This window comes from Leifsonia sp. TF02-11, assembly GCF_017565305.1.
GTDB lineage: Bacteria > Actinomycetota > Actinomycetes > Actinomycetales > Microbacteriaceae > Leifsonia.
In genome coordinates this window covers 110,708-168,378 of record NZ_JAGEKP010000013.1, presented here as the reverse complement: position 1 = coordinate 168,378, position 57,671 = coordinate 110,708, and the positions used below count along the sequence as shown (strand labels likewise).

50 protein-coding genes (2 of these 50 running past the window's edge) are annotated in these 57,671 nt (G+C 70.3%); 12 read left to right on the top strand and 38 right to left on the bottom strand.

Going from position 1 to position 57,671, the window contains the following annotated elements:
* Both rpsG and rpsL read right to left on the bottom strand, forming a co-directional pair.
* Positions 1 to 10 carry the beginning of a 30S ribosomal protein S7 gene (gene rpsG, locus JNB50_RS16485; RefSeq protein WP_055913932.1) on the bottom strand. 461 nt of this gene lie to the left of the window's left edge, so only the first 10 of its 471 coding nucleotides appear in the window; it begins with the start codon at positions 8 to 10; its stop codon lies off the left edge, out of view.
* Positions 10 to 384: a 30S ribosomal protein S12 gene (rpsL, locus tag JNB50_RS16480; RefSeq protein WP_055913929.1), complete on the bottom strand. Its 375-nt coding sequence runs from the start codon at positions 382 to 384 to the stop codon at positions 10 to 12. Before rpsL ends, rpsG begins: the two co-directional genes overlap by 1 nt.
* 418 nt (positions 385 to 802) lie before the next feature.
* Here rpsL and JNB50_RS16475 point away from each other — a divergent pair, with 418 nt between their 5' ends.
* Genes JNB50_RS16475 through JNB50_RS16455 form a run of 5 tightly spaced genes read left to right on the top strand, consistent with a single transcriptional unit; the run spans position 803 to position 4,418 of the window.
* A complete protein-coding gene (locus JNB50_RS16475) occupies positions 803 to 1,381 on the top strand; it encodes an SIS domain-containing protein (RefSeq protein WP_208041263.1) in 579 nt (192 codons plus the stop codon).
* Positions 1,359 to 1,925: an HAD-IIIA family hydrolase gene (locus JNB50_RS16470; RefSeq protein ID WP_208041262.1), complete on the top strand. Its 567-nt coding sequence runs from the start codon at positions 1,359 to 1,361 to the stop codon at positions 1,923 to 1,925. Before JNB50_RS16475 ends, JNB50_RS16470 begins: the two co-directional genes overlap by 23 nt.
* Positions 1,922 to 2,980, top strand: coding sequence for a GHMP kinase (locus JNB50_RS16465; protein WP_208041261.1), 1,059 nt, complete (start codon positions 1,922 to 1,924; stop codon positions 2,978 to 2,980). Before JNB50_RS16470 ends, JNB50_RS16465 begins: the two co-directional genes overlap by 4 nt.
* On the top strand, positions 2,980 to 3,660 hold the full coding sequence (locus JNB50_RS16460) for a sugar phosphate nucleotidyltransferase (protein ID WP_208041260.1): 681 nt from the start codon (positions 2,980 to 2,982) through the stop codon (positions 3,658 to 3,660). Before JNB50_RS16465 ends, JNB50_RS16460 begins: the two co-directional genes overlap by 1 nt.
* Positions 3,661 to 3,662: 2 nt before the next feature.
* On the top strand, positions 3,663 to 4,418 hold the full coding sequence (locus JNB50_RS16455; protein ID WP_208041259.1) for a WecB/TagA/CpsF family glycosyltransferase: 756 nt from the start codon (positions 3,663 to 3,665) through the stop codon (positions 4,416 to 4,418).
* A gap of 143 nt (positions 4,419 to 4,561) precedes the next feature.
* Here the strand turns inward: JNB50_RS16455 and JNB50_RS16450 are convergent, their stop codons facing one another.
* The 21 genes from JNB50_RS16450 to JNB50_RS16350 form a co-directional block, all read right to left on the bottom strand.
* The gene (locus tag JNB50_RS16450) at positions 4,562 to 5,665 is read right to left on the bottom strand and encodes a hypothetical protein (RefSeq protein WP_208041258.1); all 1,104 of its coding nucleotides are present in this window, start codon (positions 5,663 to 5,665) and stop codon (positions 4,562 to 4,564) included.
* A gap of 67 nt (positions 5,666 to 5,732) precedes the next feature.
* A complete protein-coding gene (locus JNB50_RS16445; RefSeq protein ID WP_208041257.1) occupies positions 5,733 to 6,224 on the bottom strand; it encodes a DUF6121 family protein in 492 nt (163 codons plus the stop codon).
* A gap of 44 nt (positions 6,225 to 6,268) precedes the next feature.
* A complete protein-coding gene (locus JNB50_RS16440; protein WP_208041256.1) occupies positions 6,269 to 7,453 on the bottom strand; it encodes a hypothetical protein in 1,185 nt (394 codons plus the stop codon).
* Between the two features lie 123 nt (positions 7,454 to 7,576).
* On the bottom strand, positions 7,577 to 8,320 hold the full coding sequence (locus tag JNB50_RS16435) for a hypothetical protein (protein ID WP_208041255.1): 744 nt from the start codon (positions 8,318 to 8,320) through the stop codon (positions 7,577 to 7,579).
* Positions 8,321 to 8,322: 2 nt separating this feature from the next.
* Complete coding sequence (locus tag JNB50_RS16430; RefSeq protein ID WP_208041254.1) at positions 8,323 to 8,982, bottom strand: hypothetical protein; 660 nt, start codon at positions 8,980 to 8,982, stop codon at positions 8,323 to 8,325.
* A complete protein-coding gene (gene pilM, locus JNB50_RS16425; RefSeq protein WP_208041253.1) occupies positions 8,979 to 10,028 on the bottom strand; it encodes a type IV pilus assembly protein PilM in 1,050 nt (349 codons plus the stop codon). The genes JNB50_RS16430 and pilM overlap by 4 nt, the downstream gene beginning before the upstream one ends.
* A 16-nt stretch (positions 10,029 to 10,044) precedes the next feature.
* On the bottom strand, positions 10,045 to 10,905 hold the full coding sequence (locus JNB50_RS16420) for a prepilin peptidase (protein ID WP_307794766.1): 861 nt from the start codon (positions 10,903 to 10,905) through the stop codon (positions 10,045 to 10,047).
* Entirely contained in the window at positions 10,902 to 12,695 is a 1,794-nt protein-coding gene (locus JNB50_RS16415) for a hypothetical protein (RefSeq protein ID WP_208041252.1), read from the bottom strand. The genes JNB50_RS16420 and JNB50_RS16415 overlap by 4 nt, the downstream gene beginning before the upstream one ends.
* A gap of 2 nt (positions 12,696 to 12,697) precedes the next feature.
* A complete protein-coding gene (locus JNB50_RS16410) occupies positions 12,698 to 13,405 on the bottom strand; it encodes a type II secretion system protein (protein ID WP_208041251.1) in 708 nt (235 codons plus the stop codon).
* A complete protein-coding gene (locus tag JNB50_RS16405; protein WP_208041250.1) occupies positions 13,402 to 14,835 on the bottom strand; it encodes a prepilin-type N-terminal cleavage/methylation domain-containing protein in 1,434 nt (477 codons plus the stop codon). Before JNB50_RS16405 ends, JNB50_RS16410 begins: the two co-directional genes overlap by 4 nt.
* Positions 14,836 to 14,935: 100 nt before the next feature.
* The gene (locus JNB50_RS25575; RefSeq protein ID WP_208041249.1) at positions 14,936 to 15,397 is read right to left on the bottom strand and encodes a type II secretion system protein; all 462 of its coding nucleotides are present in this window, start codon (positions 15,395 to 15,397) and stop codon (positions 14,936 to 14,938) included.
* Positions 15,398 to 15,575: 178 nt separating this feature from the next.
* Positions 15,576 to 16,802, bottom strand: coding sequence for a type II secretion system F family protein (locus tag JNB50_RS16395; protein ID WP_208041248.1), 1,227 nt, complete (start codon positions 16,800 to 16,802; stop codon positions 15,576 to 15,578).
* On the bottom strand, positions 16,803 to 18,545 hold the full coding sequence (locus JNB50_RS16390; RefSeq protein WP_279554828.1) for a PilT/PilU family type 4a pilus ATPase: 1,743 nt from the start codon (positions 18,543 to 18,545) through the stop codon (positions 16,803 to 16,805).
* Between the two features lie 37 nt (positions 18,546 to 18,582).
* Positions 18,583 to 20,247 (bottom strand): GspE/PulE family protein, encoded by a 1,665-nt coding sequence (locus JNB50_RS16385; RefSeq protein WP_208041247.1) that lies wholly within the window; start codon positions 20,245 to 20,247, stop codon positions 18,583 to 18,585.
* 235 nt (positions 20,248 to 20,482) lie between these two features.
* The gene (locus JNB50_RS16380) at positions 20,483 to 20,728 is read right to left on the bottom strand and encodes a hypothetical protein (protein ID WP_307794765.1); all 246 of its coding nucleotides are present in this window, start codon (positions 20,726 to 20,728) and stop codon (positions 20,483 to 20,485) included.
* Positions 20,729 to 20,797: 69 nt separating this feature from the next.
* The gene (gene rpoC, locus JNB50_RS16375; RefSeq protein ID WP_208041246.1) at positions 20,798 to 24,673 is read right to left on the bottom strand and encodes a DNA-directed RNA polymerase subunit beta'; all 3,876 of its coding nucleotides are present in this window, start codon (positions 24,671 to 24,673) and stop codon (positions 20,798 to 20,800) included.
* Positions 24,674 to 24,721: 48 nt separating this feature from the next.
* The gene (rpoB, locus tag JNB50_RS16370; protein ID WP_208041245.1) at positions 24,722 to 28,219 is read right to left on the bottom strand and encodes a DNA-directed RNA polymerase subunit beta; all 3,498 of its coding nucleotides are present in this window, start codon (positions 28,217 to 28,219) and stop codon (positions 24,722 to 24,724) included.
* Between the two features lie 320 nt (positions 28,220 to 28,539).
* On the bottom strand, positions 28,540 to 29,571 hold the full coding sequence (locus tag JNB50_RS16365; RefSeq protein ID WP_208041244.1) for an aldehyde reductase: 1,032 nt from the start codon (positions 29,569 to 29,571) through the stop codon (positions 28,540 to 28,542).
* A gap of 60 nt (positions 29,572 to 29,631) precedes the next feature.
* Positions 29,632 to 30,309, bottom strand: coding sequence for a response regulator transcription factor (locus JNB50_RS16360; RefSeq protein WP_208041243.1), 678 nt, complete (start codon positions 30,307 to 30,309; stop codon positions 29,632 to 29,634).
* Positions 30,306 to 31,472, bottom strand: a complete 1,167-nt coding sequence (locus JNB50_RS16355; RefSeq protein WP_208041242.1) for a sensor histidine kinase — start codon at positions 31,470 to 31,472, stop codon at positions 30,306 to 30,308. Before JNB50_RS16355 ends, JNB50_RS16360 begins: the two co-directional genes overlap by 4 nt.
* A gap of 7 nt (positions 31,473 to 31,479) precedes the next feature.
* On the bottom strand, positions 31,480 to 31,998 hold the full coding sequence (locus tag JNB50_RS16350; protein WP_208041241.1) for a hypothetical protein: 519 nt from the start codon (positions 31,996 to 31,998) through the stop codon (positions 31,480 to 31,482).
* A 161-nt stretch (positions 31,999 to 32,159) separates the two neighbouring features.
* Here JNB50_RS16350 and JNB50_RS16345 point away from each other — a divergent pair, with 161 nt between their 5' ends.
* Positions 32,160 to 33,035, top strand: a complete 876-nt coding sequence (locus tag JNB50_RS16345) for a spermidine synthase (RefSeq protein WP_208041240.1) — start codon at positions 32,160 to 32,162, stop codon at positions 33,033 to 33,035.
* A 6-nt stretch (positions 33,036 to 33,041) separates the two neighbouring features.
* On the opposite strand, the gene JNB50_RS16340 is transcribed toward JNB50_RS16345, so the two are convergent.
* The 4 genes from JNB50_RS16340 to JNB50_RS16325 are packed head-to-tail and all read right to left on the bottom strand — an operon-like array spanning position 33,042 to position 36,034.
* A complete protein-coding gene (locus tag JNB50_RS16340; protein WP_208041239.1) occupies positions 33,042 to 33,956 on the bottom strand; it encodes a biotin-dependent carboxyltransferase family protein in 915 nt (304 codons plus the stop codon).
* The gene (locus JNB50_RS16335; RefSeq protein WP_208041238.1) at positions 33,953 to 34,597 is read right to left on the bottom strand and encodes an allophanate hydrolase subunit 1; all 645 of its coding nucleotides are present in this window, start codon (positions 34,595 to 34,597) and stop codon (positions 33,953 to 33,955) included. Before JNB50_RS16335 ends, JNB50_RS16340 begins: the two co-directional genes overlap by 4 nt.
* 20 nt (positions 34,598 to 34,617) lie before the next feature.
* Positions 34,618 to 35,394: a LamB/YcsF family protein gene (locus JNB50_RS16330; RefSeq protein ID WP_208041237.1), complete on the bottom strand. Its 777-nt coding sequence runs from the start codon at positions 35,392 to 35,394 to the stop codon at positions 34,618 to 34,620.
* A gap of 4 nt (positions 35,395 to 35,398) precedes the next feature.
* A complete protein-coding gene (locus tag JNB50_RS16325; protein WP_307794764.1) occupies positions 35,399 to 36,034 on the bottom strand; it encodes a CGNR zinc finger domain-containing protein in 636 nt (211 codons plus the stop codon).
* A gap of 82 nt (positions 36,035 to 36,116) precedes the next feature.
* Between JNB50_RS16325 and JNB50_RS16320 the strand changes: the two genes are divergently transcribed.
* Positions 36,117 to 36,725 carry a GNAT family N-acetyltransferase gene (locus JNB50_RS16320; RefSeq protein ID WP_208041236.1) on the top strand — a complete coding sequence of 203 codons (609 nt, stop codon included), beginning with the start codon at positions 36,117 to 36,119 and terminating at the stop codon, positions 36,723 to 36,725.
* A 41-nt stretch (positions 36,726 to 36,766) separates the two neighbouring features.
* Here JNB50_RS16320 and JNB50_RS16315 read toward each other — a convergent pair whose 3' ends face one another.
* The 7 genes from JNB50_RS16315 to JNB50_RS16285 form a co-directional block, all read right to left on the bottom strand.
* Positions 36,767 to 37,294 (bottom strand): SprT-like domain-containing protein, encoded by a 528-nt coding sequence (locus tag JNB50_RS16315; RefSeq protein WP_208041235.1) that lies wholly within the window; start codon positions 37,292 to 37,294, stop codon positions 36,767 to 36,769.
* Between the two features lie 36 nt (positions 37,295 to 37,330).
* Positions 37,331 to 37,927 (bottom strand): hypothetical protein, encoded by a 597-nt coding sequence (locus tag JNB50_RS16310; protein ID WP_307794763.1) that lies wholly within the window; start codon positions 37,925 to 37,927, stop codon positions 37,331 to 37,333.
* Between the two features lie 24 nt (positions 37,928 to 37,951).
* Entirely contained in the window at positions 37,952 to 39,166 is a 1,215-nt protein-coding gene (locus tag JNB50_RS16305; protein WP_374222268.1) for a sorbosone dehydrogenase family protein, read from the bottom strand.
* 149 nt (positions 39,167 to 39,315) lie between these two features.
* Positions 39,316 to 45,522 (bottom strand): DUF5979 domain-containing protein, encoded by a 6,207-nt coding sequence (locus JNB50_RS16300; protein WP_208041234.1) that lies wholly within the window; start codon positions 45,520 to 45,522, stop codon positions 39,316 to 39,318.
* Positions 45,523 to 45,878: 356 nt separating this feature from the next.
* Positions 45,879 to 46,181 carry a DUF427 domain-containing protein gene (locus JNB50_RS16295; RefSeq protein WP_208041233.1) on the bottom strand — a complete coding sequence of 101 codons (303 nt, stop codon included), beginning with the start codon at positions 46,179 to 46,181 and terminating at the stop codon, positions 45,879 to 45,881.
* A gap of 78 nt (positions 46,182 to 46,259) precedes the next feature.
* The gene (locus JNB50_RS25155; protein WP_208041232.1) at positions 46,260 to 46,835 is read right to left on the bottom strand and encodes a 2-phosphosulfolactate phosphatase; all 576 of its coding nucleotides are present in this window, start codon (positions 46,833 to 46,835) and stop codon (positions 46,260 to 46,262) included.
* Between the two features lie 4 nt (positions 46,836 to 46,839).
* Positions 46,840 to 47,376, bottom strand: a complete 537-nt coding sequence (locus JNB50_RS16285) for an EVE domain-containing protein (RefSeq protein WP_243768559.1) — start codon at positions 47,374 to 47,376, stop codon at positions 46,840 to 46,842.
* Positions 47,377 to 47,485: 109 nt separating this feature from the next.
* Here JNB50_RS16285 and JNB50_RS16280 point away from each other — a divergent pair, with 109 nt between their 5' ends.
* The 4 genes from JNB50_RS16280 to JNB50_RS16265 are packed head-to-tail and all read left to right on the top strand — an operon-like array spanning position 47,486 to position 50,447.
* The gene (locus JNB50_RS16280) at positions 47,486 to 47,803 is read left to right on the top strand and encodes a YciI family protein (RefSeq protein WP_208041231.1); all 318 of its coding nucleotides are present in this window, start codon (positions 47,486 to 47,488) and stop codon (positions 47,801 to 47,803) included.
* Positions 47,804 to 47,831: 28 nt separating this feature from the next.
* Positions 47,832 to 49,130, top strand: a complete 1,299-nt coding sequence (locus JNB50_RS16275; protein WP_307794761.1) for an RNA polymerase sigma factor — start codon at positions 47,832 to 47,834, stop codon at positions 49,128 to 49,130.
* 49 nt (positions 49,131 to 49,179) lie between these two features.
* A complete protein-coding gene (locus JNB50_RS16270; RefSeq protein WP_208041230.1) occupies positions 49,180 to 49,770 on the top strand; it encodes a hypothetical protein in 591 nt (196 codons plus the stop codon).
* Positions 49,767 to 50,447: a DUF1684 domain-containing protein gene (locus JNB50_RS16265; protein ID WP_208041229.1), complete on the top strand. Its 681-nt coding sequence runs from the start codon at positions 49,767 to 49,769 to the stop codon at positions 50,445 to 50,447. Before JNB50_RS16270 ends, JNB50_RS16265 begins: the two co-directional genes overlap by 4 nt.
* A 94-nt stretch (positions 50,448 to 50,541) precedes the next feature.
* Here the strand turns inward: JNB50_RS16265 and JNB50_RS16260 are convergent, their stop codons facing one another.
* Positions 50,542 to 52,758: an AAA family ATPase gene (locus JNB50_RS16260; protein ID WP_208041228.1), complete on the bottom strand. Its 2,217-nt coding sequence runs from the start codon at positions 52,756 to 52,758 to the stop codon at positions 50,542 to 50,544.
* 255 nt (positions 52,759 to 53,013) lie between these two features.
* Here JNB50_RS16260 and JNB50_RS16255 point away from each other — a divergent pair, with 255 nt between their 5' ends.
* Complete coding sequence (locus tag JNB50_RS16255) at positions 53,014 to 54,840, top strand: DEAD/DEAH box helicase (protein WP_307794760.1); 1,827 nt, start codon at positions 53,014 to 53,016, stop codon at positions 54,838 to 54,840.
* Between the two features lie 665 nt (positions 54,841 to 55,505).
* On the opposite strand, the gene JNB50_RS16250 is transcribed toward JNB50_RS16255, so the two are convergent.
* The 3 genes from JNB50_RS16250 to JNB50_RS16240 all read right to left on the bottom strand — a co-directional run.
* A complete protein-coding gene (locus JNB50_RS16250; RefSeq protein ID WP_307794759.1) occupies positions 55,506 to 56,141 on the bottom strand; it encodes a WHG domain-containing protein in 636 nt (211 codons plus the stop codon).
* Between the two features lie 203 nt (positions 56,142 to 56,344).
* Positions 56,345 to 57,205 (bottom strand): alpha/beta fold hydrolase, encoded by an 861-nt coding sequence (locus JNB50_RS16245; RefSeq protein ID WP_208041226.1) that lies wholly within the window; start codon positions 57,203 to 57,205, stop codon positions 56,345 to 56,347.
* A gap of 63 nt (positions 57,206 to 57,268) precedes the next feature.
* On the bottom strand, positions 57,269 to 57,671 hold the 3' portion of the coding sequence (locus tag JNB50_RS16240; protein WP_208041225.1) for an NUDIX hydrolase family protein. Its footprint extends 179 nt past the window's final position; 403 of the gene's 582 nt are visible here — the last part of the coding sequence; its start codon lies beyond the right edge, outside the window; it ends in the stop codon at positions 57,269 to 57,271.

Below are 57,671 nucleotides of genomic sequence, written 5' to 3'. Positions count from 1 at the left end.
TGCGAGGCATTACTTCTTCTCCATCTTCGCGCCGTAGCGGCTGCGAGCCTGCTTGCGGTTCTTGACGGCCTGGGTGTCGAGGGCGCCACGGACGATCTTGTAGCGAACGCCGGGCAGGTCCTTCACACGGCCGCCGCGGACGAGCACCATCGAGTGCTCCTGCAGGTTGTGGCCCTCACCGGGGATGTACGCGGTGACCTCGGTCCCGTTCGAGAGCTTGACACGGGCGACCTTGCGGAGCGCGGAGTTCGGCTTCTTGGGGGTGGTGGTGTAGACACGGGTGCACACGCCGCGCTGCTGGGGGTTGGACTTCAGGGCGGGGGCCTTGGTCTTGGTGACCTTCGGCGTCCGGCCCTTCCGAACCAACTGCTGAATGGTTGGCACTGAACTTCTCCTTATATGGACTGCACGGTGACAGTTGTTGCTTTTTCTCCGCACCCCGATCCACCCGCTTCGCGGGTCGCTCGGGAAATGAGGAGTATCGGACCGATGGCCGATATGCCGTGGGGGCCAGGGTTCCGTGCGGTTCCCTTGCCCATCGGATGAGTACGTGCCGGCTCGCCCGTTCCCCCGTGAGGGCGCCCGTCGCCAGGCATGGAACAAGCGCGCGACAGAGCGCACACCCGATAAATACTATCGTCCGCGCGGTGGGCGGTCAAATGAACGGGGCCGTGCTAGCACCCTGTCCGCGGACGGCGAAACCCAGGCGGCTTCACCCTCCCGGTCGGAGTTCCTGTGCTCAGATCCGGTATCTCAGACCGGTATACACTCCCGGCATCCGACGCCGAGAGAAGGGGCCGTCATGCGCAGCATCGAGCAGATCCTCACCGAGACCATCGCGGTCAAGACCCGCATCATCGACGACAGACGGCTGCTCGCCGTCGGCGACGAGATCGCCGCGGCAATGGTGCGGTCGTACCGGGCCGGGGGGAGGGCGTACTTCTGTGGGAACGGCGGGAGCGCCGCCGACGCGCAGCACTTCGCCGCCGAGCTGAGCGGACACTTCATCTTCGACCGGCCGCCCCTGGCCGCGGAGGCCCTGCACGGCAACGCGTCCCACCTCACCGCCGTGGCGAACGACTACGACTACGAGAGCGTCTTCGCCCGCGCGCTCGAGGGCTCCATCCGCGCGGAGGACGTGCTCGTCGCGATCAGCACGTCCGGCGACTCGGAAAGCATCGTCCGTGCCGCCAGGACGGCGCACGAGAAGGGCGCGACGGTCGTCGCCTTCACCGGCGAGTCCGGCGGCGCGTTGCGCGAGCACGCCGACCTCCTGCTGAACGTGCCGTCGTCGGACACCGGGCGCATCCAGGAGTCGCACATCGTCTTCATCCACGCGATCTCGGAGCGCGTCGAGCATGACCTCTTCGCCGCCGCCTGAGCCCTGGTGCCTCTTCCTCGACCGCGACGGCGTCATCAACCGCAGGATCGTCGGCGACTACGTGCGCACCACGCGGCAGTGGGAGTACCTCCCCGGCGCGCTCCACGCACTCCGCCTGCTCTCCGAGTGGGCGCCCCGGATCGTGATCGTCACTAACCAGCGCGGGGTGGGTCGCGGACTGATCGCAGAGGACGACCTGGAGCGCATCCACTCCAGGCTGCTCGAAGACGTCGCGATCGTCGGAGCCCGCATCGACGGGATCCGCGTGTGCCCGCACCTGGAGACCGACGAGTGCCCCTGCCGGAAACCGCTCCCGGGGCTGGCGCTCTCGTGGTTCGCGGTGAATCGCGAGGTGAATCCGGCTCGCTCCGTCATGGTCGGCGACTCCCCGTCCGACATGGCGATGGCGCAGAACCTCGCCGCGCAGACGGGCGGATGCCTCCGCGTGCTGATCGATGATGGCTCCGACCCCGCCACGACAGGGGTCGACGCCGACGTCCGCTTCCCCACACTCCTCGACTACGCAAGGAACGTGAACCCGTGAACCCGACCTCGACAACTGTGCGCGGCCGTGCCCCCCTCCGTCTCGGGCTCGCCGGGGGCGGCACGGACGTGTCCCCGTATTCCGACACCTACGGAGGCCGCATCCTCAACGCGACCATCGACAAGTACGCCTACGCCTACGCGACGCTGATCGAGTCCGGTGTGGAGTTCCACTCCCCCGACCGGCAGACGGCAGGCGAAGCCGACATCGACGACATCGACACTCTCCTCGACGGGTTCGGCCTCCATGTGGCCGCGTACAAGCGGATGATGGACGAGTTCAACGGCGGAGTCCGGCTACCCGTCCGGCTCTCGACACAGGTCGACGCGCCTCCCGGTTCGGGCCTCGGCTCCTCCTCGACGCTGGTCGTCGCGCTCGTGACCGCGCTGGCCGAGCTGTTGCAGACCTCGCTGGGCCAGTACGAGATCGCGCGCCTCGCCTGGGAGATCGAACGGGAGGACCTCGCGCTCGCGGGAGGCTGGCAGGACCAGTACGCAGCGACCTTCGGCGGTTTCAACTACATGGAGTCCCGTCCGGGCGGCCGGATCGTCGTCAACCCGCTCCGCGTGCGCCGCGAGGTCATGACGGAGCTCGAGGCGTCCCTGCTCCTCTATTTCGGCGGCGTCTCGCGGAGCTCCGCCGCCGTGATCGCCGAGCAGCAGCGGAACGTCGTGGCCGGGGACAGCGGGGCGATCGAGGCGACCCACCTGCTGAAGGCCGAGGCAGAGGCCATGAAGGACCACCTCCTGGTCGGCGACCTCCCGGCGCTCGCCTCCACCATGCGCGGCACCTGGGAGGCCAAGAAGCGTCTCGCCTCGCAGATCAGCACGCCCGCGATCGAGAAGGCGTACAGCATCGCCGACGAGCACGGCATGCTCGCCGGCAAGGTGTCCGGAGCCGGCGGCGGCGGCTTCATCCTTCTGCTGGTCGACCCCGCGCGACGGTACGAGCTCGCCCGCAGCCTCGAATCGGAGTGCGGCGGCCAGGTGATGACCTGCCACTTCACGAAGCACGGCGCGGAGAGCTGGCGCGCGCCGGAGCCGGAGCACCGGTGATGCAGGTCGCGATCCTCGCCGGCGGCCTGGGCACCCGACTCAGCGGCGCCATCCCCGCCGGGCTCCCCAAACCACTCGCCCCCATCGCCGGGCGGCCGTTCCTCGACCATCTGCTCGACTGGGCGATCGAGCGCGGCGCCGACGATGTCGTGCTGCTCACCGGGCACGGATCGACCGCGATCAGCGACCACGTCGGCGGCGACCACCGCGGGGTGCCTGTGGGCTACAGCGTGGAGCCGAGCCCGCTCGGCACCGGCGGCGCGCTCGCGAACGCGGCGCCGCTGCTCGCTGAGGAGTTCGTCCTGGTCAACGGCGACACGTTCGTCGACGCCGACCTCGCCGCTCTGGCCGCGGGCCTCGGCTCCGCACCGGTCGTCATGGGGCTCGTGGAGGTCGCCGACACCGGCCGCTTCGGACGGGTCGAGGTGGCGGGCGGCGTCGTCACGGCCTTCCGCGAGAAGGGCGCTGACGGTCCAGGGCTCATCAACGCGGGGGTCTACGCCCTGAAGCGCTCCGTGATCGACGGCCTCCCCCGGGGGGCCTCGTCCTTCGAGCGTGACTTCCTCGAACCGCGCCTGGCGGAGGTCGCGCCCCGCTACCTCCTGTGCGGTCCCACCTTTTTCGACATCGGCGTCCCGGCGGACTACCGCGCCGCCGACCTGCACTTCACGGAGGCCTGACCATGACGATCACGCTGCAACGTGCCACACTCGGCGGCCTGCGCCTGGACCGCGCCGACCTCCACGACGCCGTCCTGCGGGTCGTGGACCTCGTGCAGAGCGGGTCGGGCGGCATCGTCGTGCCCTCCAACGTCGCCACGTCGCGCTACCTGCGGACGATCGGCCTCCCCCGGCTCGAGAAGGAGGCCGCCTTCTGGCCGATCGACGGCGTGCCCCTCACCTGGCTGCTCCGGATCGCCGGAAAAGGGGTCTTCCCCCGCGTGGCGGGAACCGACCTGATGAACGCCCTCATCGCGCACCCGAGCACGCAGGGCCTCCGGATCGGCGTGATCGGTGCGGCGTCCGACGACGCCGAGCGGTTCTATCGCGACCGGGGGCACTCGAACGTCCGCGGCGGCGACCTGCCGGTGGCCGAGACGGGCAGTCCCGTGCTCGTCGACGCGGGTGACGCGTTCCTCACGGAGTTCCGCCCGCACATCGTCTTCACCTGCCTCGGATTCCCGAAGCAGGAGTACCTGATGCTCGCACTCCACGAGCGGCATCCCGACATCGTGTTCATCGGCGCAGGAGCAGCCGCCCAGATCAACACGGGCCAGTTCCCCCGGGCACCGCGGTTCATGCGCGCGGTCGGACTCGAGTGGGTGTGGCGGATGAAGCAGGACCCATCGCGTCTCGTGAAGCGCTACCTCCTGCAGGATCTGCCTTGGCTCGTGGGGATGGTGCCCGTCGCGCTCGGCGAACGGCTGCGGCGGCACTGAGGCGGGAGGGGTCGGGGCGCCGGCTCAGGCGCTGCTTTGGCTCAGGCGCTGCTCTGGCTCAGGCGCCGCGCCGGCTCAGGCGATGCTTCGACTCAGGCGCCGCGCCGGCTCAGGCGCCGCTCTGGCTCAGGCGCCGCTCCGGCTCAGGCGCCGCTCTGGGGCTGGCTGCCGTCGGAGTAGAGCGGCACGAAGCGCGGACCGCCGCCGTCGAACGTGAGGATGCCGGCGAAGGCCACAGGGATCGAGTCGATCGTGCCGGTCCCGGTGGCACCGTCGGAGCTGCGCAGCAGATCCACGTCGCCGCTCACACTCCCGCTGTCGGCGGAGACCTGCCAGCCGTCCGAGTTCCATTCGGGGTTCAGGTCGACGATCGGGCGCGTTCCGAGGTGCCAGTGCACGTCGCTGATGGTGACGCCCGGCAGCTGCGAGAAGGTGAAGAACGGACAGTCCTTGGGGTCGGCCTCGGTGGACGCGACGCACGCATCGAGCCACGCATCGATGGCCCGGCGACCCGCAGCGTCACCCGCGGACGAGAGCCGCGCGTTGAACTCGGTGGGGCTCTCGTAACCGCCCGCGGGCGTCGCGGTGACGTCGGCGTCCCACACCTCGAAGTTCTCGTTCGAGGAGGTGAACTTCACCGGGTAGGTCCCCGGAAGCGCGCGCAGCGTGACGGCGGTGCCGATGGGCATGCTCTCCGGGTGTTTCCCCGCGACGGTGTAGGCCAGCCCGGCGGGGCCGTTGACCTTCAGGTCGACCGTGTCGGGGGTGATCGGCGCGAGGGTCCAGAACGGCAACACTCCGGGAATGCCGCCAGCCGGCTCCACCGTGAACGACCGCTGATAGGTGCGGTCGCCCTGCGTGATGGTGGCCTTGACGGTGGTCTTCGATCCGCGGGTCACCGCCGGCTGCAGTGTGAAGCTGCGGATGCGATCGGTGATCGTGGCGTAGGCGGCGTCGGAGAGGAGCACATCGCCCGCGCCGGCCCGGATGCCGGCCAGCTTCATCGCGGCCTCCGCCTTGCCGTGTTCGAGGTCGCTCAGATACGCGGCGACGACGGTGCGCGGCAGGTTCTGGAGGGCGGCGATCGCCGTGATCGAGAGAGTCGCGCCCGCCGCTGTGGTGAGGAGGGTCACGGCCGCGATCATCGCCCAGACCCAGTGCGGGACGTGGTCGGAGGACCGCTTCGGCGGCTGTGCCGTCTCGATCGCGGGAGCGGGAGCGGGGGCGAAGTCTGGTGCGTCGTCCATGAGTTCCTCTCAGGTCTGCCTCCGCAGTGTATCGACACCGGTGGACCGCTGGGTCCACCCGTTCGGGTCACTCCTCGTCGTCGCGCTCCCAGGGCCAGCGCGGGCGGCCGCGCTGGCGGAACCGGCCGACGAGGACCAGCTGGTAGAGGAGGGTGACGAGGAAGGCGGCTGCGCCGACGGTGATGGCGTACACGCTGCCCAGCTGGCCCAGCGCGAACAGCACGAAATGGAGGACGTCGCCGGCGACGAACGCGCCCGCCACTCCCCCGGCGACGCAGTACGCGAGGTAGCATGCGACCCCCGCGCCGATCGCGGTGAGGGGCGCGATCCGCTGCTGGTCGCCGGGCACCCGCGTGCCGGTGACGATCAGCAGCACCAAGAGGACGGCGACGGCCGCGCCCGTCATGATGGGCCCGACGAGCGGGCCGGCGGCGGGATCGGCGATCACCTCGGTGTCGGTGGCGAGGGAGATCAGCCCGAAGGCGGCGACGAGGAGCGCGAGGTACAGGCCCGCCGCGAAGCAGGCGACGACGATGGCGTACGCGCGCTCATCACGCATCGGTGCTCAGCGCTCCTCGACTCGCGCCACCGGCCAGGAGCCGGTCAGTATCCCTGCTGCGCGTAGGCGTTGGCCGCCTGGTTCTGCGCGTCGGCGACCTGCTGTTCGTAGTCGGCCTGCGCCTCCGCGTTGCGTGCCTTGAGCTTGCGGCCGCGGGCGGCGAGCCAGGCGCCGGTCCAGATGGAGACCTCCCTGGCGATGACACCGGCGAGCACGGCGAAGGGCGCGACCCACACCTGGGTGAGCAGGATCTGCCGCTCGCCGGGGTTCTTCTGGAGGAAGCCGTTGTCGATGAGCGCGGCGCCGATGTAGACGAGGTAGACGAAGACGGCGACGAACAAGCCGCCGAGGATGTAGGCCCACCAGCGGGCGCGGTTGACGATCTGGATCAGCACGACCATGCCGATGAAGAAGGCGACGACCGGCGCCCAGGCGGTGGAGTGGGTGGAGAACTGGATGAGTGCCGGGATGAACTCGCTGCCGGGGGCCAGCAGGGCTCCCACCCCGACCACGGCGGCCGCCCACACCACGGCGAACAAGGCGGTGCCGACGAGCGCGATGAGGATGCCGAAGCCGCGGTTGCTCTTGCGCTTGGGCGGCTCGGGACGCTGAAGGAAGATCGGGGCGACCGGCTGCGGTGCGATCGGCGGCGCGGCGGCGGGCTCGGGAGCCCAGGTCGCCTCGCTTGGCTGGGCGGCGTAGGCGGCCGTCGCAGCGGCGGGAGCCTGGGCGGCGGGAGCCTGGGCTGCCTGCTGCGTCTGCTGCTGGGCGGCCTCCCCCGCGATGATGACCGGCGCTGCCGCCTGAGCGGGAGACGCGGTGTCGACGGTCGCGTCACCCGCGGCGGTCGCCCCGGGCTCGGCGTGCGTCCGAGCGACGGCCGCGGCGATGTCGGCATCGGAGGCCGCGACAGGCTCCGGCTCGATGGTGGGGGCCGGCGCGGCGGGTGCAGCGGCCGCCGGAACGACCGGGGTCTCCGGCGCGCTCTCGTCGGCCGGGCGGTTGACGTGCCCGCGGGCGGAGACCGGTCCCGACGGCGGGGCGGCCATGTCGGGGTCGGTGTCGTGCGGCTCGGCGGCGGAGGGGGCAGGCGCGGGCTCGGCAGGCTCGATGTTCGGGGCGGGCTCGGCGGCAGCCGAGGCGGCGGGCGCGGTTGCCGGCTCGACGTGGGGCGCGTCCGGCCCTGCGTCGTCCCGCTTCTCAGCGGGTTCCGGTGTCGTGTCGCTCATGCTGGCGCTCCTCGCTCCGCCCCCAGTGGGCACCTCTAAGTGGTGCCCACTGTAGCAACGGGGGTGCGGAAGTCGAGGGAGGGCGGGCCGGGGTGGGAACGCGTGGTGCGTGCGTAGACCGGTTTACTTGGACGCGCTCGCTTCGGCGGACTGGCCCGACGATGCTCCCGTCGCCGCGGTTCCGCCGGCTGCTCGCGCGGTCGAGACGACGTAGACGTAGCCTCCGATCGTCGCATCCACTGTCCCCGCCGGCACGCCCTCGTCTGTCGATGGCGTGGAGTTCAGTGTTGTGACCAGAAAGAGTCTCGCGCCCTTCTGTGCCCCTTCCAGGAAGTTCAGCACCTGATCAAGCGAGCCTCGAACACCGATCTGCACCGGGGTCGCGGAGAAGTTCGACGAGGTGACGAGCGGGCTCGTGACCAGGGCCGGCGCTGTCGGGGTGGTGGACGATGGCGCAGGACTCGGAGTTGCGGTGGAGCCGGAGGAGGAAGTCGACGCAGCGGCCTGCGGCGCAACAGGCGGCTTGTAGGCCACCGCGTCCGCGAAGGTGAGGGACTTGATCGTGACGCCGCAGGTCCCCGCGACCGTGTTGAGTTCTTTGACGAACGAGGAGGAGTCGGTGTCAGCCGGCACGGAGGCAGCCAACTGGGCGAGCTGCTGCTTCAGGTCGGGGAGATGCTCGTGATCCGACTTGAGTTTCGCGAGCACAGCGGCGTAACGAGCGTTCGTCTCATCGACCGTGAGGCGCTGCGCCGTGGAGGCTGCTGCCGACGCGAGTTGAGGCTGGATTCCGAGCACCCACCCCAGGACCATCACGACGACCATGGCGAGAACGGACCCGATGATCCAGAGTCTGTTGGAGTTCATGGCTACTTCCCCTTCGCCGCGAATCGCTTGGTGAACGCATCCTGGTTGATGTGCAGCACGATGTTGACCGTGTAGAGCTTCGACTGGGCATCGAGCGTGACCGACCCGGGTACGGCGTCGACGAAGCCGGGAAGTGTCGCAAGCGCGTCCAGCCAGGACGGCACCTGCGGGAGCGTCGGGCTCTGGGCCGTGACGCTGAGCGTGGCGATGCGCGTGCCCTGGAGCGGCGCCGTGGCCTGTGCGTACGCGGCCAGCGGTGAGGCGGAGTCGACAGTGATCGTCTGCAGTGACACGTTCGCCGGCAGAGTCTGCTGCACCTTGACGAGGTAATCGCGCCAGTCGACCTCTGTCGAGGCGCCAACCTCCTGGGCCGCCTCGATCACCTTCACCTGATCCTGCACCCTGCGGACCTCGATGTACTTCGTCTGCTGCGCGAGCAGGCTCGTGGTCTGGTTCTGCGCATCGGTCAGGCTTGAACTCGCCGTCATCGCGAGCAGGCTGGATCCGCCGACACCGGCGAGTGTCAGCAGGAGCACGCCCACGATCCCGAGTCCGAGCGCACGCCGGGTGGCGTGCCCACGGCGGAGTTCGGTGACCTCGGGGGGCAGCAGGTCGACGCGAGGCTCGCCTCCGACGATCAGTTGGTCCTTCTGCGCGCTCACGCCGCACCCCCCACCGCGAGACCGAGCGCGACACTGAGGCCCGTTCGATGCTGCCGCAGATCCTCCGATTTGAGCCTGCGCGACAGGGCGAAGCCGGCCAGCGGATCGCCGAGCGTCACCGGCAGGCGGGTCATTTCGGAGAGCGCCTCGGGAAGACCCGCGAGTGACGCACCGCCTCCGGTGAGCACGACGGCGTCCACCGTCTCAGGCTGCCGGGTGTTGACGTAGTAGTTGATCGTATTCCTCAGGCTGGTCAGGAGCTCGCTGGTCACGCGGTAGATGATCTCGACCGCACGTTGCTCCTCGGGGCTGGAGACGCTCGACGCGAGGCCCAGACCCACCTTGATCCGTTCGGCAGTGGCGTCATCGACCTCGAGTTCACCGCGCAGAGCTTTCGTCAGATCGGAGCCCCCGGTGGGAATGATACGGACGAACTGCGGCACGCTGTCCCGCGCGATGAGGACGCACGTCGTCTCCGCGCCGATCTCGATCAGGGCGACCGTCCCCTGCACGTTCTGTCGAGTGAGCAGGACGCGGCTCAGCGCAAACGGGATGAGGTCGACGTCCACCGTCGTCAATCCGGCGAGACGCGTAGCCTTCACATTCGCGAGCACGGCGTCCTTGATCGCGGCCACCAGGAGTCCGTTCACAACGGGACCCGACTCGGAGACCGATTCGGAGACCGGATAGAAGTCGAGGATGGCCTCAGCCGCCGGCACCGGGAGCATGTCTTGCACGGTGAACGGCAGCGATTCACGGATGCGCCGTTGCGACATCTTCGGCACGCTGAGATCGCGGGCGAGCACGCGCTGGTTGCCCATGCCGAGCACGACGTTCTTGCTGGTGAACCCTGCCTTCTTCCAGAGCTGCTTGAGGGTCGCTGCGACGGTGTTGGGCTCGAGGACTTCGCCACGGCTGGCCGCTCCTTCGGGAAGCGGGAGCTCGAGGTAGCGCAGGAGCGTTGGGCGCGCCTTCGTGGCGTCGCGAAGCTCCACCGCGCGCACCGACGCGCTTCCGATGTCGACACCCACGACTGTTGACGCCATTCTGGTTCTCCTTACTTCAGCCCCGCACGACCAGTGCGAGGTATGACTCCCACAGGAGCTGCCCGGCGAAGACGCCGACCCAGGCACCCGCGAGCATCCAGGGTCCGAACGCGATTCCGTGCGTGGTGCGATCACGGCGCACGAGCAGCATCACGATGCCGAAGAGACCGCCGAGCAGGAATGCCGCGAAAGCGCCGACGAGCAGAGGGCCGAGGCCGAGATAGCCCAGGTAGAGCCCGAGCACACCGGACAGCTTCACATCGCCGAAGCCCATGCCGCGCGGCGAGATGAGGGCGATCAGGAGGTAGACCAGGAACAGCCCGACCATCCCGGCGCCCGCGGAAATCAGAGCGGCGACGTCGCCGCGGAGAACGGCGGCGGCGGCGAGCAGGACAGCCCCGACCAGGTATGAGGGGAGGACGATCGCGTTCGGCAGTGTGTGTGTGTCGAGATCGATGAGGGCGAGTGCCACTGTGATCCCGGCGAGGTAGAGGAATGCGACGAGTTGGAGGATGGCCCCGACCGTGGCGGCCCCGCCGTCCTGGCGCAACACGACGGGCGCGAAGCGCAGGGCGGCGAGCACGAAGAACACCCCCGTCACAGCTTCCACCAGCGGGTACCGGGCCGAGATCGTGCCGGCGCAGTCCCGGCAGCGACCGCGCAGCAGTAGCCACGACAACACAGGGACGTTGTCACGAGCGCGAATCTGAGAACCGCACTCAGGACAGGCGCTCCGCGGGGTGACGATGCTCATCCCTGCGGGCACACGGTAGGCGACGACGTTCAGGAAGGAGCCGATGAGAAGGCCGAACACGCCGACCAGGGCGAGCATCGTGGTCGCCCAGGCGCCGGTCGCGGCGGCGAGCGCGCCGCTCACAGCGCGTCTCCCGCCACGGTGAAGGCGGTCTTGACTTCGACGACCACGCTCACGCCGTAACTCGTTGACACCGGCGACAGGAACTTCGGCGGGGCCAGGTAGCGGAACCGCGGGTCGTACACATAGTTCTTGATGTATCCGTTCGAACCGTTGCGGACGATCCCGCGAAACTTCTGTGCGATGGCACCTTTGACGGTCAGCGTTCCTCGGTTGCCGCCGACGCTGTAGTTCTGCACCTGGAAGGTGTGCGCCACGGAGAGGATGGCGGCGTCGATCTCGCGGTCGGTGTCGGAGAGCAGCTTCTGGTTGGACGAGTTCATCGGGTTGTAGACGAAGATCGCGTTGTTGCCGACCAGACCCAGGATGTCGGAGTTCGCGTCGTTGTAGGTGAGGTTGCCCGTGACGTAGATGTAGTTGTCCGCGTACACGGTCTCGGCGCCTTTGAGGGTCCCCTTGATGAAGACGTCGCCGACGCGCGGCTGGTACGACGTGCTGCTCGGGGCGACCTCGTTGGTCATCGGATAGCCGAGACCGTTGCCGTTGGCCTGGCCGCTGGCGCCCTTGCAGGCGAGCGTACCGCTCGTGACGGCACAGTTGAGACCGGTGGCGCTGCCAGGCCAGGCGTTCGCGGCCCAATAGTTGGGGTCACCGACAGTGCTTGGAACGTTCTGCACGAATACCAGGTTCTGTGGAATGACAGGAATCGTCGCACCACCCGGTGAGCCGAGCTGCCCGGTCCCCGTTCCGAGGGTCCCGCACATGGCGGGGGTTTGCGCAGGCCCCGTCGCCGGCGAACCGGAAACCTGAGTGGATTTCGTCCATGGTGAGCGGATGGTCATCGTCCCGTTGCTGTTGTAGACGATCGATGTCGGTCCTGTGTAAAGACACCCGGGCCGGGGCACGTCCACAGGGAGATCGGAGCGGACCTCGTTCTTCATGCTGGCGTTGGTCGGCGGCATCCCGACCACCGGCGAGTACGTCGGCGCGTTGGGGTCGTCGAAGGTCTGGCCGGTGCAGTTGCTGCCGCTGGAGTTCTTGGGTACGTAGCGCGGACCCGTGGCAGGGTTGTACGCCGTTGTCACCGATTGGGTGAACTCCGCACTGCAGATGCGGATCGCATCGTTGGAATGCACCGGACCGTTGACCACGTCGCCGCCGTCGAACGCGATCTCGGAGCAGCCGGAGCCACGACCTGCCCAGTAGTACTTGACACATGTGTTCGGTACCCCGCTGAGCGCGGGGTCCTGAATCTCGTAATCGGTGAAGTAGAGGAAGTCGATGAAGCCATCCTGTTTGAGGTTGACGACGATGCTACGAACCTCATTACCGACTTTTCCGGTCGACCGCACCCGCAGCACGCCGGTGGAAGAGTACTTGGAGTTGTCGACCTCGTAACGGTAGTAAGCGCGCGTGCTGCCGGACACCTGAGCCCAGGACTGATTTCTCCCCACGCCGAACGCCAGATTCGTCTGCGCCCCCGTCGGAAGGGTGACGCTGCTCGTGGCGCTGAACAGTGAGGCAGGGTTGCCGTACTGCTGGTACGTGTTGTCATTCGCGAGGCGGCTCTCGTACTCCTCGACTCCCGCGTACGCCGCCGCCATCGCGTCGTTCCAGTCCTGGTCGGTGCGCGCCTTCTGCATGCCGCCTGCCGAGTAGGCGAGCGCGGTGGCCACCAGGACCATGAGCACGGCTCCGACACCGATCACCATGACGAGCGCGACACCGCGTTCGTCATCGCGCCAGCGCGCCAGCCACCAGAAGCGCCCTACTCCCCGAACGTTTCGTCTCATGGTCAGCTCATCGTCCTGGCCAGCCCCAGATTGGGGATTCCGACCGTGTTCGTGACGGTCACCTGCTGCGAGGCGTCCGTCGCACTGGAGCGCACCGTCAGCGCGACTTGCACGGCAGCGATCGAGCGCAGAGTGGTGGGATCGGTGATGCCATTGGGCCCGGTGGGGATGGTGATCGCCGTGTTGTTCGTCTGGATGAACGTGAAAAGCTGCGTTCCCCCGCCGACGGTGTTCGGCACGACATAGGAGGCAATGGTCCGCGTGGAGGTGGGCGTCGTGGTCGAGGCCGGGAAGAGCCAGTAGCCGGCGGCGTTCTGGGACGCGGCCCACCGCTTCTCGATCAGGTTGCCGTTGGACACCGACAGCTCGATCATGACCGGCAGTTCGGACGATCCGTTGAGGTTGATGTAGGCGTAGATCCGGATCCTGTCGGCCATCGCGACTTCGAACGCCGGGTTGTTGAGCGACTGGCCCTGAACCGGGTTGTCGGTCCCTGCGCGGATAACCCGGGTGATCTCGTTGATCGCATTGGAGGCTTGCGCGGTGTTTCCATGTACGTCGCGACCGACCGCCATGGCCTGGATCGAACTGATGTACAACGACGACAGAATGGTGACGAAGATACCGAGAAGCCCGATAGCGACGATGAGCTCGACGAGCGTGATCCCACGTTCGTCACCGCGGATGCGCCGGACGGTGGCCGGGATCACGGCGTGGTCCTCGGGTCGAGCGTGAGGACGTTCGAGCTGTCCTTGACGATGGTCGTGCCGGTAACGGCCGTCATCCCGCTGTTGCCGACCTGGTTGGTCGTGGCCGTGTTGGTCGTGCCCTGATAGAGCTTCCAGGAGCCCCAGGGCAGCGCTAGCTTGAAGGTCGTGTTCGTAGAAGAGGCGACGACGCTGCCGAAGCTGTAGCTCATCGCTACCTGGCACCCAGGATTGCCACTGGCGGTTATGGCCGACTGCGCCACCGCGTTGATGTAGGCGCCGTTGGCGTTGTTCAGGACGACGGTGAAGACACCCATGCCGACCTGCGCGGGAGTGGGCGCGGACTGCCCCGGCTGGGCCGCGACCACCACCGGACGCTTACCCGTGTACGTGTTGGCGCCGACCGTCTTGCTCGGCCACGCCTGAGGGTCGATGGCGAGGCACGTCGCGGACGAGGAGACCGCCGGATTGATGTATTTGCCCGCCAGGACCGTGTAGCCGTCGATGAACGGGTGCCTGGCGATCGCCGAACCGGTGTAGGAGGTGACCGAGGGGCCGAAGCTGTTCAAGAACGAGAGGTCGAGCCCGCTCGGGAACAGGATCCCCGTGGTCGCACCCGCGTTGCTGGCGAGGGCCGTGGGGAAGAGACCCGCGTTGTCGAACTGGAACGACGCGGAGGCGGACGCACCAGCGCCGACGCCGATCGTCTGCGTGTCGGACCCGAGCATTACGTTGTCGGCCCCGATGTAGCCCGCCTTGCTCACCGTGACGTCGTATGTCCCCGGAGTCACCTTGAGGATGTAGCTGCAGCCTTGGATGTCCGTGTTCGACGGTGTGACCGTCAATGCCACAGCCGTGTTGCCGGGGACTCCCGGAGTCGGCGCCGCGTTGACGACGATGTCCTGCTTGTCCGCCCCTCCGACGCCGAAGACGTGGACGAGAATGGTGCCCTTTGTCGGGTCGTTGATGCGGCTCTTCGGTGCGAGCAGAGTGTCGGCGACGGCCGGCACGGCCGAGTTGCGCATGCCGTCCCAGGTGACCTTGACGGTCACCCGTTTGTAGAGGAGAGTCGCGCCCGCTCCGTTCGCGCCGCAGGCGTTGTTACCGCCGCTGGACGTGACCCAATTGGTGGTGCGGGTGAGGTGGTAGGTCACACCGCCGACGACGGTGTTCGTCGGACCGGCGGTGTCGTTGACGCTGAAGACGTCCTTGACGGACCGCATGAGATCGATCTGCGAGGCCGCGAGATTCAACGCGGTCTCACGGTTGCGCGAGTCACGCACGTTGACGAGACTTGCGGTCACCCCTGCGGCGATCCCGACGGAGATGATCCCGAAGATCGTCATCGCGACCAGGATCTCGATCAGGGTGAGGCCGGACTCGCTGCGTGCGATGGGGCTCAATCGGTGGCAGAAACTGCGGAAGACGTTCATGGGTTCACCTCCCTCGTTCGGGTTCGGGTTGGTGGTAGTTCGGGAACGAGCGGTGCGGAGTCCGAAGGGATCCCGCACCGCTCGTTCCCGGGGACGGCACTCAGCAGCCGTTGGGCTTGCTGTCCGTCACACCGCTGGAGTCGGTGACGTAGAACTTCTTGTTCGAGTCGCTCGCGGCGGGAGCGACGAGGCAGAACGCAGTCGCTCCGGCGGCGGGGGCGCTCGGGCTGTAGGCAATTGAAGAAGTGTTCGACCCCTGGGTGAACCCGTACTTGCCGAGACCGGTGTTGTCCGACGCCGTGTTCAGCATACTGCCGGCCGGGAACGAGCCGTTGTCGGTCTGATACGCGATGACCGCGGTTTTCGCGTTCGTGAGGTCGGACTTGACCCCAGAGTCCTTCGAGCTGTTTTGGATACCCAGGTAGACGGGAATTGCGATCGCGGCGAGGATGCCGATGATGATGACGACGACGAGGAGCTCGATCAGGGTGAAGCCCTTCTCGCCATCCTCCAGGAGGCCCTTGCGGCGAGCGTTGAGCTTGCCCATGAGTCGGAAGTACATTGCAGTGTCCATTCGGTCGGGTGGATGCGGGTCGCGGATGGGAGCGAGGACCCGTCCGTTGGCTTGATGGTATTTCCGAGGATTTTTTCGGCAGAATCCCACAAAAGGGGGCTTTTTCTTTGATATGGCACCCCAGTTCTGGGGAGCCCCCATACAGGGGACGGTCAGGTGTGAACGGTCACTTGACGAGGCTGGAGATCTGGAATATCGGCATGTAGAGTGCGACCACCATGCCGCCGATCACGACGCCGAGGAAGGCGATCATCAGCGGCTCGATCATGGCCGTCAGCTGCTCGGTGGCGGCTTCGACCTCCTGATCGTAGAAGTCGGCGATCTTGGTCAGCATGAGTTCCAGCGAGCCGGAGTCCTCCCCTACCGCGATCATCTGGATCACCATGCTCGGGAAGACGGGCTGCTCAGCGAGCGGGCCTGCGATCGATTCACCTTGCCGGACCGAATCGGCTACCTTGACCAAAGCACTCTCGATCACCCAGTTGCCTGACGTCTCGCCGACGATCTTCAACGCCTGCAAGATCGGAACGCCCGCGCTGATCATGTTCGCGAAGTTGCGGCTGAACCGCGCCACGGCGATCTTCTTCATCAGGGGTCCGAAAACTGGGAGCTTCAGCTTGATCGGGTCCACGCGCATGCGGACCTTTTCGGTGTGCTTATTCCGTGTCCACCAGACCGCACCGACGATCGACAGAACAACAAGGAGCGGCACCGCCCAGACCATCGCATGCGAGAGTTCCACGAGGATTTGTGTGGGAAGCGGCAACGTGCCCCCCAGGCCCTTGAACATGTTCTCGAACACAGGGACGATGAACAGCAGCATCGCGACGACCGCGACCAGCGACAGGCACAGCACGATCACCGGGTAGGTCAGCGCCGACTTGATGGTGCCGCGGAGCTTGACCTCCTTCTCGAAGTTCGTCGCGACCGACTCGAGCGAGCTGTCGAGGAACCCGCCGGTCTCTCCCGCACGCACCATGTTGATCATGAGCGGCGGGAAGGCGTCAGCATGCTTGCGCATCGCGTCGGAGATGGCGATTCCCGACTCCACATCGTCGCGGACTTTCGCCATGATCACCGCGAGCTTCTTGTTCTCAGTCTGCTCGGCGACGATGTTGAGCGTGCGGAGGATGGAGAGACCCGAGCCGATCATGGTGGCCATCTGCCGACTCATGATGGCCAGATCCTTAAGCTTGACTCCGCTGCCGAAGCCGAAGTTGATCTCCCGGTCGAGGCCGGTGCCTTCGGGGGCCTCCTCTATCGAGATGGGCGAGAGGCCCATGGTCCTCAGGCGCGCGGCGGCGGAGCCCTCGCCCGGAGCATCGAGCTTGCCTTTGACCACCTTGCCTTCGGCCGTGCGGCCGCGATAGGCGTACGTCGTCGACGAGGCCATCTACCTCACCACTCCCGAGTAGCTGTCGCCGAAATCCGGACCGCTGGCCGCCATCGCCCGCGCCGACGCTTCGGTGGGCGACTCCACGCGCTGGATGAGACGGTGGATGCTCTCCACGTCATGAGCTTTGTCGAGCGCGGCCTTGTGCGTGATCACGCCCGAGTTGACCAGCTCCGCCAGATGCTGGTCCATCGTGTGCATCCCGTCGCCGCGACCCGCCTGCATCGCCGAGGCGATCTGGTAGGTCTTGCCCTCGCGGATGAGGTTCGCAATGGCGGGCGTCATCATCAGCACCTCCGTCGCAACGACACGGCCTTTGCCGGACGCGCGCTTGACGAGGGTCTGGCAGACGACACCCTGCAGCGTGCCGGCCAGCTGTGCGCGGACCTGGTCCTGCTGGTGGGGCGGGAAGACGTCGATCACGCGGTCGATGGTCTGGGGAGCATCCTGGGTGTGCAGGGTGGCGAACACGAGGTGACCGGTCTCCGCCGCGGTCAGAGCGACAGAGATGGTCTCCAGGTCGCGGAGCTCACCGATCAGGATCACGTCCGGGTCCTGGCGGAGGACATGCTTGAGCGCGTTGTTGAAGCTGTGGGTATCGTGGCCGACCTCGCGCTGGTTGACGATCGACTTCTTGTGGGTGTGCATGAACTCGATCGGGTCTTCGACCGTGACGATGTGGTCGGCGCGCGTCGAGTTCACCAGGTCGATCAGGGCGGCGAGGGTCGTCGACTTCCCCGAACCGGTGGGTCCGGTCACCAGCACGAGTCCGCGTGGCAGGCCGGCGAAGCCGCCGATGGCCTCCGGCACGCCCAACTCGCGTAGCTGCTTGATCTCGGTGGGGATCAGACGGAAGGCTGCGCCGACCGACCCGCGCTGCTGGTAGAAGTTGACGCGGAAGCGGGAGTTCGCCGAGATCGTGAATGCGAAGTCCAGCTCGAGCTCCCGCTTGAAGATCTCGGCCTGTCGCTCGGTGAGCAGGCTGTACAGTGCGGCCAGCGTGCGTTCGTGTCCCCATGGCTCGGACGCGATGGCCGGAGTGAGGGAGCCGTCGATGCGCACCATGGGCGCCGCTCCGACGGTCACGTGAAGGTCGGACGCGCGCTGCAGCACCACCTCCCGGAGCGCGGCGATCAGGTCAGGGTCCGCCCTCGCGAGTGCGTCCCGTTCGGCGGGAGTGAGGGTGGCGGTGTCCTCGGCGAAGACGGGCGCCGCAACGGCGGGGCCCGTCGGGGCGACCGGCTCGGCGGCGCGGCGGCCTTCTGGCACCAGGCGCGTCGCGGGGCCGGAGTGATCGTCGAGCGAATAGACGACCTGGCCGGTCGGCGGAGGAACGGGAGCCGCATAGTCGACCGACGCGGACACGGGCGCCGCATAGTCGACCGACGCGGACGCGGACGCCGCAGAGTCGACCGACGCGGACGCGGACGCCGCATAGTCGACCGACGCGGACGCAGGCGCCGAGTAATCGATCGGCGATGATGTCGGCGCCGAGTAATCGATCGGCGCGGGGACGGCGGCGGGCGGGACGAGAGGCTCCGTGAGCGCCGGGTAGGCCTCCGTCGCCGGGTATGCCGGGTGGGTGTCCGCCGGCGACTCCCAGCGTGGCGGCGTCAACGGCACGCCGGGACCCGGTGCCCAGCCGTCCGCCGTCGCGCCATGCGGCGTGACGGGGATCTCGTAGAGGGGCTTCGCCACCGGCGGCGGGAAGCCGCCCCAGCTCTGGTCGTTCCCGTCGGTCATGGGCCCTCCTTCGTCACTTCACTCGGGGTCGTCCTGGTCACGCCACCACCCGCAGAATCTCTTCGACGGATGTCATCCCGCGCACGGCCTTCTCCCAGCCGTCTTCGCGGAGCGTCAGCATCCCCTGCTCGCGCGCGGTGCGCCCGATCTCAGCGCTCGAGGCGCGTTCCACAGCCAGACGCTCGATGTCCTCGGTCACGGCCATCACCTCGTGAACGGCGATGCGACCCCGATAACCCGTGTTCGAGCAGGAGGGGCAGCCCACGGGGACGAACAGCTGCGGCAGAGGCTGTTGCGCGGACACGGGGAAACGGAGTCGGGCGAGGTCGTCGACGGAATACGCCCCCGGCTGCTTGCACCGCTCGCACAGACGACGCGCGAGGCGCTGGGCGACCACGCAGTCGAGGGCGGAGCCGACGAGGAAGGGCTCGATGTCCATCTCGGTCAGGCGGGTGACGGCGCTGGGGGCGTCGTTGGTGTGCAGGGTGGAGAGCACCAGGTGGCCGGTCAGCGACGCCTCGATCGCGATCTGCGCGGTCTCGTGGTCGCGGATCTCGCCCAGCAGCACCACGTCGGGGTCGCTGCGGAGGATGCTGCGCAGCGCGCTCGCGAACGTCAGGCCCGCCTTGGGGTTGACCTGCACCTGGTTGATGCCCGCCATCCGGTACTCGACCGGGTCCTCGACGGTGATCACGTTGATCTCGGGGCGGGCCACCGCGTTGAGCGTCGTGTACAGCGTGGTCGACTTGCCCGAACCGGTCGGGCCGGTGACCAGGATCATCCCGTACGGCTTCGAGTACGACGCCCGATAGGTCTCGAAGTTGCGCTCGAGCAGGTTGAGGTCGGTGAGCGTCATCCCGGTGTTCGTGTTGTCCAGGATGCGCATGACGACCTTCTCGCCCCACACCGTCGGCAGGGTCGCGACGCGGAGGTCGATCTGGCGGCCGCCGTGGACCACCGACATGCGGCCGTCCTGCGGCTTGCGACGCTCGGCGATGTCGATGTCGCTCATGATCTTGAGGCGGGAGATCACGCCGTTCTGGATCGCCTTCGGCGCGCTCTGCATCGCGTGCAGCACGCCGTCGATGCGGTACCGCACCCGCACGTCGTGCTCGGCCGGCTCGATGTGGATGTCGGAGGCGTGGTCCTGGATGGCCTGGCTCACGAGCAGGTTCACGAAACGCACGATCGGTGCTTCGTCGTCGGCCTCGGTCACGGCGCTCTGGTCTTCGACGGGGGCGGACTCCTCCTCCAGCGTGCTGGTGAGGTCGCTGAGCTCGTCGTCGGCGCGGATGTAGCGGTCGATCGCGGTCAGGAGGTCGGCCTCGTCGGCGACGACTGCGGTGACGCCCATGTGCGCGGCGGCGCGCACGTCGTCGAGCGCGAAGACGTTGCCGGGGTCGGCCATCGCCAGGACCACCGAACCGGCGGAGGTCCCGATCGGGAGGACGGTGTGCCGGCGGCAGATCGCGCCGGGGATCAGGCCGACCGCCGCGCGGTCGACCGGGTAGTCGGCGAGCTCGACGAACGGCAGGCCGGACTGCGCCGCGCGGGCGCGCGCGAGCTGCCCGGCGGTGATCGCCCCGCGGCTCAACAGCTCGCGGACGACGGCCTCGTCGGCGCTCGGCTCGGTCTCGACACGGTCCAGGTACTCGATGGGGAGATGGCCGTGCAGAATCAGGATCTCGGTCATGGACGCCACAAGGGACCTCCTCGGATAGAAGTCCTGTCGCTTCGGGTGACGACAGGGCACCGCCGTCGCCCGGGCGAGACTCCGGGCGGGGCGAAGCTTTGTCACCGTATCCGCCGCCGCGACATGCGGAACAGCCCCGCGTGCGGGTGCCCCACGCGCGGGGGCCAGCGCCGTGCAGCCATCACTTCCTCACTTCCTCCCGCCCGCAGCCCGCGTTTTGCGGGAGAAAGTGAGGAAGCGATGGTCAGCGGCGGCGGATGTCTCCGCGGCGGCTGGCGAGATAGACGAGGATGCCGCCGAGCACGGCGCAGCCCATGGTCGTCAGCCAGAACGGGAGGGTTCCTGCGGCGTTACCGGTGGTCGCCTGGACGATACCCACAACGAAGCTCACGACGGCCACCACGAGCGCGACGCCGGCGAAACCCAGCATCGAGCGGCCGACCGTGTCCGTGTACTCCAGAAGCCTCCACACGGTTCTATTGTCGCGCACCGCGACGCCTGCAACGACGAAGGCCCCCGGCATATGCCGGGGGCCTTCGTGATACGGACTACCTCAACGTTAGTTGTAGGTACCCGGGGTGTAGTCGTCCGAGCTGAAGCTGTCGAAGTCGACGAAGCTCAGGTCGTTCTCGCTGAACGCGGAGTCGTCGGCGAAGATGCGGTTGGGGTACCGCTCCGCCTTGGCCTCCTCGGTCGCCTCCACCGAGACGTTCCGGTAGCGGGACAGACCCGTTCCGGCCGGGATGAGCTTACCGATGATGACGTTCTCCTTGAGACCGATCAGCGGGTCGGACTTGCCCTCCATGGCCGCCTGCGTCAGGACGCGGGTGGTCTCCTGGAAGGACGCGGCCGACAGCCACGACTCGGTCGCCAGCGAGGCCTTGGTGATACCCATGACCTCCTGACGGGCGGACGCCGTCTTCTTGCCCTCGGTCAGCGCAGCGCGGTTGATCTCGTTGTACCGCGAACGGTCGACGAGCTCGCCCGGCAGCAGCTCCGTGTCACCGTGGTCGACCACGGTCACCTTGCGGAGCATCTGGCGGACGATGACCTCGATGTGCTTGTCGTGGATCGGGACACCCTGCGAGCGGTAGACGCCCTGCACGCCGCCCACCAGGTGCTTCTGCACCTCGCGGACGCCCTTGACCCGGAGGACTTCCTTCGGGTCGACGGTGCCGACGATCAGCTGCTGGCCGAGCTCGACGCGCTGGCCGTCCTCCACCAGGAGGGTCGAGCGCTTCAGCACCGGGTAGACGTGCGGCTCGTCGCCGTTGTCCGGGGTCAGGATGACCTTGCGGGACTTGTCCGTCTCCTCGATGACGATGCGGCCGGCAGCCTCGGCGATCGGGGACGCACCCTTGGGGGTACGGGCCTCGAAGAGCTCCTGGACGCGCGGCAGACCCTGGGTGATGTCGTCCGCGGAGGCCGAACCACCGGTGTGGAAGGTACGCATCGTCAGCTGCGTTCCGGGCTCACCGATCGACTGGGCGGCGATGATGCCGACCGCCTCGCCGATGTCGACGAGCTTGCCGGTCGCGAGCGAACGGCCGTAGCAGGCGGCGCAGACGCCGACCGCCGACTCACAGGTGAGCACCGAGCGGACCTTGATGTCGGTCACGCCGGCGGCCACCAGCTTGTCGATGAGCACGTCGCCCACGTCTTCGCCGGCCTTCGCCACGACGGAACCGTCGGTTCCGACCGCGTCGGCGGCGAGGGTACGCGCGAACACGGAGTTCTCGACGTTCGGGTCGCGGGTGAGCACGCCGTCGGCGTCCACGGTCGCGATCGGGAGGTCGAGGCCCTTGGTCGTGCCGCAGTCGTCCTCGCGGATGATGACATCCTGCGAGACGTCCACCAGACGACGGGTCAGGTAGCCCGAGTCGGCCGTACGGAGTGCCGTGTCGGCCAGACCCTTACGGGCACCGTGCGTCGCGATGAAGTACTCCGCAACCGACAGCCCCTCGCGGTACGAGGAGATGATCGGGCGCGGGATGATCTCACCCTTCGGGTTGTTCACCAGACCACGCATACCGGCGATGTTGCGCACCTGCAGCCAGTTACCACGGGCACCCGACGTCACCATGCGGTTGATGGTGTTGTCGGCCGGGAAGTTGGCGCGCATGGCCTCGGCCACCTCGTTGGTCGCCTCGGTCCAGATCTTCACCAGCTCCTGGCGACGCTCGAGGTCGGTCGTGAGACCCTTCTCGAACTCGGCGGTGATCTTGGCGGCCTTCTTCTCGTAGCCGGCCACGATCTGCGCCTTGTTCGGCGGGGTCAGGATGTCGCTCAGCGACACCGTGACGCCCGAGCGGGTGCCCCAGTAGAAGCCGGCGTCCTTGATCCGGTCGAGTGCGGCGGCGACCTCCACCTTCGGGTACCGCTCGGCGAGGGCGTTGACGATCGACGAGATCTGGCCCTTGTCGGCGACAGCCTCCACGTAGGGGTAGTCCGCCGGCAGCGCCTCGTTGAAGAGGGCGCGGCCGAGGGTGGTCTCCACGATCGCGGTGGTGGGCTGCGTCCCGGTGTCGGCCGCGTCGGACGGCACGTAGTCGTTCAGACGGATCTTCACCTTGGCGTTCAGGTGCAGCGTGCCCTGGTCCTTCGCGAGGATCGCCTCGGAGACCGAGGAGAACGCGCGACCCTCGCCCACGGCGCCCTCGCGGACGGTGGTGAGGTGGTGCAGACCGATGATCATGTCCTGCGAGGGCAGGGTGACCGGGCGGCCGTCGGACGGCTTCAGGATGTTGTTCGAGGCGAGCATCAGGATGCGGGCCTCGGCCTGGGCCTCCACCGACAGCGGGAGGTGCACGGCCATCTGGTCGCCGTCGAAGTCCGCGTTGAAGGCGGCGCAAACCAGCGGGTGGAGCTGGATGGCCTTGCCCTCGACGAGCTGCGGCTCGAACGCCTGGATGCCGAGACGGTGCAGGGTGGGAGCGCGGTTCAGGAGGACGGGGCGCTCGCGGATGATCTCCTCGAGGACGTCCCAGACCTGCGGGCGCGAACGCTCCACCATGCGCTTGGCGGCCTTGATGTTCTGAGCGTGGCTCAGGTCGATCAGGCGCTTGATCACGAACGGCTTGAACAGCTCCAGCGCCATCTGCTTGGGCAGACCGCACTGGTGCAGCTTCAGCTGCGGACCGACGATGATGACCGAACGGCCCGAGTAGTCCACGCGCTTGCCGAGCAGGTTCTGGCGGAACCGGCCCTGCTTGCCCTTCAGCATGTCGCTGAGGGACTTGAGCGCGCGGTTGCCGGTGCCCGTGACCGGGCGGCCGCGGCGGCCGTTGTCGAACAGCGCGTCGACGGCCTCCTGGAGCATGCGCTTCTCGTTGTTCACGATGATCTCGGGCGCACCGAGGTCGAGCAGGCGGCGCAGACGGTTGTTGCGGTTGATCACGCGACGGTAGAGGTCGTTCAGGTCGGAGGTCGCGAAGCGGCCGCCGTCGAGCTGGACCATCGGGCGCAGCTCCGGCGGGATGACCGGGACGACGTCGAGGACCATCGCGGCCGGCGAGTTGCCGGTCGCCAGGAACGACGAAACCACGCGCAGGCGCTTGATGGCGCGGATCTTCTTCTGGCCCTTGCCGGTGGCGATCTGCTCGCGGAGCAGCTCGGCCTCGGCGTTCAGGTCGAAGGACTGCAGGCGGCGCTTGATCGCCTCGGCGCCCATGAAGGCCTCGAAGTACAGGCCGTAGCGGTCGACGAGCTCGTTGAAGTCCGCGTCCTCCGGCTTGAGGTCGCCGACCTTGAGGGTGCGGAAGGACTCCCACACGCGCTCGAGCCGGGCGATGTCCTCGTCGTAGGACTTGCGGATCTGGCCCATCTCCTTCTCGGAGGTGTCCTTGACGCGACGCTTCTGGTCGGCCTTGGCACCTTCCTCCTCGAGGGCGGCGAGATCGGTCTCGAGGCGCTGCAGACGCTCGGCGACGCGGGCATCGCGCTGGTCGGACAGCGTCTTGATCTCCAGGCGCAGCTCGTTCTCGAGGCCGGGGAGGTCGGCGTGACGGCCGTCCTCGTCGACCTCGATCACCATGTACGCGGCGAAGTAGATGACCTTCTCGAGGTCCTTCGGCGCCATGTCGAGCAGGTAGCCGAGGCGGCTGGGCACACCCTTGAAGTACCAGATGTGCGTGACCGGCGCGGCCAGCTCGATGTGGCCCATGCGCTCGCGGCGCACGGAGGACTTGGTGACCTCCACGCCACAGCGCTCGCACACGATGCCCTTGAAGCGGACGCGCTTGTACTTGCCGCACGAGCACTCCCAGTCGCGGGACGGTCCGAAGATCTGCTCTCCGAACAGGCCGTCCTTCTCGGGCTTCAGCGTGCGGTAGTTGATCGTCTCGGGCTTCTTGACCTCGCCGTAGCTCCAGCGACGGATGTCGTCAGCGGTGGCCAGGCCGATACGCAGCTCGTCAAATGTTGTCGATTCGAGCAATGTTTAACTCTCTCCTAGAAAGATTCGTCAGTTGGGTCTGGCTGGCGCTTAGATCTCGTCGATCGACGACGACTCGAAGCGCGAGGAGATGTTGATGCCGAGCTCCTCCGCAGCGCGGAAGGCCTCGTCGTCGGCGTCGCGCAGGCTGACCGCCTGGCCGTCGGCCGAGAGGACCTCCACGTTCAGGCAGAGCGACTGCATCTCCTTGATGAGGACCTTGAAGGACTCCGGGATGCCCGGCTCCTGGATGTTCTCACCCTTGACGATGGCCTCGTAGACCTTGACGCGACCGAGGATGTCATCCGACTTGATGGTCAGGAGCTCCTGGAGCGCGTACGCGGCTCCATAGGCCTCGAGGGCCCACACCTCCATCTCACCGAAGCGCTGACCACCGAACTGCGCCTTACCACCGAGCGGCTGCTGGGTGATCATCGAGTACGGGCCGGTCGAACGCGCGTGGATCTTGTCGTCGACCAGGTGGTGCAGCTTCAGGATGTACATGTAGCCGACCGACACCGGGTCGGGGTAGGGCTCGCCGGAACGGCCGTCGAACAGCTGCGTCTTTCCGGACGAGCCGATCAGGCGGTCGCCGTCGCGCGTCGGGAGCGTCGAGTCGAGCAGACCCGCGATCTCCTCCTCCTTGGCACCGTCGAACACCGGGGTCGCGACCTTGGTGTTCGGTGCGGCGCTGTGCGCGGCCTCGGGGAGGTCGGCGGCCCACTTGGGCTTGCCGGAGATCTCCCAGCCGTTCTTCGCGATCCAGCCGAGGTGGATCTCGAGGACCTGGCCGAAGTTCATTCGACCGGGCACGCCCAGCGGGTTGAGGATGACGTCGACCGGCGTGCCGTCCGCGAGGAACGGCATGTCCTCGACCGGGAGGATCTTCGAGATGACGCCCTTGTTGCCGTGACGGCCGGCGAGCTTGTCACCCGCGGTGATCTTGCGCTTCTGGGCGATGTAGACCACGACACGCTGGTTCACGCCGGAGCCGAGCTCGTCGTCGCCGTCCTGCGCGTCGAAGACCTTGACACCGATGATGGTGCCCTCCTCGCCGTGCGGGACCTTGAGGGAGGTGTCGCGCACCTCGCGGCTCTTCTCGTTGAAGATCGCGCGGAGCAGGCGCTCCTCGGCCGACAGCTCGGTCTCGCCCTTCGGCGTGACCTTGCCGACGAGGATGTCGCCGGGGCGCACCTCGGCGCCGATGCGGATGATGCCGCGCTCGTCGAGGTCGGCCAGGAGGTCCGGGCTGACGTTCGGCAGGTCGCGGGTGATCTCCTCCTTGCCCAGCTTGGTGTCGCGGGCGTCGACCTCGTACTCCTCGATGTGGATCGAGGAGAGGGTGTCGTCCTTCACCAGGTTCTGGCTGAGGATGATCGCGTCCTCGAAGTTGTGACCCTCCCACGGCATGAACGCCACGAGCAGGTTCTTGCCGAGGGCGAGCTCGCCGTTCTCGGTGGCAGGGCCGTCTGCGACGACCTCGCCCGCCTCGATCCGGTCGCCCTCGTCGACGACCACGCGGTGGTTGTACGAGGTGCCCTGGTTGGAGCGGTCGAACTTGCGCAGGTAGTAGGTCTTGATCGTGCCGTCGTCCGCCTGGACGGTGACGGCGTCGGCCGAGACCTCGGAGACAACGCCGGACTTCTCGGCGGTGACCACGTCACCGGCGTCGATGGCCGCGTAGCCCTCCATACCGGTACCGACGACCGGGCTCTCCGAGCGGAGCAGCGGCACCGCCTGGCGCTGCATGTTCGCACCCATGAGGGCTCGGTTGGCGTCGTCGTGCTCGAGGAACGGGATCAGGGAGGTACCCACCGACACCATCTGGCGCGGGGAGACGTCCATGTAGCCGATCTCGTCTGCGGGGATCAGGTCGACCTCGCCGCCCTTCTGGCGGGCGAGCACGCGCTCCTCGACGAAGTGGCCGTTCGCGTCGAGCGGGGCGTTGGCCTGCGCGACGACGAAGTCGTCCTCCTCGGAAGCGGTGAGGTAGTCGATTTGCTCGGTCACGCGACCGTCGACGACCTTGCGGTACGGGGTCTCGATGAAGCCGAACGAGTTGATCCGCGCGAACGACGCGAGCGAGCCGATCAGACCGATGTTCGGGCCTTCCGGGGTCTCGATCGGGCACATGCGGCCGTAGTGCGAGGGGTGGACGTCACGGACCTCGACGCCCGCGCGCTCACGGCTCAGACCACCGGGGCCGAGCGCCGAGAGGCGGCGCTTGTGGGTCAGACCCGCGAGCGGGTTGTTCTGGTCCATGAACTGCGACAGCTGCGACGTTCCGAAGAACTCCTTGATCGCGGCGACGACGGGTCGCACGTTGATCAGGGTCTGCGGGGTGATCGCCTCGATGTCCTGCGTGGTCATGCGCTCGCGGACGACGCGCTCCATGCGGCTCAGGCCCGTGCGGACCTGGTTCTGGATGAGCTCGCCGACGGCGCGGATGCGACGGTTGCCGAAGTGGTCGATGTCGTCGGTGTCGAGACGGATGTCGGTCTCGACGCCGTTACGCAGGCCCTTGAAGGTGGTCTGGCCGTCGTGCAGGGCGACCAGGTACTTGATCGTCGCGAGGATGTCCTGGACGGTCAGCACGGAGTCCGTCAGCGGGGCCTCCAGGCCGAGCTTGCGGTTGATCTTGTACCGGCCGACCTTGGCGAGGTCGTAGCGCTTCGGGTTGAAGTAGAAGTTGTCCAGCAGCGCACGCGCGGCCTCTGCGGCGACCTGCTCGCCCGGACGCAGCTTGCGGTAGATGTCCTTCAGCGCCTCCTCCTTGGTGAGGATGGCGTCCTTCTCGAGGGTCAGCTCGATCGACTGGTAGCCGGCGAACTCGCTGAGGATCTCCTCGCTGGTGAGGCCGAGGGCCTTCAGGAAGACGGTGACCGACTGCTTGCGCTTGCGGTCGATGCGGACACCGACCTGGTCGCGCTTGTCGATCTCGAACTCGAGCCACGCGCCGCGGCTCGGGATGACGCGCGCCGAGTAGATGTCCTTGTCGGACGTCTTGTCGGCTGCGGCCTCGAAGTAGACGCCCGGCGAGCGGACGAGCTGCGAGACGACGACACGCTCGGTGCCGTTGATGATGAAGGTGCCCTTCTCGGTCATGAGCGGGAAGTCGCCCATGAAGACCGTCTGGGTCTTGATCTCACCCGTGAGGTGGTTCATGAACTCGGCCTCGACGTAGAGCGGGGCCGCGTAGGTCTTGCCCTTCTCCTTGCACTCGTCGATCGAGTACTTCTTCTCTTCGAGGAACGGGTTCGTGAACGAGAGCTGCATGGTCTCGCCGAGGTCCTCGATGGGAGAGATCTCTTCGAAGATCTCCTCGAGGCCCGTGTTGGCGGGCAGATCCTGACGACCCTGGGCCTCGGCCTCGGCGACGCGTGCCTTCCACGCGTCGTTTCCGACCAGCCAGTCGAAGCTCTCCGTCTGCAGTGCGAGCAGATCGGGAACGGTGAGGGTGTCCGTGATCTTGGCGAACGAGAGACGAGATGCGGCTCGTCCGTTCTTGGGTGTCTTGTCGGTGTTGGTTGCGTTGCGCGCAGCAGCCAAGGAAATAACCTCCGTGGGCCCCGTCGGGCCAGTTACTGTCGGTCGAGATGTGGTGTTATGAGGGACGAGGACTCCCAGACACGTCGCGCGGCGCCGTATCTGACCCGGTGAACCGGGCCCAGACGCGTGCGTGGAAAGTCAGAGCCGACCGCAATATGAAGGCAAGGGTGTGCGCTGGGAGCGCAAAGAACCACTATATGTCAAACTGACGCGCCGTGTCCAGTCTTTTCTTGACCCGGGCCGCAGTCTCGGTGTATAACCGCGCGGACGCCCCGATATTCCCGGATCTGCGCGGGCGATTCTCTGGGTGGATTGCCAGGCTAGCGCAGGCGCGGCGGGAGGGAGTCGACCGTCGCGAAGACGGCCTCCTCGCGCGACCGCGGCTCCCAGCCGAGCAGGCTCCTCGCCTTGTGCGAGGAGCCGTTGCGATAGACGCCGATGTCGGCCAGTGAGCCGCGGACGCGCCGGCTGAACGGGGCGGCTGCCGTGACCACCCAGGTCGGCATCACGCCGGTGCGCACCCGGTCGCCGGCAGGCGAGCCGAGGTGGCCGCGGATCAGCAGCGCGAGCTCCGGGGCGCTCAGGGCATCCCCCGCCGTCGCGAGGAACCGCTCGCCCGCGGCTTCGGGACGGGTCATCGCGAGCAGGTGCAGGCCGGCCACATCGCGCACGTCGACGACGCCGAAGTACACGTCGGGCAGGCGCGGGAGGCGGCCCTCCTTCACGAGCTTGACCAGCTCGACGGAGCTGGAGTAGTCGGGGCCGAGCACCGGGCCGAGGATGCCGACCGGATTGACGGTGGCGAGCTGGAGGTCTGCACCCTCCTTCTCGACGAAATCCCAGGCGGCCCGCTCGGCCAGCGTCTTGGAGCGGACGTAGGCGCTGATCGGGCGGCCGCTGTCGAGCTCGGTCCAGTCGACCTCCGTGAACGGGCGCTTCGTGGGCGCGTGACCGTAGCCGATCGCGGCGAACGACGAGGTGAGGACGACCCGCTCCACCCCCGCGTCGCGAGCGGCGCGAAGCACCCGCAGAGCACCCTCCCTGGCCGGGCGCACCAGCTCGTCGGGATCCTTCGGCTCGGTCATCGGGAACGGGGAGGCGACGTGCAGCACGTACCGGCAGCCGGCGACCGCGTCCGCCCAGCCGGCGTCGTCGAGGAGGTCGGCGACGGCGAACTCCAGGCGGTCGCCGGCATCCGGGAGGCCGCCCGCCGCCAACTGCGAGCGCACGTCCGCCGCGCGCTGCGGCGATCGGACGGTGGTGCGGACGTCGTAGCCCGCCTCCAGCGCCGCGAGCACGCAGTGCGCCCCGACGAAACCCGACCCGCCCGTCACCAGCACCCGATCCGCCATGGCCACATCCTCCTCCGCCACATCCTCCTCCACCGCAGTCGCCGGGCACAGGGGGACGGGTCAGGAACGGACGAGCGCGATGGCCTGGGCACGGGACTGGACCCCGAGCTTGGCGAAGATGGCGTTGATGTGGGTCTTGACCGTGGCGGTGCCGACGAAGAGGGTGCCAGCGATCTCGCCGTTGCTGAGACCGTCGGCGACCAGGGCGAGCACCTCGGCCTCCCGCCTGGTGAGTGTCGGGAACCGGGCGACGAGGCCGTCCGGCCGATCGGCCGCGCCGGCGGGCACCGCCGAGGTCAGCGAGCCGATGATGCGGGCGCCGACCTCCGGGGCGAACGTGGACTGCCCGCGGGCGACGGCGCGCACGGCCGCGGCCAGCTCGGCACGGCCCGCGTCCTTCGTCAGGTAGCCGCGCGCGCCGGCGCGCAGCGCGGTGAGGATCGACTCGTCGTCGGCGAAGGTGGTCAGCACCAGCACGGCGACGCCGGGTGCGTCCCGCGTGATGCGTTCCGTCGCGCCGACGCCGTCGACCACCGGCATGCGCAGATCCATCAGCACGACGTCGGGACGTTCGGACACCGCGAGCGCCACGGCTTCCGCGCCGTCGGCGGCCGCACCGACGACCTCCACGTCGGGCAGGAGTCCGAGCACGGTGACCAGCCCGTCGCGGATGATCGCCTGGTCGTCCGCGACGACGACACGGATCGGGGACTCGGCGTCGGGGAGGGCGGCGCTCATGCCAGCCTCGCCTCGGCCGTCACCGTGAACCGGCCGTCCGCGGAAGACGCGGCGACGGAGCCGCCGAGCGGCAGCGCGGCGAAGCGCTCGCGCATCCCCTCGAGGCCGTGGCCTCCGCCGGAGACCGCGAGCTCGGAGACCGGGGCCGCCGCGACGCGCGAGGCGACCAGCGGAGAGGAGACGGTGAGCAGCACCCGCCCAGTCTGCCAGTCGAGCCCTGCGTCGACCGGAGCGCCGGGGGCGTGCTTGCGCGCGTTGCTCAGCGCCTCCTGCAGGGCGCGCTGCAACGCCGTCGCCTGACGCGCGCTCAGCGGCCGCGGTTCACCGGCCACGCAGAGGTCGGCCGTGCCGCCGAGCGTGCGGTGGGCGGCGACGAGGTCGTCGAGGGTGGCGCGGAAGTCGGCCGGGGTCACGGTCGCCTCCTCCGCCGTGCGGTCGGGATCGCGCAGAGCGGCGACGGCCCTGCGCGCCTCCGCCAGCCCGTCGGCCGCGAGGCCGCGCGCGACCACGACCCGGTCGCGCGCCGCTTCGGCGTCACCGGCCTCCAACAGCGCGTCGACCGCGTCGAGCTGGATGACGAGGCCGCCCAGGCTGTGCGCGAGCACGTCGTGCAGGTCGCGGGCGATGGCCACACGGGCGGCTTCCTCGCGCATCTCGAGGTCGCGCTCGCGCAGCAGCGCCGCCTGTTCCTCTGTGGTGCGGAACTGGCGCCGGCTCAGCCCGGCGAACGCGGCCAGCACGATGCCGGCCATCTCGCCGAGCACTGCGGTGACGGGCGACCCGAACGGCACGGCGCCGACGGCGACCAGCGCGGCGGAGGCCACAGCGACGGCCCCGCCCAGCTGCAGGGGTCGCTCGGGGTCGCCGATCAGGTACAGCACGGCCACGGCCGCGGGGACGATCGCGAGGCCGTCGGTGGCCGGCGCGACGAACGCGCCGGTGACCGCGGCGACGAGGCTCAGCACCAGGGCGGTGCGCCGGCCCCGACCGGCGAAGCTCATCGTCGAACGGAGGACCCACGCGGCGAGGGAGACGAACGCGACGACGAGCACCCACACCGGGCGGTCCTCGGTGTGGGTGCGCAGCAGCGACCAGCCGATGGCGGCGGCGCCGAGCAGGTTCAGTGTGAGGGCCAGCAGCCCCGGCCTGGTCCAGAAGTCCACGACACCATCATGCGGCGAGCGCGGCGTGTCGATCGAGACGCGCCGCGAAGACGGCGGTCCGGGCGGCGCGGTTGGCGGCGAAGACGAGGAAGATGACGCCGGTGGCGGTCACCAGGTGCGATCCGGCGGCGGAGGCGAGCACATCGACGCCGATGCGGATGCCGATCACGACGACCCAGAGCACCATCCCCAGCACTCCGGTGCGCGACTCGTACGTGGCGACGTAACGGGCGTCTTTGCCGACCTGCACGGGGTTCTCGAGGCGGCGGAAGTGCGCGATCGCGCCCATCCACGCGCCGACGCCGAGCGACAGCACGAGCTCGCCGGCGACCACGGCGATGTCCAGCGGAGTGAGCGAAGACGGCTTGACCTGCTGCCCGATCGTCACCAGCCCGACGACGGTCATGATCGCGGGGAATCGCCACATTTTGGCGATCGACACCGGGCGCCAGGTGAGCTGCCGGTAGCCGACCCAGCAGATCAGCAGCAGGATGAGGATCGCGTTGGTCAGCGTCTGGACGGTCATGGGGGTCGTTCCTTCCGGCCGGAGGATCCGGCCACTCCCCCAGCGTCGTCGACGGGCGCCGCCGGCGGCACCGCCCGGCGGCGGAGACCGGGTGGAGACGCGGGTGGAGATCGGGTGGAGGCCGTCGGCGGCGCAGCGGCGTCCGCGGCTACGCTGGACGCGTGTCCCAGAACCCGTCGGTCCCGTCGGTGGTCCTCGCCGAGAGCGGCTACCTCGCCAGCATCGAGCCCGACCGGTTCGTGCCAGGGGCGTACCAGCTGATCGTCGACGGGACCCCGCAGTCGCACGTCGACCTGGACGACCCGAGCCGGCTGTTCTTCGAGTACGTGCAGCGGATGGGCAATGTGATCGACCTCATCGGCGAGCCGGGGCAGCCGATCACCGCCGTGCACCTGGGTGCCGGCGCTCTGACGCTCCCCCGCTATGTCGCCTACACCAGGCCGGGCTCGCGGCAGCAGGTGGTCGAACTCGAGAGCCGGTTGGTCGACCTGGTCCGCGAGAACCTCCCGCTGCCGCGCTACGCGCAGATCCGCATCCGGCACGGCGACGCCCGGGAGGTCGTCGGCAAGCTTCCAGCGGGCCTCCGCGGGGAGGTCGATCTGCTGGTCGTCGACATCTTCAGCGGCTCGCGGACGCCCGCGCACGTGACCAGTGTTGAGTTCTACCGCTCGGCGGTGTCGCTGCTGAAGCCGGACGGCATCGTCCTCGTCAACGTCGCCGACGGTCCGCCGCTGACGTTCGCACGCAGCCAGGTGTCGACGCTCGGCGCTGTCGTCGAGAATGTGGCCGCCCTGGCAGAGACGCAGGTGCTCAAGGGGCGGCGCTTCGGGAATGTCGTGCTGGTGGGCTCGAACTCGCCGCTGCCGCTGGAGTGGCTGCCACGGCTCCTGGCGAGCGGACCGCATCCCGCGAAGGCCGTCGCCGGCGAGGAGCTGCGCACGTTCGCCGCCGGCGCTCCCATCGTGACCGACCAGACCAGCGTCCCGTCGCCGCCGCCCGCACGCAGTATCTTCCAGAGCGGCACGCGGCGCGACTGACGGGCGTCACGCGTGGCGGAAGAGCACGGCGTGTCCGGGCCGCAGCTGCGCGAACGCGTCGAGCGAGCGGTCGGCCACGACCGCGATGACCGGGTAGCCGCCGGTCACGGGATGGTCGGCGAGGAGGACGGTGGGCCGGCCGTCCGGTGAGACCTGAACGGCCCCGGCGACCATGGGCTCGCTCGGCAGCTCGCGGGACACGGAGCGCTCGAGCAGCACGGGAGCCGCGGGCTCGACGCCTGCGGCATGCGACGGCGTGCGCGGCGGATCGAGTCGCACTCCCACGCGGTCGCCTTCTGCGCTCACGCGCCACTCCACGGTGAAGAACGCGTCGAGAGCCTCCGGGGTGAACCAGTCCGCACGAGGGCCGCGGTGTGCGCGCACCTCGGCGACGGCTTCCCCCGGCTCGAAGATCGGGACGAAGTCGACGGCGGGAACCGGCGTTCCCGGCTCCGCGCCGATTGCGAGGAGGTCACCGGCCTTCAGCGGCGGCGGCCCCAACCCGGACAGGGTGTCGCGCGAGCGGGAGCCGAGCACGGACTCCCCCTCGATGCCCCCGCGCACGGCGAGGTAGCTCCGCATGCCGGCGGCCGGCTGCGCGACCCGCAACTCGGTGCCGGACGCCGCGTGCACGGCGGTGCGCGCGTCGACCGGACGGCCGTCGAGCAGCAGCCGCGACGCAGCTCCGGTCACGGCGAACCAGGCCGGCGTCTCGAACCGTGCGGCGAAGCCGCCGAGCAGGAGCTCGACCCCGGCCGCCGACTCGGGGTTGCCGACCAGCCGGTTCGCCAGTCCGAGCGCGCCGCGGTCGAGCGCACCGGACGGGCTCACCCCGACGGCCGCGTGCCCGGACCGGCCGAGATCCTCGATCAACGCCAGCGGGCCGGGGGTGAGCACACGGATCCCCCGCTCGCCGCTCACGGCGCGACCTCCACGAACCGCACCTCCACGCCGGGGCGGAGCAGCGCAGGCGGGTCGGCGCGAACGTCCCACAGGGCGGCATCCGTGCGACCGATGAGCTGCCAGCCTCCGGGACTCGACCGCGGGTACACGCCGCTGAACTCGCCGGCGAGCCCGACGGAACCGGCGGGCACGGCGGTTCTCGGTGTGGCCCGGCGCGGCACGCGCAGGCCGTCGTGGTCGGTCACCAGGTAGGCGAAGCCCGGGGCGAAGCCGCCGAAGGCCACGCGCCACCGGGAGGCGGTGTGCCGCTCGACGACCTCCCGGGGCGTGATGCCGAGCAGCGCGGCGACCTCGGCGAGGTCGTCGCCGTCGTAGCGGACGGCGAGCTCCACCAGCTCGTCGGCCGCCGCGGCGGGAGGCTCCGGCGCCGTGCGCTCGATCCACGCGCGCGCAGCGGCGGGAGGCAGCACGCGCGGATCGAGCAGGACGGCGATGGTCCGCGCCGCCGGCACGAGGTCCACGACACCGGGCGGGCGGGTGCGGTCGAGCGCGCGGAACATGCCGAGCACCGCATCCGATCCGGCGCCCGCGTCGGCGCCCGCGGCGTCCACCTCGATGAGCAGGGCGCGGTCGCCGTAGCCGAGGACCCGCAACGTCACGTCGTCCTTCACCTCCACGATCAGACGAAGGCTTCCACGGCGATGCCCGCGCGCTCCAGGCCGCGCCGCACGGCCTCCGCCATCGCCACGGCGCCGGGGGTGTCGCCATGTACGCACAGCGAGCTCGCTGTGACGGCGATCCGGGTGCCGTCGACGGCCTCCACGGTGCCGTCGGCGGCCAGGCGCACGGCCCGGGCGGCGATCGTCTCGACGTCCGAGAGCACCGCTCCTGGTTGGGAGCGCGGCACCAGAGTACCGTCGGCCCGGTAGCCGCGGTCGACGAACGCCTCACCCACGAACCGGAGGCCGTGGGCGACAGCCGCGCGTTCGACCGCCGAGCCGGTCAGGCCGAGCAGCGGGAGCCCCGGATCGAACGCGGCGACGGCCTCCACCACCGCCGCCGCCTGCTCCTCGTCGTCCACGATGCGGTTGTAGAGGGCGCCGTGCGGCTTGACGTACCGCACGGCTGTGCCGGCCACCCGTGCCACTCCGGCGAGCGCCGCCAGCTGGTAGGTCACCTCGTCGCGCAGCTCTGCCGGCGGCACCGCCATGCTGCGTCGGCCGAAGCCCGCGAGGTCACGGTAGGAGACGTGCGCTCCGACGGTCACGCCGTTCTCGGCCGCGAGACTGCAGGTGGCCCGCATCGTGGAGGGGTCGCCGCCATGGAACCCGCACGCCACGTTCGCGCTCGTCACCAGCCGCAGCATCGCGGCGTCGTCACCCATCGTCCAGGCTCCGAACGACTCGCCTAGGTCGCTGTTGAGGTCGACACTGCGCCGCTCGGCGATGGGCTCCATCCACCTATTCTGCGGTACCGGCCGTTCCCCTCGCACCGGCGGCACGCGCCCGGTGCGCCCGCACCTTGGCGCGGTTGCCGCAACGCTGCATCGAGCACCAGCGGCGGTTGCCGCTGCGCGACGTGTCGAGGTAGACCAGCCGGCAGTCGTCGGCGGAGCACTCGCGGATGCGGCCGTCGGCGTCCGGGCCGAAGAGGCGCACGGCGTCGCGCGCGACAGTGCCGAGCGCCTGGTGCGGCCGTGCGAGGGTGCGTCCGGCCTGGCGTCCGCCGCCGGCCAGCACGGGCGGGATGTCCGGAGTCGCCGCGAACAGGTTCACCACGTCGACATAGTCGGGCGCGAGCGTCTCGCCCCTGCTGGCCTGTCGCGCCAGCCTGCCGATGGCGACGCGCAGCATCTCGGCGTCGCGGAACTCCCGCTCGCCGGACGTCGCCGCCACCTCGGGGAAGCGGTCCTGGAGCCAGCCGCCGAGCGCCTCCGCGTCGTCGACCGACCGCCATTCGGCGTTGTCCGGCTCGTCGAGGCCGCCGGTGTACGAGAAGTCGAGGGCGAGCGAACCGGAGTCGAACCACCAGTGCAGCCCGTCCGAATCGTCCATCCACTGGCCGGTTTCGCGAGGCTGGAGGACGTCGGTAGGCACCGAACTACCTTAGTCGGTTATCGCCCGCCTCCCGGCGCGGACCGGCCGCGATCCGGGGGTGTGCGGATGGGATACTGGGCGGATGAATGCGAGCCGTCCCGATCCCGCCGCCGTCCTCGAGGGCGCGACGGTGCGCCTGCGGGCACTCACCGCGGACGACCTGCCCGACCTGCACGACGCGATCGGACATCCGGCGGTGTTCGCGGGCGGCTGGGGCGGCGGCCCCGCGGCCTACCGAGACACTTACGAGGAATGGCGGGAGTTCATCCTGCGCTACCTCGCCTGGAACACCGCCAACGTCACCGCCGTGTGCCTGCGCGACGGCGACCGTATCGTCGGAACGACGACGCTGGGCGACTTCGACCTCCCGAACGGCTCGGCGCATATCGGCTGGACGGCCTACGCGCCCGAGGTCTGGGGCACGCGCGTCAACGCGGAGACGAAGCGGCTGCTGCTCGGCGCTGCGTTCGACAACGGCTTCGAGCGGGTGAAGCTGCAGGCGGACGTGCTCAACGAGCGGTCCAGGGCTGCGATCCTGCGCCTCGGAGCGACGTTCGAGGGCGTGCTGCGACACACCCAGCCGCGCGCGGACGGCACGTGGCGCGACACCGCCGTCTACTCGGTACTGCGGGAGGAGTGGCCGGCGGTGCGCGACGGGCTCGACGCGCGACTGGGAGTCGCGACGGCCTGACGGCCCGGATGCCACGACGGCCCGACGCCGCCGCAGCTCCGTCAGTCCGCGCCGAACGCGCGCGGGTCGAGCGCCTCAGTGGCGGCCGCCGCCGCCATCCTGCGCTGCGCGGCCGACACCTCCCTGTGCACCCACGAGATCAGGTTCGCAGAGTCGAACCGGCGACTGCAGGCCCCACAGGCCAGCGCGCGGGACGGCTTGCGGTAGCGGTAGTGCGTGTGGCCCCTCGGGCAGGTGCCGACCCAGGGCGCCAGGTCGTCGGCGATGGCGCCGCCGTGCAGGCGCTTGCCCTCGTAGCCGAGATCCAGCGCGATCGCCCGCCAGCGCGGTCCGTGCCCGGCGCGCGAGCCGGCGAGGGCGTGCGCGACCTCGTGCAGGAGGATCTGGTGGATGTCGTCGTCCTCGTAGCGCGCGGCCAGATAGCGCGACACTGTGATGCGCTTGGCGGTGTAGTTGCAGAGGCCCGCGCGCGTCTTGGCGTTGTCGAAGTCGAAGCTCCACACGGCCGGGTCGAGGTGGAGGGCGATCAGGGCGTCCGCCCAGCGACGAACGCGTTCGAGTTCGGCCATCAGCGCAGATCCCCTGGTCGACTCATGACCCGCATCCTACGCCGGAGCGGCGCCGTCGTCCGCGCTCCGCGCCACCTCGCCTGAGGCCGCGCGCTGCGCCTCCAGGAACCGCTGCACGACCGCGACGGCCGTGAGGGCGCCCTCGATCTCGGCAGGCGAGGCACCCAGTTTCTCGCGCAGGAAGACCGCTGCGGTCATGTCGGAGAGCGCGTTCTCGTAGTCGGCCTGGTCGAAATAGCACTTGCCGCGGTTCTGCACGGCGAACGCCTCCAGAGCGCTCCAGTCGCGCCCGCGGGCCTCGTCGACGCAGCCGGTCAGCTCGACGATCGCCTCGTCGAGCTTGCCCTGGTACTGCAGCACCTGCGCCCGGCGGATGCGCGCCCCCAGCAACTGCTCACGGTCGCCGGTGAACCGGGCCTGGCGCACCGCCTCGTTGCCGACCACGATGGCGTCGTCGAGCCGGCCGAGCAGGCGCAGCAGGACGGTCTTCTCGTTGAGCGCGCTCAGACTGCGCAGGCTTCCGAGCTCGTCGAGCCGCTCGTCGGCAGCGCGCAGATCGACACGCTCGCGAAGTGTGGACGGATCGTATCCGAGGATGATGCTCAGGGTCGGCTCCCAGGTCGTGCGGTTCACTCCAGAGTAGTCGTCCAAACCCGGTTACCCGGGCTGCCGCGTGTTCTGCGCGGGGATGAGCGGCACTTCGACGAGTCGGTCGTCTCCGGCGCGCGGGGATCCGCGGCCGTCGGTGTTGCTGGTCAGCAGCCAGAGGGTGTCGCCGCGCGCGACGACATCGCGCAGCCTCCCCAGGTCGCCGTCGAGGAACGCCTTCGTCGTCACGGGCGCGTGCCCGGCGGTCGACCAGGCGGTCCACAGCCGTTCGCCGCGCAGCGCGGCGACGAAGACGGTGTCGCCCACCACGGCCAGGCCGCTCGGGCTCGCCTCGTCGGTCGGCCACTGGGCGACGGGATCGGTGAACCGGGCGTCGCCTGCTGCACCCTCCACGACCGGCCAGCCGTAGTTCGCCCCCGCGACGATGAGGTTGAGCTCGTCCCACGTGTTCTGCCCGAACTCGCTCGCCCACATCGTGCCGTGCGCGTCCCAGCCGAGACCCTGCACGTTGCGATGGCCGGACGACCACACCGGGGAGCCGGGGAAGGGGTTGTCGTGCGGCACCTGGCCCTCCGGCGTGAGGCGCAGGATCTTGCCGCCGAGGGAGGCCGGGTACTGGGCGCTCGCGCTGTTCGAGGCGTCGCCCGTTCCGACGTAGAGCATGCCGTCCGGTCCGAAGGCGATGCGTCCGCCGTCGTGGTTGGCGGCAGCGGGGATGCCCGTCACGACCGGTTCCGGATCCCCGATCGCGTAGGAGCCCGGCACACCGGTCAACGGCATCCGCACCACCCGGTTGTCGGAGCGGGTGGTCTCGTAGGCGTAGAGGAACGGCGGTACTGAGACGGCCTGCACCGCGAGACCGAGGAGGCCGCCCTCCCCGCGGTGCACGACCCCCTGCACCCTGCCGACCTCGCGGAGGCCGCCCTGCGGCAGCCGCTCGAGGACGCGGCCGTCGTCGCGCTGGCTGATGAGCGCTGAGCCGCTGGGGAGCGGGACGACCGACCACGGCGCGTCGAGGCCGGTCTCCAGCACGGTCGTCGCCGTGCCGGGCTGCCACGGGATCGCGGCGACCGGAGGTGCGGACGCGGTCGGGCGAGGGGCGGAGGTCGTACGGGTGGCGGTCGGCGCGGGCGCCGGCTCAGTGCACGCGGCCAGTGCGGCGACGGCGGCGAGCGCGCAACCCGCCTGGAGGAGACGGACGGCCCTGTGCGCACGATCGTGGCGGAAAACCTGCCGCATCGTGCCTCCCCTCACCCGCCTCATGCTAGCCCGCGGCCCCGGCACGTCAGCAGGGGCGGACCGTAACTCCGGAGGGTCGGCGTCGGCACCGGCGTGCCGTTCCGTTGCTCCGGAGATCCGCGCCCGTCGGGTGCGGATCTCCGGAGTTGCGGCACGCTGGCCGGGCGCCCGGGTCAGGCCCGGCGGCGGCGCCAGCCGACGAACGCGGTTCCGAGCAGGGTCAACACACCCGCCCAGAGAGCGACCAGGAGGTAGTCGCCGGTGCTTCCGGTCTTCGCGAGGCCGCCGGAGGGTGCGACGGGCGGGTCGACGTAGATCGTCGCGCACGCCGCCTGGGCGTCGTCCGCGCACGGACCGTCGATCGCCGGCGGCTGCCACGGCCCGACCGGCGGGGTCGTCACCCGCACGGCGTTGACCGGATAGCTCTCGGCCGCGTACGTCACCACCACGTGGAGGTCGAGGCTCGCGCCCTTCGCCAGGCTCGCCACCGGCCAGGTGACCGTCCCGCCCTTCGAAGCCGTTCCGGCCGCGAACGTTCCGCCCTGGTCGGCCGAGACGAACGTCGCCCCGACAGGGAGGGTGTCGACCACGTCGAACGCCGTGGCGTCCAGCGCTCCGATGTTGGTGACCGTGATCGTGTATGTCACCTTCTCGTTCATTCCGACGACGGGGGCCGAGGCGGTCTTGGCGAGCTCGAGCCGGCCGTACTCGAAGGTGTTGGTGAGCGTGGTGACCTGCGCGGGCGGCACCGCGCCCTGCACGGACCCGGCACCGATGTGCACGCTGCCGTTGGTGACGGCGCGATTCGCCTCGCCGTAGCTGCCCGCTGCGCCGGACTCGGTGATCGTGCAGTCGGAGCCGATCGGCAGGCCGTCGATGCGGGCCGTGAAGCCGGCGGAGCGCTCGAGCAGGGTGTGCGCGGCCGCTCCCAGGTCGACGGGGACTCCCGCGACCGTGCAGACGACGTCCGCGCCGAACTCGTCGGGGGCGGCCGAGGCCGCAGCGCCCGTCACGACCTTGTCGATCTGCAGCGGACCGGTGGCGATCGTCACGCCCGCCTTCACCGGGGCACGGCGAACCGTGCCGCCGCCGACGAGCGACGCTGTCGCCCCGAACTGGTTCCAGGCCACGGCCGGCGCGGAGCCGGGCGACGCCGGGAGCGACACCGGGGCGCCGTCCGTCGCCGTCGCCGTGGCGGGACGGTCGATGGTGCGGTAGAGCACCGTCGCCCCCTCGCCGCTGCGCAGCGCGCCGCTCGCCGTGCCGGCGAAGTCGAGCGTCACGCGAATGCCCGTCACGTCGGCCCAGTCGCCCGTGAAGGCGCCGGACGCCGTCCACGAGGTCGGGTGGGTCGCACAGGTCGGGTCGGTGGGCCACGCCGTCGTCGACCCGGACTGGCACACACCGGGCTCGGTGGTGACCCCCCAGCTGACGGATGTCCCTGCCGGTACGTCCTGCACCGTCACGCCCGCGGCGCCGTCGAAGACCGGCCGGAAGGTCGAGCCGCGCGGGCCGCCGGTGGCGAGCATGCGGTCGCCGACGGTGGGCAGCGGGTCCACGAAGACGAGCGAGGAGTAGTCGACCGTTCCGGTGTTGAGCGCGTTGAGCCGCCACTGGTCGGTTCCGCCGACCACGGTGTTCGCGGCACACGGCGAGGCGTAGTAGCCCGCGGCGTCGGTGCGGCAGGTCGCCGAGGGGGCGGTCAGGTTCTGCGCGCCGGAGACGGTGCGGTCGACGACATCGCCCTGGACGCCCTTGGTCGTGTAGAGCGACGGGCCGTTCACGGGCTGCACGTAGTTGGTCGTGCCGCACTCGGTGGCCGGGAGACCGCTCAGGACGCCTTGGCCGTTGCCGGACCCGTTGGTGCACGCCGACAGGCTCTGCACCGTGGAGACGACGAACTGGTTCGTCGCGCGGTCGCCCGAGCCGAGTCCCGGCTTCAGGATCAGCCCGAGCACGATCGTGAAGCGCTCACCCGGGGACATCCGGGAGCCACCGGCCGGCCAGGTCAGCCCGAACCGTCCGGTCGCGGCGTCGTAGGCCACGGTCGGGGAGGTCGAGAGCGTGCCGCCCGCGCTGGTCGAGAAGGTCGGAGTCTCGCCGTCCCACACCAGCGAGGCCGGGAGGGTGTCGGTCAGCCCGGTGAGGTCCAGGTAGCCGGTGCCGGTGCTCGCGAAGGTGAGCGTCCACGGGACGCTGTCGCCGACCGCGACCGTGTGCACGTTGTTGGCCGGAGTCTTCGCGACGTCGAGGGAGGCCGTGCCCGGCGCGAGCTGGATGCCCGCGGACGCGCCGGCAGTGGCGTCGGCGTAGACCGTCGGCGTATCGGTACGGTGGCTCACCGTCTGCACCGTGTCGGTGACGCTGCCGGGGAACGGGATCGCCGACCCGTCGCGGGCGACCGCGAGCAGGGCGACGTGCAGCACGACCGTCGCGGTGAAGCCCGCGGGCACGGCACTACGGCTGAGGAGACCGCCGTCCGCGCGGAGGAAGGTGAACCGGAGTCCGGTCACCTGTCCGACGGCGGCGGTCGGCAGAGCCGCCGTGGCGGCGGGGGTTCCCATGATCCACGTGCTGCTCCCGCCGGTCTGCGCATCGACGCGGACACGGTCGGTGCCGGCCGGCAGCGTGACGTCGGCCGCACTCAGACCGGTCAGCGCGAACCGGTTCCAGAACGCCGCGTCGTCGTCCGTGATGACGACCTGGTTCGTGGCTGCCGTCGCGGAGCCCGGCGTCGCGGTGAGGGTGACGGTCACCGGGGCGGTTCGGTCGCGCTCCAGCAGCGTGTTCGGCGAGATGGACTTGGCCGCGGTGACGCCGAGGACGCCGGTGGTCAGGGTCAGCGCCGCGTCCGCGGACGCGTACGGCTGCGAGCCCTGGCCGGACGGGTACAGCACGGGGTCGTAGCCCTGGGTGAAGCCGTGGTTGTCGATGCGGAAGGCCGTGACCGCCGCCCCCGAGGTGCGGGTGACCGCACGGACCCGGGTGTCGAGGGTCATGGTGAGGGCCTGACCGGAGGCGATCGTGCCTCCCGTCGTCTGCGGGCTCGTGCTCTGGTAGACGACGCTCACGCCCACGACATCGGCGAGGTCGGCCGGAGTCAGAGCGGACGCTGCCCGCATCGAGACGACGGTGGTCGAAGTGCTGCCGTCTGCGGCGCGATGCCACAGAGTGACCTGCGAGGCGTCGAGGTCGACCTGCCCGGCGGGCACCGCGAACGCGATCCTGGTCAGGTCGAGGCGCTCGAACGGGCTGGAAGCGGTGTAGCTCGCACCGGAGAACGGATCGGCTCCCCACGCTGCGGCCCCCGAGAGGCAGGCGGTCTCCGCACCGGCGTCGCACGGCGACGGGTCGGTGACGCGCACGTACGAAGCACGCGAGGTCGAGGTGTTCTGCGCGGTCAGGGTGAACGTGTTCGTCGGGTAGTCCGCCGGGTCGACGTCACCGAGGTGCGGGACCACGATGGTGGCGCGCGAGCTGGTCTTGGTCAGACTCACCGCCGGCGGCTGGTCGATCAGCGTGACGGTGTCGTGGCCGGTGACGGGAGGCACGGAGGTTCCGTTCTTGACACCGTCGGCCTGCGCCACGTTGTCGACAGAGCCGGTGGTCCCCTCCGTGACCCACGGGTGCGCGGGGTCGACCGGCACCCGCTGCACGTTGCGCAGCTGCCAGACGAGCCCGATAGGACGCGATTGGCCGAAGGCGACCGTCGCGACGCCGGACCCCGCGGGGGGTGCGGTGGGATCGGTGGACGCCGCGCGGGCGGCGTCGTTCGGAACCACCGTGATCCGCACGCCGGTGGTGTCCGCGGTCTGGGCCGGCGTCAGCGTGTAGCCGACGAAGCCGGTGCCGTTCATCCAGCCGCCCGCGGGCGCCGGCACGGTCGTCCATGCCCCGCCGCGATAGAGCTCGACCGTCTTGACGGCGTCCCAGCGCAGCAGCGGGTCGGCGCTGTAGGAGATCGGCGAGACCTTCAGCAGGTCGAAGGCCTGGAACACGGTGGACTCGGGGTGCGCCGGGTCGCCGGCCGGGTCGGTCAGCGTGACCGAGCTGTACCCGGTGTCCGTGACGCCCCAGCTGAGCAGGGTTCCCGCCTGGTCTCCGGACTGCGACGGCAGCTCGCTCACGTCGCCGCTGAGGTCGGGCTTCGTCCACTTCTTGGCGATGCCGAGAGAGCCGGCGCCGGTCGTGGACTGGATCTTGGCGTTGGCGTCCGCGGTCTTCTGGGCGCCGGTGACGACCTCGTCGTCGACCGAGCCCTGGGTGTTCGCGACCGCGTGGTTCGTGTAGGTGCTCGCCGGGCCTCCTGCGACGGAGGTGGCGCCGGAGCCGTCGCGCAGCGTGGCACGTGCCTGGCCGGTGATCGCCGGACGAACGGTGGTGCCCTGAGGGAAGCCTGCTGCATCCTCGAACGTGAACTGCAGGCCGACGGTGCCGGCGGGCAGCGACGAGGCGCGGTAGATCTGCGCGGCCGCGGTCGCGTCCACGGTGTCGAGGACGGTCCAGGTGGCGCCGTCGGTCGTGTACTTCACCGTCAGGGTCGACCCCTTCAGCACCTGCGTGGGGGCGATGCCGATCGGGTCGAAGCCGTTGAAGAAGTCGTTCGCGACGCCGGGGCGCCAGACGTCCTCCACCACGATGCTGGTCGGGCGCACGTAGGCCGAGTCGCTCGACGTCGTCGCGGGCAGCTGTGCCGTGACGGTGGCTCCCGGCGAGACCGGCGCGGACGGCGTGATGGTCTTGGCGAGGGTGAGCTCGATGTCGGGGTAGAAGATCGACAGCGGTGCCGTGGCCTGGCGGCTGGCGGTTCCTGCGGCGTTCGTTCCGGTGACCGTCAGCGTGTTGGTGGTGTCGACGTGCGCACCCTCCGCCGCGATGTCGGCGGTCGGGGCGATCAGGAACTGGGCGGTCGCGACGGTGCCGGTGGCGATGGCACCGGTGAAGACGAGTTCGAAGCCGGTCAGGTGCGTTTCGGTCGGAGCGGTCGGCACGACAGGCGTTGCACCGTCGGCGAAGGGGATCGACTGGCTGGAGCCGTTGGAGAAATGCCAGACGACCTGGGCGCCGGTCGCGCCGGACGGATAGGACACCCCCGCTGCGAAGCCGCCGAAGCGGACGTCCTGGGTGAAGTAGCCCAGGTCGGCGAGGGTCAGCGTCGCCAGCGGCCCGTTGGAGGAGTTCTTGCCCGAGATGGTCGCGGTGGCCGTGGTGCCTGCCGGGATGCGTGCCGGGCTGATCTGCTTGCCGGGGGTGACGGCGACGGTCAGACCGCCGACGGCGAACGGCGCCGTCGCGGTCTTCGTCACCGGGTTCTGGTTCTCGACGGCCACGGTGCCGGCGACGCGGTTGGTGACGCTCGCGCCGGTGACCAGCGCGGCGCCGGTCTGCCGGTTCGTGGAGCGCTGGGCGACGAGGACGCCGACCGAGCCTGCAGCACCGCCCGCGGTCAGCGAGGCTCCGTCCGGCCCGGCGAAGGTGAAGCGGAGGCCCCCCACGTCGCCGTTCGAGACACCGGACGGGAGGGCGATCGCCGACGGATCGACCGGAGGGCCGGTGTGCCAGGCCCACGCCCCGGTCGCGGTGTCGCGCACGTAGGCATCCACCTGCACGGTGGTCGCGCCCTGCGGCAGGGTGACGCCCCCGAAACCGGCGAAGTCGACCAGCGCGAACGGGTTGGCCGCGTCGAGCGCCGTCGCTGCGTTCGTCGCCGTCGCCGGGTCCTGAAGCACGAGGCTGGACGCAGGGACGTTGGAGGTGTTCTGCGTGGAGAGCGAGATCGTGGACTGCTCGCCAGGGAGGTACTGCTGGCTCGCGGGGGTCCAGGTCTTGCCGACCGCGACATCCACCGAAGTCGGCACGTTGACGGTCACGTCTGCGCTGCTGGTCTGCGGGGTGGGCGAGCCGTCGAACGTGCCCACCGCCGTGTTCGTCACGGCGTGGTTCACCGCGGGCGACGCCGGCGTCAGCGTCTGCGGCGCCTTGAGCGTCACCATCACCAGGTAGGTTCCGCCGGCGGGGATGCCGACGCCGCCTGCGACCGGCTCTTGGAACTTCACGGTCAGGACGCACGAGGCGGTGACCGTGTCGGTGCAGCCCGCGAGGCTCTTCGTGACCGGCTTGCTGCTCGGCTGCACGCTGGTGTCGAGGATGGAGAACCCGGCGAAGTCCGCGGGAAGCGCGTCTACCAGCTTCGCGCCGACGCAGTCGTTGTCGTCGCAGCCGACCTGGATCTGGTAGGTGAACTCGGCGCCCTTGAGCACCGTCACCGCCTTCTGGTTCTCCCCCACCGTCTTGACGACAGAGAGCGCGGCGTCGGCGGCGAGCGCCGGCGCCGCGGCCAGGCCTCCACCGACCAGCGCGACGACGGTCGCAGCGCTCACGGCGCCGAGGAGCCTCAGGCGCGGTGCGGCGCCGGAGGCTCCTCGGCGGTCCGCGCGGTGCGCGGGCGGCCTGCTGCGGCCGGTGCCGGTGGTGCGGAACGAGTTGCGGGCATGCTGAAAGACACGACGAAGCACGGCGATCGGGTTTCGGGTAAGCGTGAGCTCGGGTACGCGCGCCGAAGAACGGGCCGGGTATGCCCTCGCGCGCCTCCCGGTTCGGGTCCCGGGAGTTTCTCTCGCACTACCTGTCTAGCAATTCCGACCGGTCGGTCGGAAGCAACTTTGTACCCCTTTTTCGGGGGACAGTCCGCCAAAATGAGGACACAGCGTGTCCCCCAATTCGAGGGGTGGACGGATCAGTCGATGACCCGAACGTCCTTCCAGAACGCGACGTAGTTGCTGTAATCCTGGCCGACGCGGTCGAACGAGCTCGGGTACGGCGTCGGATAGCTCCACGCCCGATCCTGCAGCACCGTGTCACCGTCCTTGACCGAGAAGTACTGGCACTCGCCCTTCCACGGACACGTGTACGGGGTGTCGGACTCGACCAGGTACTCGGTGTTCACGCTCGCCGGCGGGAAGTACCAGTTGCCCTCGATGCGGATGAGGTCCTCGGTCGGCGCCTCGGCGATGACGGTGTCGTTCAGAACAGCTTTCATGGGTGAAACCTCCTGAACGCAGTGAACGCCCGGTTCTACCGGAACATTCCGGCTCGACCCGGAGTTCGGATCGAGCGCTTAGCCTGCTCGCAGAACCCGCACCTCGGAGGCGGTCCCGAGTCTTCCGGCTCCGGCGAGCTCTGCGGCGTCGGCACCCGCCGCGATGCGCTCCTGACCGGACACCGACGCGGTCAGCAGGTGCGCGACGGCTCCGCGCAGGCCGGTGAACGCGGCACAGGCCGCAGCGGCCTCCGGAGAGCTGTAGTCGATCCCGAGGCTCGCGAGCGCATCGACGAGCGCTCCCGCAGCCAGCAGGTCCTCGACGGCGAAACGCGTGCCGCCCTCCGCGGTCGTGCCCCCGGCCGCGACCAGCGCCACCATGGCGCGACGACCCAGCCGGACCTGCTCGTCGAGGATCCAGCGCGCGACCGCCGGCGCGTCGGTCAGTCCTGCGGCCACGACGGCCCCGGCGCCCGGCACGTACTCGATCGCGACCTCCACCGGCTGGTCGGCGAGCGCGTCCACCCAGACGACCACGTCGGCATCGGCCGCCACCGCTGCAGCGCCGGCCGACGCCCAGTCGAAGCGCACCTGGTACTTGGCCTGACGGTGAGCGGCGGGGACGGTCGACGGTTCGGAGCGGTGAGCGGTCACCGCCTCAGCGTAACCGGGCGCCGAATCCGGCCGACGCGTGTTGCGCCCGGTGACGCAGCTCGCCCTCGCGCTCGCGCGCCGACGACGGGCGCATCTGCTCCCGGATCAGCTCGAAGTCGTGCCGGGTGAGCTCGATCAGTCCCGCACGCAGCTGGTAGCCCCAGTCGGGCTTGTCGCGCGTGAAGTCGAGGGAGGACAGCAGCGGCCGGATCGGGGTCGCGACCGCGTCGTGGTCCCAGTCGACGCGCCGGCGCCAGGCGACGAGGTCGGCGGAGGCGTTGCGCCGCTGTCCCGCGCCCGGCTGCATGCCCTGGGTCGCCTGGTACACGTCGGCGTCGGCCAGCCTCCCGACCGCGGTGAACTGCTTGAGCGGGTCGCCGTCCGGGTACGACTCGCGCGGCGAGTAGTAGACGAACCCGTCCGCCGCGCCCATCCGCTCCAGCGGAGCGCGAGCGCCGTGGTTGACCTGGGCGAAACCACCCGCGACGCCGCGCAGCACGTGGTCGTGCTGAACCACGCCCAGCCAGTAGCGGATCGCCATGCTCCCGTTCTAGCGCACAGGTCCGACATCGCGCGGGAGACGCCGGTCGTGTCGAATCCCGGGCCCGCTGCTCGACGTCTCGATGAGTGCCGCGACGAAAGGACCACGCATGCGCTACCTCCTGCTGCTCACGACGGACTCGGCCCCGCTCCCCGCTGCGCTGCAACGGTTCACGATCGAGCTGATCCAGGCCGGCGTGCTGCTGGCGGGTGAGCTCCTCGCCGTGGACGGGCTCCTCGTCGAGCTCGGTGCCGACGGCTCCTGCCGGGTCGACGACACACCGACCGCCGACGCCCGCGCCAACGCGTTGTGGATCGTGCAGGCCTCCGACCGGGCGGAGGCTGTCGAATGGGCGAGGCGGCTGCCGGTGGATCGTGGCAGAGTCGAAGTGCGCCGCATCGTCGGCGGCGCCGCAGCAGAGGCGTGACCGTGGCAGCGGGGCGGGAGGTGCACAGGTGGCGGAAGCGCAGGATGTGACGGCCGACGAAGCCCGCCGCGCGGTCGAGGCCGTGTGGCGCATCGAATCGGGCAAGCTCGTGGCCGGCCTCGCCCGCTGGACGGGCGACGTCGGGCTCGCGGAGGAACTGGCGCAGGACGCCCTCGTCGCCGCCCTCGAGCAGTGGCCGGAGACCGGAGTGCCGCGAACTCCCGGCGCCTGGCTCACGACGGTCGCCAAGCGCCGCGCGATCGACGGCTGGCGTCGGCGCGAGCGGCTCGACGAACGCTACGCCGCGCTGGCCCGCGACCTCGAGCAGCGGGACGACGACGATCCGGCGGCCGCGGTGGACGAGGAGATCCACGACGACCTGCTCCGGCTGGTGTTCGTGTCGTGCCACCCCGTGCTCGCCCCCGGTGCCCGGGTCGCGCTGACGCTCAAACTGCTCGGCGGGCTGACGACCGACGAGATCGCCCGGGCCTTCCTGGTGCCGGTGCCGACGATCGCGCAGCGCATCGTGCGGGCCAAGCGCACGCTCACGGCGGCCCACGTGCCGTTCGAGGTGCCCGACCGCGCCGACTACCCCGAGCGGCTGTCGTCGGTGCTGGAGGTCGTCTACCTGATCTTCAACGAGGGGTACTCGGCCACGGCGGGCGACGACTGGATGCGCCCCGACCTCTGCCAGGAGGCCCTGCGGCTCGGCCGTGTCCTGGCCGAGCTCACGCCGCGCGAACCGGAGGTGCACGGTCTGGTCGCCCTGATGGAGTTCCAGGCCTCGCGCCTGCCGGCGCGCGCGACGGCCGAGGGCGAGCCGATCCTCCTGCAGGACCAGGACCGCACCCGCTGGGATCGCATCCTCATCGGGCGCGGCGTCGCCGCCCTCGACCGCGCCGACCGCCTGCTGGGCGCGCGCGGCCGCGGCCCGTACGCCCTGCAGGCGGCGATCGCCGCCTGCCACGCGACCGCGCCGGCACCGGGCGACACCGACTGGGAGGAGATCGTCGCCCTGTACGGCGCTCTCGCGGCCCTGCGGCCCTCCGCCGTCGTGGAGCTCAACCGCGCCGTGGCCGTCTCGATGGCCTCCGGTCCGGAGGCCGGGCTCGAGGTCGTCGAGCGGCTGGTCGACGACGGCGCGTTGGAGTCGTACCACCTGCTGCCGTCGGTGCGCGCCGACCTCCTGTTCAAGGTCGGCCGGCACGCGGAGGCCGAGATCGAATTCGAGCGGGCGGCGTCGATGACGGCCAACGCGCGGGAACGGACGCTGTTGCTCGCGCGGGCGGCGGAGGCGGCTGCCGCGTCGTCCGGGAGTGCGCCGTGAATGCCGCCTCCCTCTGCCCCCGGCGCGGCCGATGGGTGACACTGGGGGCGTGAGAGTCCTCCTCAAGCTCGTCCTCGACTGCGATCCCGACGCCGTCTGGCGCGCCCTGCACAGCCCGACGGCGTTACGGCAGGTGGCGATGCCGTGGGTCGACTTCCGATCGGACGAGCCAGCCGGGTTCCCGACCGCGTGGGACATGGCGGAGCACCGGGTCAGCGTGCGCGCGCTCGGAGCGTTCACCGTGGGCACCCAGGCCATCCGGCTCGACGCGCTGCGCTCGACCGACCCCCGGGAGAGCGCGACGCGCATCCTGCGCGACAGCGGAGGGGGCACGGGCGGCCTGCTGGCAGCGATGCCGCACCTGGACCACCGGATGGCCGTCGCCCCCGACCCGGCGGGGCCCGGCCCCGACGGCCGGCTGCGCACGCTGTACCGCGATCGCCTGATCGTGCGCGCCGGCCTCGTCACCCCGCTCGCCTGGTACGCGCTCTGGGCGTTCTGGCAGTGGCGCGGCATGCGCCTCCGGCAGCTCGCGCCCACCTGGGCATACGATCCCCCCACGCCGGATCCCGCCACGACGGATCCCCTCACCGCAGATCCACCCACTGCGGACGACGCCGAGACGGAGGCAGCAGCATGAGCACCACCACCCCCGAGCCAGCGCCGGCGATCGAGCCCGGTCAGGGACGCGCCGCGACGGCGGTGCAGACCGCGGACTGGCGGCGCAGCGTGTTCGCGCTGTACTCGTCGGTGCGCCGGATCGCAGCGAGCGACCCGGCCGCCGCGCACGCCCACTGGATCTCCTGCCGCAACGAGCTGTTCTCGTCGCACCCGGCCTCCCCGCTGCTCGACGCCGACCGGGACCGCTTCACCGGTCTCCCCGTCTCGCCGTACGACCCCGACTGGCGGTTCGAGCTCCCCGTCCACGCGCCGGAGGCGGCGAAGCGGATGGACGTCGAGACCGGCACCGACGGCGTCGTGCCCTTCGAACTGCTCGGCACCGTGCGCGTGCCGCTCGCCGGCACGCTCGACGTGTGGCGGCTGGCCTCGTACGGCGGCGGGCTGTTCGTGCCGATCAAGGACGCACTCGCCGGCGCGCGCGGCGGCACCTACGGCGGCGGACGCTACCTGATCGACACGATCAAGGGCGCCGACCTCGGGATGTCGACCGACGACGGCGAGGCCACCCTCGTCCTCGACTTCAACTTCGCCTACAACCCCTCCTGCGCGTACGACCCGGCCTGGGCGTGCCCGCTCGCCCAGGCGGGCAACACGCTCCCCGTCGAGATCCCCGTCGGCGAGCGCTACCCCGGCTGAGCGGTCTCGGGATCCCCGAGGGGCACGTTGTTGTCGCTTTCGACGCGCGAAAGCGACAACAACGTGCCCTTCGGCGGTCGCGAGGGGCTGATCCTCAGCGGGCGACGAGCGTGAGGCGCTGGGTCGGGCGGGTCATCGCGACGTACAGCGACGCGGCGCCGCGCACGGACTCCGCGGCCAGCGCGCGCGGATCGGCCAGCACGACGGCGTCGAACTCGAGCCCCTTCGCCTCGTAGCCGGTCAGCACCGAGATCGGGCGGGTGAGCCCGGCCGCACCGCGAGCCGCGTCGTCGCCGAAACGTTCGCGCACGGCGGCGGCGACAGCCTCCACGTCGGTCGCGGTCGCGATGACGGCGAGCGTCCCCCCGCCGTCGATGCCGCGGTCGTGCGCCACGGCCTCCGCGACCGCGTCGGCGAGCCCTGCCGCGTCGGCCGCCACCCGGCGGATCGGCCAGTCGCCCTCCCGGACCGCGCGCGTCGGGGTGATCGGCAGCCCGGCGTCGCGCGCGATGCGCTCGGCCTCCCGCGTGATCTGCGCGGGCGTGCGGTAGTTGACGGTCAGCTCCTCCAGGCGCCAGACGTCCTTGAACGACGGCCGCAGCGCCTCGTCCCAGCTCGTCGCGCCCGCCGCCGACGCCACCTGCGCGATGTCGCCGACGATGGTGAACGACTTCATCGGGCAGCGCCGCACCAGCACGCGCCACTGCATCGGCGATAGCTCCTGCGCCTCGTCCACCACCACGTGCCCGTACGTCCAGGAGCGGTCGGCGGCGGCACGCTCTGCCGTGGTGCCGCGGTCGACCTGCTCCGCGAAGCCGTCGGCCAGCTGCTCGGCGCTCACCAGGCCTTCCACGCCCATGTTGCGGATCGCCGCGCGCGCGTTCTCCAGATCGCGCTTGCGCTGCCGATCCCGCTCGCGGGAGCCCGGATCCGCGCGCCCCGGGAAGTCGCCGAGCAGCTCGGCGGCCTCGTCGAGCAGCGGGACGTCGGAGACGGTGAACGGCTCGCCGCGGTCGCGCAGCAGCGCCTCCCGCTGGTCCGGCGTCCAGCGCGGCGTGAGCTCGGCGAGCCACGCCGGCCGCGCGTACAGGTCTTGCAGCAGCTTCTGCGGCGTCAGAGGGAGCCAGGCCGTGTTGAGCAGCACGCGCACGTCGTACGAGGTGCGGAGGTCCTCCCTCAGCACCCGGAGGTCGGCCTCGTCGATCGTCGAGCCTCCCGCGCGCAGCTGCGCCGCCAGCTGATCGGTCAGCTCGCCGAGCGCCTGCTTGACGAACGTGACCCGCGCGACGTTGTGCGGTTTGCCGGTGCGCTGGGCCTTCGCGATGGCCCGCTGCACGAGCTCGGGAGCCACGACCAGACGCTCATTGTCCACCACGATGGTCTGCGGCTCGTCCGGCGCCTTCTGCCGCGACCGCACCGCGCGCGACAGCAGCCTCGCCATCGCGGCCGCGCCCTTCAGGCGGGCGGCCTCCGGGGCCTCCTCGGCCGTGGCCTCCACCCCCGGGTACAGCTCGCCGAGCGTCTGCATGACGACGCCGGTCTCGCCGAGCGACGGCAGCACCGCCTCGATGTACCGCAGGAAGGCCGACGACGGCCCGACCACGAGCACCCCGGAGGCGCTCAGCCGCTGCCGGTTCGCGTACAGCAGGTAGGCCGCACGGTGCAGCGCCACGGCGGTCTTGCCGGTGCCGGGACCGCCCTGCACGACCAGGGCGCCGCGGAGGTCGGAGCGGATGATGCGGTCCTGCTCGGCCTGGATGGTCGCCACGATGTCGTGCATGCGGCCGGTGCGCTGCGCGGTGAGGGCCGCCAGCAGTGCGCCCTCGCCCTGCACCTGCTCCCCCGCCGTCGCGCCGTCGAGCAGCGCCTCGTCGAAGACCTCGTCGTCGATGCGGACGACCTGGCGGCCGTTCATCGTCAGATGCCTGCGGGCGCGAACGCCCATCCGCTCGCTCGCGGTGGCCTGGTAGAACGCGCTCGCCTGCTGGGCGCGCCAGTCCACGAGCACGGACCGCTGGTCGTCATCGCGCAGGCCGACCCGGCCGATGTAGCGGTGGTCGGTTCCGTCGACGGGCTCGTCGAGCAGCAGGCGACCGAACACGAGTCGCGAATCTACGTCGCGCAATTGCAGCAGCTGGTCCTCGTAGAGCCGGGCGAAGGCGTCGCGTTCGCTGCGCGCCTGGTGGTTGCTTCCAACACTCTCACGGCGCACGCGCGTCAGCCGTTCCTCCGTCTCGGCCCTGAGCGTGTCCAGCCGCTCGTACAGCCCCGAGACGACGGTGCGCTCACGTTCGAGTTCCGATTCCTGCACGCGCGACCACCTTCCGGATTACGGGCCGACAGTCTACGACCTCCGGCCGGGAATGCGCTCCCAGCCAGCATGGGGTCGACACACGGTAGACTGTGTGGACCAGCACGACTGGCCTGCCGACTTTCGTCGGCGTGCGCGAGCGCCGGGCGGTGGCCCCGCCGCGCACCTCCACTCTTCTTTCCGGCGAAGACGTCCCGTTCTTGCGACGACCGCCCGAACCGCCCGACAGGGCAGAGCCCTGCCAGAAAGGCCCTTGTGACCACCCAGACCTTCGCCGACCTCGGCGTGCCCGCTCCCCTCGTCGCCGTGCTCGCGGCCGACGGCAAGACGGAGCCGTTCCCCATCCAGGCCGACACCCTGCCCGACACCCTCGCCGGGCGCGACGTGCTCGGCCGCGGCAAGACCGGCTCCGGCAAGACCATCGCGTTCTCGCTGCCGCTGGCGGCGCGGCTCGCGGCCGGCGCCGCTGCTTCTGGTGGTCGCGCCGCCCGCGGCTACCGCCGTCCCCGCGGCCTCGTGCTCGCTCCGACCCGCGAGCTCGCCACCCAGATCGACGCGACCCTCAAGCCGCTCGCGACCGCGCTCGGCCTGACGACGACCACCATCTTCGGCGGCGTCGCGCAGAGCCGCCAGGTCACCGCGCTGCAGGCCGGCGTCGACATCATCGTCGCCTGCCCCGGCCGCCTCGAAGACCTCATGAAGCAGGGCATCGTGCACCTCGACCGCGTCGAGATGACCGTGCTCGACGAGGCCGACCACATGGCCGACCTCGGCTTCCTGCCGACGGTCACCCGCATCCTGAACGCCACGCCGTCGCGCGGCCAGCGCCTGCTCTTCTCGGCGACGCTGGACAACGGCGTCGACAAGCTCGTGTCGAAGTTCCTCACGAACGAGGTGCTGCACTCGGTCGACGACGCGACCAGCCACGTGGAGGCCATGACCCACCACGTGTTCGAGGTCGCGGACCAGGACGCCAAGAAGGACCTGATCCACACTCTCGCCTCCGGTCGCGGCCGCCGCATCCTCTTCATGCGCACCAAGCACCAGGCCAAGCGCCTCGCGAAGCAGCTCACCTCGGCCGGGATCCCCGCGGTCGACCTCCACGGCAACCTCAGCCAGGGCGCCCGCGACCGCAACCTCGCGGCCTTCGGCTCCGGAGAGGTGCGCGTGCTGGTGGCGACCGACGTCGCCGCGCGCGGCGTGCACGTCGACGAGGTCGAACTGGTCGTCCACGTCGACCCGCCCGCGGAGCACAAGGCCTACCTGCACCGCTCGGGCAGGACCGCCCGCGCCGGGAGCACCGGCGACGTGGCGACCGTCATGCTTCCCGAGCAGGCCGGCGACGTGCGATCGCTGCTGCGCGCGGCCGCCATCACGGCGACCCCGCAACGTGTGACGGCGGAATCGCCCGCCGTGACCTCGCTCGTCGGCGAGCGCGCCCCGCGCGTCACGCCGGCGCCGGCGCCGAAGGGCGGGGCCGGGGAGGCCGGGACCGGCGGCGGTCGTGGGGGACGTGGGAACGGCGGCGGCCGGAACGCTGGCGCCCGGGCCGGACGTGGCAACGGCGGCGGCCGGGGCGACGGCGGCGGCCGGAACGGCGCTGGCCGCGATGGTGGCGGCCGCAATGGCGGCCGCGAGGCTGAAGGCCGCGAAGCGGCCGGCCGTGACGGAGCAGGTCGCGCCGGTGGAGGCCGGAGCGGAGGCCGCGACGGCGCCAGCCGCAACGACTCCGGTCGCTCGACCGCAGGTCGCGACACGTCGGGAACCGGCAACGACAGCACGCGTGACGGATCGTCCCGTCGCCGCGGACGCGGCCGGGGTGCCGGCGCCGCAGGCGGCGAGCGCGGCGGCAACGGCGGAGCCGTCCGCAACGGCGGCAACGGCCGCACAGGTGGCAACGCCGACTCCGGCCGCGCAGGCGGCAACAGCGGTGGCGCCGGCCGCGCAGGCGGCAACAGCGGTGGCGCCGGCGGCAACAGCGGAGCCGGCCGCGGCAGCGCGCCGCGCACCGGAATGCGCGTCGGCGACCTCGTCAGCGGAAGCACCAGCCGCGGCCGCGGTACCCGCCGCGCGCGCGGCTGACGCTCGGTCGAATATTCCGGAGCCCAGCGCCGACACGCCTCGTCAGGCTCCGTAACTCCGGAGACCCGGTGTTGCGCCGACACTCCCGCACCACTGAACCTCTCGCCGCGCCACAACCTCCGCTGGCACCGCAAGATCCGTCGCTCCGGTACGACGCGCCACCGAGCCGACACGATCTCCGGAGTTGCCGCAGGACGCCTCGCCGCCCGTAGATCTGGAGATCGCCGGCTCTCCAGATCCGGTGCCCTGCGCCAGCCTCTCGATGCGCATCGGACTGCCGCCAACGGAGGAGATCGGGTCAGCGAACGGCGCGGACTCCTCCGCTGCCCACCACCGACCGGCGCGTCACCCGCGATGCCCTCCGTTACCGACCGCATCCCGCAGGTGCGGGTAACGGAGGCCTTCCGGGCCGACACACCCGGGAACAGCGGCTAACGGAGGAGATCGGGTCAGCGAACGGCGCGGACTCCTCCGCTGCCCACCACCGACCGGCGCGCCACCCGCGATGTCCTCCGTTACCGACCGCATCCCGCAGGTGCGGGTATCGGAGGACTTCCGGGCCGACACGCCCGAGAACGGCAGCTAACGGAGGAGATCGGGACAGCGAACGGCGCGGACTCCTCCGCTGCCCACCACCCACCGGTGTGCCGGCCCGGGAACGGCGGCTAACGGAGGAGATCGGGGGACGGGACCGCCCGAACTCCTCCGTTGCCGGCGCCGCCCGCGAGTGCGGCGATGCCGGCGACGATGCCGTCGATGAGGAGGCGGAAGCTGCGGTCGAGGTCGTCGGGGAGGCCGAAGCCACCGCCGAGTTCCAGGGTGATGAAGCCGTGGAGCGCGCTGCGCAGCATCCGGATCGCGTCGACGGTGTCGTCGTCGGGGAGGCCGAACCCGCGCAGGGCGGCGGCCAGGACGGCGATCGTCTCCTCCGCGCGGGCGGCGAGCTCGGCGTCGGCGTCCGACGCGAGGTCGGGGGCGACCTGCGTGGCGGCGTAGCGGCCCGGGTGCCGGTGGGCGTACGCCCGCACGGCGTCCGCCGCCGAGTGGATGGCGTCCGGTCCGGAGCGGCCGATGGTCGCCTGCGCCAGCACCCGCGTCAGTTCGGCGACGCAGTCGGTGGCCACCAGGCGGCGCAGGTCGTCGAGGGAGGCCACGTGTTTGTACAGGCTCGGCACGGCGACGCCGGCGCGGGAGGCGACGGCGGCGAGCGTCAGCCGGTCCAGGCCGGTCACGCCGCCGTCGTCGACGACGTCGAGCGCGACCGTCGTGACCGCGGAGCGGGTCAGCCCCGCCCTAGGCACGGGCCCCACCGCCGCCGTGGCTGACCGCAGCCTCCGGAGTGACCCCGAAACGTCTCTGCGCGGCCCTCGTCACAGGAGACAGAGTGGCCGATGCGATGCGAGTCCGCTCCGATCTCACGCGACCGCTCCCGTCCCTCACCGCGACGCGCGCCAGTCCGACACCAGGCACGCAGCCGGCTGCCGCCCGGCGCGCGCCTCCCGCGCTACGCACGCGCCCCCCAGTCGCCGCCCGCAGCCACCCGCAGCTCGCCGAGGAACTCCAGCGTGGCCGGCACGATCACGTCGGGCCGCTGGGCCTGCGGGTAGTGGCCGGCTTCGGGGACGCGCACGACCTGCGCTCCGTGCGATTCGATCCAGTCGGCCTCGGCTGCGGGGTCCTTGTAGTCGGGGTCGAGCGCTCCGACGAAGGCGAGCATCGGGGCCTTCACCTCGGGGAGGCGCGGCTCGACGACCGAGTGGGTCAACACCAGTGTCAGGTGGCGGAAGGATCGCAGGCGGCCCGGCTCCCGCATGTTGCGCGCCAGGTCGGCCGCGTGCTCCTTCAGCCATGGCGCCGTGCGGCCCTTGTTGATCGACCGGTAGTAGGCGGCCCAGACGGACGCGCCCCAGGGTCCGGTGAACAGCACGCGGTACATCCCGTGCACCGACGCCACGGCGAAGCGGCTCATCACCGGGTCGCGCAGCAGCGGGCCGAAGAGCACAAGGCCGGCGACGGCGTCGGGGCGTTCGGCGGCCGCCCAGGCCGCGGCGGCTGCGCCCATGGAGTTCCCGAGCACGACGGCGCGGCCGCCGAGTTCGTCGATCAGCGCGAGGAGGTCGCGACCGGTGACGATGTCGCCGAACTCGCGGAACGTGGTGTCCGAGTCACCGTGCGCCCGCAGGTCGGTGACGGCGACGCGGTAGCCGGCCTCCAGCAGCGGGCCAACCAGTTCGCGGTAAGTCGAACGGAGGTCGCCCATCCCGGGGACGGCGACCACGAGAGGGCCGGTGCCCTCGACGGTGTAGCTGATGCGTCCCTCGGGGCGCTGCAGGTACCGGACCTGCGAAGCGATGGAAGTGTTCATAGCCGTAAAGCTAATGCCATTAGCCGAAAAGCACAAGCCCCCAAAAGAACGGCGGAAGACCGCTCAGGTCAGCCTGCCCACCGACGCCATCGCGGCCTTGACGAGCGCGCCCCTGCCGCCCTCCAGCTCCTCGCACACCGTCGGCGACACGGCCTCGTCCGGGGTCATCCAGGTGATTTCGAGGGCGTCCTGCCGGGGCTCGCAGGTGCCGGTGACCGGCACCACGTAGGCGAGCGACACGGCGTGCTGTCGCTCGTCGGTGAACGCGGACACGCCAGGCAGTGGGAAGTACTCCGCCACCTGGAACGGGACAGGACTGGCCGGCAGGAGCGGGAACGCCATCGGCCCGAGGTCTTTCTCGAGATGGCGGAAGAGCGCCTCCCGTAGCGTCTCGCCGTACATCACCCGGCCGGACACCAGCGTCCGCGTGATCTCGCCGACCGCGTTCGCGCGCAGCAGCACTCCG

Coding starts and splice junctions, on each gene's coding strand:
- JNB50_RS16475 (WP_208041263.1), top strand. CDS start 803: ATGCGCAGCATCGAGCAGATCCTCACCGAGACCATCGCGGTCAAGACC.
- JNB50_RS16470 (WP_208041262.1), top strand. CDS start 1,359: ATGACCTCTTCGCCGCCGCCTGAGCCCTGGTGCCTCTTCCTCGACCGC.
- JNB50_RS16460 (WP_208041260.1), top strand. CDS start 2,980: ATGCAGGTCGCGATCCTCGCCGGCGGCCTGGGCACCCGACTCAGCGGC.
- JNB50_RS16455 (WP_208041259.1), top strand. CDS start 3,663: ATGACGATCACGCTGCAACGTGCCACACTCGGCGGCCTGCGCCTGGAC.
- JNB50_RS16450 (WP_208041258.1), bottom strand. CDS start 5,665: ATGGACGACGCACCAGACTTCGCCCCCGCTCCCGCTCCCGCGATCGAG.
- JNB50_RS16445 (WP_208041257.1), bottom strand. CDS start 6,224: ATGCGTGATGAGCGCGCGTACGCCATCGTCGTCGCCTGCTTCGCGGCG.
- JNB50_RS16440 (WP_208041256.1), bottom strand. CDS start 7,453: ATGAGCGACACGACACCGGAACCCGCTGAGAAGCGGGACGACGCAGGG.
- JNB50_RS16435 (WP_208041255.1), bottom strand. CDS start 8,320: ATGAACTCCAACAGACTCTGGATCATCGGGTCCGTTCTCGCCATGGTC.
- pilM (WP_208041253.1), bottom strand. CDS start 10,028: ATGGCGTCAACAGTCGTGGGTGTCGACATCGGAAGCGCGTCGGTGCGC.
- JNB50_RS16415 (WP_208041252.1), bottom strand. CDS start 12,695: ATGAGACGAAACGTTCGGGGAGTAGGGCGCTTCTGGTGGCTGGCGCGC.
- JNB50_RS16405 (WP_208041250.1), bottom strand. CDS start 14,835: ATGAACGTCTTCCGCAGTTTCTGCCACCGATTGAGCCCCATCGCACGC.
- JNB50_RS25575 (WP_208041249.1), bottom strand. CDS start 15,397: ATGTACTTCCGACTCATGGGCAAGCTCAACGCTCGCCGCAAGGGCCTC.
- JNB50_RS16395 (WP_208041248.1), bottom strand. CDS start 16,802: ATGGCCTCGTCGACGACGTACGCCTATCGCGGCCGCACGGCCGAAGGC.
- JNB50_RS16390 (WP_279554828.1), bottom strand. CDS start 18,545: ATGACCGACGGGAACGACCAGAGCTGGGGCGGCTTCCCGCCGCCGGTG.
- JNB50_RS16365 (WP_208041244.1), bottom strand. CDS start 29,571: ATGGCGGATCGGGTGCTGGTGACGGGCGGGTCGGGTTTCGTCGGGGCG.
- JNB50_RS16360 (WP_208041243.1), bottom strand. CDS start 30,309: ATGAGCGCCGCCCTCCCCGACGCCGAGTCCCCGATCCGTGTCGTCGTC.
- JNB50_RS16350 (WP_208041241.1), bottom strand. CDS start 31,998: ATGACCGTCCAGACGCTGACCAACGCGATCCTCATCCTGCTGCTGATC.
- JNB50_RS16330 (WP_208041237.1), bottom strand. CDS start 35,394: ATGGAGCCCATCGCCGAGCGGCGCAGTGTCGACCTCAACAGCGACCTA.
- JNB50_RS16320 (WP_208041236.1), top strand. CDS start 36,117: ATGAATGCGAGCCGTCCCGATCCCGCCGCCGTCCTCGAGGGCGCGACG.
- JNB50_RS16315 (WP_208041235.1), bottom strand. CDS start 37,294: ATGGCCGAACTCGAACGCGTTCGTCGCTGGGCGGACGCCCTGATCGCC.
- JNB50_RS16305 (WP_374222268.1), bottom strand. CDS start 39,166: ATGAGGCGGGTGAGGGGAGGCACGATGCGGCAGGTTTTCCGCCACGAT.
- JNB50_RS16295 (WP_208041233.1), bottom strand. CDS start 46,181: ATGAAAGCTGTTCTGAACGACACCGTCATCGCCGAGGCGCCGACCGAG.
- JNB50_RS16285 (WP_243768559.1), bottom strand. CDS start 47,376: ATGGCGATCCGCTACTGGCTGGGCGTGGTTCAGCACGACCACGTGCTG.
- JNB50_RS16280 (WP_208041231.1), top strand. CDS start 47,486: ATGCGCTACCTCCTGCTGCTCACGACGGACTCGGCCCCGCTCCCCGCT.
- JNB50_RS16265 (WP_208041229.1), top strand. CDS start 49,767: ATGAGCACCACCACCCCCGAGCCAGCGCCGGCGATCGAGCCCGGTCAG.
- JNB50_RS16245 (WP_208041226.1), bottom strand. CDS start 57,205: ATGAACACTTCCATCGCTTCGCAGGTCCGGTACCTGCAGCGCCCCGAG.